Below are 57671 nucleotides of genomic sequence, written 5' to 3' on the forward strand. Positions count from 1 at the left end.
CCACCAAACAGTCAAAATCCGAACCCAACGGGTTCGGATTTTGTATTTTTAATTCCACCAAAAGAAAACCAGACGAACACAATGCCAGCCATTTATATGCTTGGCGGGGTGTTCGTTTTGGTTTATCCACCTAAAATTTAAAAAGCCAAAAGTCTATTATACAGATTTTCACTGTATAATAGACTTTTTACATAAAGTGTTCGTTTTGGTTTATCCACCTAAAATTTAAAAAGCCAAAAGTCTATTATACAGATTTTCACTGTATAATAGACTTTTTACATAAAATACTTTAGTGAAAATTTTTATTTTATACTAAAATCCCGAAAGATTCTAAAATAATTGTTAGAATCAAATAAAAAGACGCTTGGCTATGATCAGGATTTTACTGTCCACGCGGCTTGGCGAGCAGAGGTGGACGCAGGCAGATCTTGCAAGGGCTACCGGAATCAGACCCAACACGATTGGAGAACTCTATCATGAGTTTGCCGAACGGGTCAGCCTTGAACATCTCGACTTGATCTGCGAAGCGCTTGGTTGCGAGCTATCAGATCTCATTGTTCGCGAGCCGAATAATGAGGTCAAGGTCAAGAGACGAACCGGCACACCCCTACATACTAAAAAATGAGCCAGTCTCCACCGACCCGGACATTCAGGCGTCTGGGGCTTTTTTATAGTTCCTCTCCATCAGGCAAAGTGAAGCGAATCTCAACAGAACACCCGAGAGCCTTAGCCAGTTCTCCGATATCCTTTTCGGTAAAATTATCCCGTGTCATTTTATTTGATAGGTTTTGACGTGTCTGGCCGGAAACCTCGGCCAAGTCGCCCATTGTCATTTTCCTGCGTTTCATAATTAAACGGATTTTTTCGGCAACCGAAATACCCATGCGCTCACCTCCTCATTTGTAATATACACCAAATCATGGAAATTGTCAAAAACTTTTTGCATTTTGCACAAAAAATCGCAACATAAGTTGACAAATAACACTAATTAGTGTATTATAATACTTGTAAGGCAGCGGTGAAAACCTCTTGCGAAAGGAAGTGAGGACCTAGACGGGATGACCACGGCAGAAATTAACAGTATCTCGAGAACATCGCGAAGCTGATTGAGGTCACCGCCCAAGACTGCGAAGCTGACGCTAAGATTGTGCGGGACAGTAAGGTCCGGCATAAAAAAGAGTAGCGACCCCCGCTAAAGTGCCGCTACTCAAATACCCCGAAAGGCAAGCCGGGAGCCTTACCCCGACCGCCTTGATTATAACCAAGTAAGGTGGAAAAATCAAGGCGGAACATGAAATGAAATTTTCTGGTATGAATATGGTTCTTAATATCCAACCAAGAAAGCCCGCTGGAGGATGCACCCCGGCGGGCTTCGCTTCTGTTCTAATCAAACAATTTTTTATAGATTGCAACGCAATCTATAAAAAATTGGCTTTCCGCGCCTGCAAATGGATTTTCCATGGTTGGCACATCCAGAAACAGCGGCGGATGCTGCGTTAAAAAGTCTCGGAACCCAAAAGGATCTCTGCATTTTTTGCCTTGCATTCTCAAGCTGTTTGCGAACAATCCAGCAATTCTTCTATTTTCAAACAAGCCCCAGAAACACCGTTAAGTAATTACATATAAGTACAATTTTCAAGCAAAATCCAGATAATTCTTATACTATAATTAATTTGTCAAGAGTGTTGACACCCTTGCGATAAAACGTGACTGATTCATACAATTATTTCCATAAACCATTATAAAACGAGGTGGGAGGAAATAATTATGAAGTACAATGAATCCAGAGTGATTTTGGCATGTAACCTTTTGGAATACTGTGCGCAGAAGCAGATCAGCCAGGAAGAGATGGCGTTTCAAATCGATCTCAGCGTCAAAAGCTACGCAGAAATCGAACGCGCAAAGGTCCATACAAACCTGGAAATACTCGACCGTATCGGCCAAGTGACAGGTATGCTTCCCGCCCAGCTATTGACGCCCCTCTGCCAGAGAATCCCCATAACCGCCAATCAATAGGCTGTAGGCCAAAGGGCCGGCGGCTTGACAGACTCCCCCGCTGCGGAGCATAATAAAGACAAAGAGGCGCTATCCACAGACGGTTAGCACCTACAGAATGCGGTAGAGATATGAGAACACGTTCTCCAAAAACAGTAAATTTCTACATAGAGATTTCAGATTATTTCCATAAATTAGTAAAATCCGGATTTACTCTCAATAGAAAGCGAATCCGGATTTTGTCATATGCCATAAAAGATGTGCCCATGTACGATGCTGGGCGATAAGCTTTGCCAAATGGGCGTTCTTTTAATTGTGTACAGCGCGCGCCGGTAAAAACCGACGCGCGCTGTTTGGCGAGCGCGTGTGGGAGTCGAACCCACCCAAACGGTTCTGCGCCATTCACACCGGTTTTGAAGACCGGGAGACACACCGGCGTCCATCCGCGCCCATCTATCATTTATAGACCTTCTCTTGGGATGTGCGCATCGCCGTCCCGGATGGTCAGCCCCACCGCGTCGAAATGCTCCAGGAGCGCCTGCGCATATTTCCGGGAAGTACCGAGCGCGTCTCGCAGGCCGGCAAGCGTGATCCCGGCGGAGCCTGCCGCGCGCGCAATAGCGCGCGCGGCCATATACGCGCTTTGCGAAAAGCAAAGCGCGGGCGCGGCGCGCACCAGCGCGCCGCGCCTGCACAGCAGGTCAAGCAGGCGCCCCCAGACATCCGCGGGAATCTTCGCGGATTCCAAGGCGGCCGCATCCTCCGGCGGCGCACAGCCAGCCGCCTCATAAACATCGAGCAGGCGCGCGGAAAGTTCCATATAAAGCGGCGTTTCGTAAGGCGAAAATCCTGGCAGGGACGCTGCATTCCCCAAACGCATCAACCTGCCTGTTCGTATTGCTTCGCCGGTCAGTTCTTCCGAAAATGCGTCGCGCAATTTTGGCAGCGGCATCCCATCGTCAAGCGGATGCGCTGCATGCCATTCTTTGACCGTCTGTGTCAGAGCGTACATGCGCGCTTCATACAACGTCTGTGAAAGCATGTATGAACCTAACTTCAAAATACGTTTTGCAGCGAACAGCTCATTGCAGGCAGCCTGCCGCTGATCGTCCGATTGCTCCCAAAAGAGCGTGCACAGATCTTGTTTTGTCAACAGTGCACGCGACATTTCATCGGCTATACAGTCTGCCAGACTGCCTTTTTCACGGATTTGCAGACGCACCAATCCGGCAGCGTTCAATTTTCCAAAGCGCGGCGCGCTGTCAAGGATAACGCCGCCGCCCACAGTTTCAACCGGAGAATAAAACCGCACAACAAAACGGTCGCCAAAGCGCGCGGCCACAGGCGTTTCCAGACGCAGACGCGCATATGCGCTTTCTCCCGGCCGGATTGCGCCGCCGCCTGGCAGTGACACCCGACAGACAACGCACGCCGTTCCAACTGACAGATGCAACCGTGCATTGTGTGCGATCGCACGCGGCTGCGATGGCAGAGTATAGAGCCGTACATCCAGCAATGTTCCTGCGCGACAATACACAGATGCAGATAATACAGCGCCGCGCTCAAGCTGTTTTGTCTGTCCGCCTGACAGATTAACCGCCGCGCGCTGACCAGCCGACACGCAGTCCACCGTTTTTCCAAAGCTCTGCACACCGCGCACACGCGCCATCTCTCCGGACGGCTGAAGCGTCAACAGATCACCAGGAACAGCACGGCCGTCCAGCACTGTTCCTGTAACAACGGTTCCAAAGCCCTTAACTGTAAATACGCGGTCAATTGGCATAAAAAATGGGCGGTCTGTACAGCGGACTTCAATGGTCTGCGCTTCCCGTGTCAACAGTGCGCGCAGCTCATCAAGCCCTTCACCTGTGGCAGTGGAGACAAACAGCATCGGCGCGCGCTCCAAAAAGCTCCCCGCAAACGCCTCAACAGCGTCCGTCTGTGCAAGTATACGTGTCTCCGAATCAGCCAGATCACATTTTGTCAATGCAACCACACCGCGCCGCGCGCCAAGCAGAGACAAAATCGCAAGATGCTCGCGCGTCTGCGGCATGACGCCTTCGTCCGCAGCCACGACCATCAACACCAAATCAGCCGCGCCCGCGCCGGCGAGCATATTTTTTACATAATGCGCATGGCCGGGAACATCGATCAAATCAGCCCGTATATCATCAGCCAGATTGAACGGCGCAAAGCCGAGATCGATCGTCATACCGCGCCGCTGCTCTTCCTCCAGGCGATCCGTGTTGATACCTGTCAGTGATCGGATCAGGGCTGTTTTCCCGTGATCAACATGGCCGGCCGTTACAATCAGGATCGTTTTCATGGAGCACACCCGGCTTTCACAGCGGCAGCAACGGCCGGGCATTCGTCGTCACGGATGGTTGCCGTATCTAAGAGCAGTTGTCCCTGTGAAATCCGCGCGACGACTGGCAATGGCGCGGCTGCGCGCAAGCGCGCCTCCAACGTCTCCACACGCAGCGCCGCAGGCAAAACTGCGACAGCAAACCCATCAAGCAGGGCTGTAGGCGCACATCCGCCGCCGACCGGCCGTTTCACCAGAATGATCTCAGTTGTACAATCGGCGCCTTCCTGTTCAATCAATTTATTTAAATATACAGCACGCGCGCGCAGCGTCTCAAGATCTGTACAAAGCATCCGCAACGCCGGTATCTCACCGCCGGCGCGCACCGGGTCGCAATAGAGGCGCAAGGTCGCCTCAAGCGCCGCCAGCGACAGCTTGTCCATGCGCAGCGCGCGCGCCAGCGGATGCAGACGCATTCGTTCAATCAATTCAGCGCGTCCAAGCAAGATGCCGGCCTGCGGGCCGCCAAGCAGCTTGTCACCGCTGAAGCAGACAATATCCGCGCCGTCGCGCAGTGTCCTCTGTACGGACGGTTCTCCGGAAAACGGATAAACCGCCTCGTTCAAGAGCGCACCGCCACCCAGATCCGCCACTGTCACCAGGCCATAACGCATACCGATCCGCACCAATTCACGAACTGAAACGGACTGTGTAAAACCAACCATCCGGAAATTGCTCGTATGCGCTTTAAACAGGACCGCCAGATCATTTTCCCTAGCGGCCCGCTCGTAATCATCGGCATGCGTGCGATTGGTCGCGCCGACCTCCACCACCCGCGCGCCGCTTTCCTCCAGAATATCGCGCAGACGGAACCCATCGCCGATCTCTACAAGCTCGCCGCGCGACACTGCCGCACCTTTTCCGCGCGACAGCGCGGTCAATGCGAGCAGCACCGCAGCGGCATTGTTATTGACAACAAAGGCAGCCTCACAGCCGCACAAGGCGCACAGCAGCTCCTCCACCACTGCGGTGCGGCTGCCGCGCACACCTGTTTCCAATTTATATTCAAGATTTGTATAATTGGACGCCGCCTCCTGCACGGCCACGCAAGCCGCATCCGCCAGCGGCGCGCGACCCAGGTTTGTATGCAGCGCAACACCGGTCGCATTGACCACATGGCGCAGCCGCATCGTTTGACCTGTGCACAGCCGCTGCAAAGCGGCTGTGCACAGGTCGGGGCGCGGCGGAATTGCGCGCGCTTCGCCGCGCAATATGGACGCGCGAAGCGCGTCCAGCTCGGCGCGGACCGCGCCGAGCACCGCCGCGCCCCCGTGCGCGCGCGCCGCCGCCTCAAGCGCCGGCGCGCGCAGCAGCACATCCGCGGCCGGAATGGAGCGCAGCAGCGTTTGCTGTTCATCCATCGCCTATCCCTCCGACGCCAAAATATTTAAAACAGCATCCGCTGTATAATCAATCTGTTCCTCTGTATTGAAATGGCCAAAGGAAAAGCGCACCGTTCCCTGTGGGAATGTCCCAAGCACCTTATGCGCGTTCGGCGCGCAGTGCAGTCCGCAGCGTGTCATCACCCCATATTCTGAATCAAGACGAAATGCAATCTCAGCATTGTCAGCCCCAATAAAATCGAGGGATACGACAGCCACCCGCCGCGCCGCGCTTTCAGCAACGATATGGATATGTTCATCCCCATACAGACGTTCAATAAACCGCTGCGCCAACGCCTGCTCTTTCTTACGAATCGTATCAATTCCGGTCTGCTCCAGATATTGTAAAGCAGCATGCAGGCCAAAAATTCCAGGCAGGTTCGGTGTTCCGGGTTCGAAGCGGTCCGGCAGCAGCTCCGGAACGGTCTCTAGGTCGGAAAAACTGCCTGTCCCGCCTGAAAGAAGCGGCGCCATCTGTGCGGCAAGCGCGTCATGCACCAAAAAACCGCCGATTCCCTGCGGACCCAATAAGCCCTTGTGCCCGGTAAAGGCAAGCGCATCAATATGCATGGTTTTCATATCGATTGGCTCAACGCCGCCTGTCTGCGCGCAGTCCACAATGAAGAAAAGCCCATGCGCACGGCAAAACGCACCGACGCGTTCAATCGGTAGAATCGTCCCGCAAACATTAGAGGCATGCGTCATGATCACCGCGCGTGTTTGTGGGCGCAGCAGCGAGGAGAGGCAGCTTTCCAGCGACGAATCCGGCAATTCCCCGGCCCGGTTGGCAGGGATGCGGTCAAACGATACGCCCTGCTGTGCAAGCTGCACAAGTGGACGCATGACGGCATTGTGCTCCATCGCGCTGACGAGCACATGATCACCCGGGCGCAGCAGGCCCTTGAGCAGCATATTGAGCGAAACAGTGATATTGGCTGTAAAAATAACGCCGCGCGGGTCTGGAAAATGAAACAGCCGGCAGAGCTGTTCACGCGTATCCAGCACGACTTGAGCGGCGGAATAAGCCGCTGTATATCCACCGCGGTTGACATTGCAGCCGATGTTGTCGATATAATCCGCCACTGCACGCGCCACATCCTTTGGCTTTGGATAGGAGGTGGCCGCATTGTCAAGATAGATGCGCTGCATCATCATACCGCCTTTCATTCGGGGTCCGTGCGGGACCATGCTTTCTTTATCTATTGTACTATGCCTGCAATCGTGAATTCTATATATATAGAAAATTTCTATATATAACCAAGCCTATATTCAAAAAAACAATTTTTCATTTCAACCTTCCGGAAGTATAATGACACCAAAGGATTCGCGATTCCACGATCATTTTTGTCGAAAGTGGTGTTTGTTTTGAGAGGGAAACAAAAAATGATTGGAGCGGGGTTGGTGATTGGAATCATCGCCGCTTTACTTGTTGTGTTTGGAAATCCCAAAAATATGGGGTTTTGTATCGCTTGCTTTATCCGTGATACCGCTGGCGCCGTGGGGCTGCATCAGGCTGCCGTTGTGCAATATATCCGGCCGGAAATTATCGGTTTGGTTCTGGGCGCGTTTGTGATCGCGGCGGTCAAAAAGGAATTCCTTCCGCGCGGCGGTTCCTCCCCAATGACACGGTTTGTCCTCGGATTTTTCGTCATGGTCACGGCGCTTGTCTTTCTTGGATGCCCGTTCCGCATGATCCTGCGCATTGCCGGCGGCGATCTTAATGCTGTTGTCGGAATCGTTGGCTTTGCAGTTGGCATTTTCGGCGGCGTCCAATTCCTTAAACGCGGCTACAGCCTCAAGCGCACCTATTCCGTTCCAGTGATTGACGGCGCGTGGTTGCCAGCCATTCAGGTTGTCTTTTTCGCGCTGCTCTGTGCCGCGCCCGCTTATATTTTGTTTAGCGAAAGCGGCCCCGGCTCCATGCGCGCGCCTGTCTGGATTTCGCTGGCGGCCGGGCTGATCGTCGGCGCGCTTGCACAGCGCACGCGTCTGTGTATGGTCGGCGGCATCCGCGATGTCCTTCTCTTTAAAGACTGGACCCTGCTGGCCGGCTTTGCAGCAATCTTGGCGGCGGCGCTTGTCAGCAATGTTGTTCTGAACGCGGTGTTTAGCGGTTATTTCAAGGTCGGCTTTATGGGCCAGCCTGTCGCGCATATCGATGGACTTTGGAACTTCCTTTCCATGTCCGCTGTGGGGCTCGGCTCCGTCCTGCTCGGCGGTTGCCCAATGCGCCAGTTGATTCTGGCAGGCGAAGGAAACTCCGACTCCGCTGTGACTGTCGCCGGATTTTTCGTTGGTGCAGCATTCGCCCACAATTTCGGCCTTGCCTCCGCCGCCACAGCCGTAGCGGAGGACGGCGCGATTACCGGTGGTCCGACCCTGGCGGGCAAATCTGTCACCATCCTGGCGCTAGCCGTCATGCTTATGATCGCATGGCTCAATACGCGCGAAACTGTCGCCGCGGATGCCAAACAAAAACAGGCCGTTTCATAAAGGAGGTTTTATTGATGGCTGATTGCATTGATGCGCGCGGGCTTTCCTGTCCGCAGCCTGTCGTTTTGACAAAAAATCTGCTGGCTGGATCTCCGGCATCCTGCGAGGTGCTTGTGGATAATCCAACCGCAAAAGAGAATGTCACGCGTTTTGCCGAACACGCTGGTTATCATGTAACGGCCGTGTCCGAAGGCGGCGACTACCGTCTGACGCTGACGCGTTGAACACAGGCGGAGGGGGATTGGATTTGGCCGATTACATCGCAACGTTTTTCACTCATTACGACGCAATTAAAAGTGTACGAACTCTGGCTGTGCACGGTATCCGCGCGCAGCTTTCCCCTGTTCCGCGCAGTCTTAGCTCCTCCTGCGGGACATGCGCGCGCTTTTCATGCGCCGAAGACCCAGCCCCTTTCATCGGCAGCGAGGCCGAACAAATTGTCCAAGCGGAAAACGGCCTGTTTGTCCCAATCCTTGACAACCGTTAATATATATTGTCTATAAACCAATTAATATAATAGAAATTTATAATTTCTATTATACACTGCTTCATGTTATAATTAGGACACGAACCAAGCTGATAAATCATCAGCACCCCACAAACTTACCACATTGGCAAAGCCGCCCCTACGGGGCGGCTTTTGTCGTTCTGCTGTAAAAAGAGAAATCCCCGCCCGCAGAATTCTGCGGGTAGGGATATAAAGAAAGGGGCCTTGGATTATACACAGCATCAGCGGATAATTGTACCTGTCTTTCCCTCGATGCCGTCCTTTGCTTTTTCAAGCAGCGTGATCAGCGCATAGCGGTCAGCCTTTGATTCGGAGAACTGGACGGCCGCTTGGACTTTCGGCAGCATTGAACCAGGCGCGAAATGGCCCTCGGCGATCAATACGCGGGCGTGTTCAGGCGTCAGCTCGGACAGCCATTCCTGATTCGGCTTTCCGAAGTTGATCGCAACCTTTTCGACCGCTGTCAGGATGATCAGGCAGTCCGCATCGACAAGCTCCGCCAAACGCGCGCTGCAAAAGTCCTTATCGATGACAGCGGCAGCGCCCTTGAGATGATTGCCCTCCGTCTCCATAACCGGAATCCCGCCGCCACCGGCGGCCACAACGACCTGCCCGGCATCCAGCAGGGCGCGGATCGTTTCAATTTCAACGATGTGCTGCGGCTTCGGCGAAGCGACCACGCGCCGCCAGCCGCGACCGGCGTCCTCAACAACCGTATATCCTTTTTCCTTGACAAGACGCTTGGCGTCCTCCTCGGACAGGAAATTTCCAATCGGTTTGGTCGGGTGCTCAAACGCCGGGTCGCGCGGATCGACGATCACCTGTGTAATAATCGTGGAAACAGGCTTTTTGATACCGCGGTCGAACAGCTCCTCGCGCAGAGCGTTTTGCAGATCATAACCGATATAGCCCTGGCTCATCGCGCCGCACACGGACAGCGGAACCACGCCGTATTTTGAATCGGACGCTGTGAGCGCAGCCATCGCCTTTTGAATCATGCCGACCTGCGGTCCGTTCCCGTGGGAAATGATGACCTCATGCCCCTCCTGAATCAAATCCGCAATCGCCTTGGAGGTCTGTTTGACGGCAATCATCTGTTCCGGGAGATTGTTGCCGAGGGCGTTTCCGCCGAGGGCGATAACGATTCTTTTTCCCATGATAAGTACCACCTTTATTCATATTTTGCACGCCTCTGGCGACAGCGGCGTTTATCTGACTGGCGGAGGGGCGGCGCAGGGACCGGCAATCAGCCGATCCAGCGCGCCGTTTTGCGCTCCTCGAGCGCCTTGAGCACCTGCTGTGGATCCTTGACCTTCGCTAAGAACATCATCGCTGCGATGACATACGGCTTGTAGCTCGCCTCTTTGTAAAGCGGCGTGCGATAACGGTCAAACACGGACGCCTCAACCTCGCCGTCCTTGCAGGAGACATCGTTGATATCGGCCGGCAGGCAGTGCAGATAAAGCGCCTTCCCGTCCTTTGTTGTTTTCATAAGCTCCTCGGTACAGCACCAATCCTTATGTTCAGCATTCTGCGCGAGCAGCTCCTTTTCAAGCGCCTTGATGCCTTCGCTGTCGCCCTCGCCATAGAGGTTTGTGCGCTTTTCCATCGCGGCGAACGGCGCCCAGCTCTTTGGATAGACGATGTCGGCGTCCTTAAACGCGTCGGCCATCGAACTGGTACGGCGGAAACTGCCGCCGGAAGCCGCCGCGTTCTTTTTAGCGACCTCCTCAACCTCGGGCATGACCTCATACCCTTCGGGATGCGCCAGCACAACGTCCATGCCGAAACGGGTCATCAGACCGATGACGCCCTGCGGGACGGACAGCGGCTTACCATACGACGGCGAATAGGCCCAGGTCATCGCGACCTTTTTGCCCTTGAGGTTCTCAAGGCCGCCGAATTCATGGATCAGGTGCAGCGTATCGGCCATGCACTGGGTCGGATGGTCGATATCGCACTGAAGATTGACAAGCGTCGGGATCTGCTCGAGCACGCCGTCGCGGTAGCCCTCGCGCACCGACTGGGAAACCTCATGCATATAGGCGTTGCCCTTGCCGATATACATATCGTCGCGAATGCCGATGACATCGGCCATGAAGGAGATCATATTTGCCGTCTCGCGGACCGTCTCGCCGTGCGCAACCTGCGATTTGCCCTCGTCGAGATCCTGGACCTCCAGCCCGAGCATGTTGCAGGCGGAGGCGAAGCTGAAGCGTGTGCGCGTTGAATTGTCGCGGAACAGCGAGATGCCAAGGCCGCTTTCGAAAATTTTCGTCGAGATATTCTGCTCGCGCAGATAGCGCAGCGCGTCGGCCACGGTAAAGACAGCTTCAAGCTCGTCGTTTGTTTTCTCCCAGGTGAGGAAGAAATCATTTTCATACATGCCCTTGAAGTTGAGCTTGTTAAGTTTATCGATATAAGCCTGCAATTTCTGATCCATTATTGTTACCCCTTCATAATCAATCGTCGGTGTGTTGCAGGCCGATTTTTGAGCACTGTAACAATTATATATACAGCATACACGAATCAGCCTGCTATTTCAATACATTTAGGTGTAATTTATGAAATATGTCGGTTTTTACGCCTCAAAACAAAACGCATTAACCAAAAATATCAATTTTTACAATCAATAGATTTGTGTCTTATTTACAATACATTGTCGGCAGCGCAGCATAGACGGCGGCACAGCGCACCAGGTCTTCCTTCCAGGTCTTTTCATTGGGGGCGTGCGCCTGGGCCTCCTTGCCGGGGCCGAAACCGATGCACGGGATCCCATAGCGGCCCATGATCGAAACGCCGTTGGTGGAGAAGGTCCACTTGTCGACCTTCGGCTCGCCGTACATGCCGCGGTACGCCTCGACCATCGCGGTGGTCGCCGGATGGTCCTCCGGGATGACCCAGGTCGGGAAGTACGCGTCGGTCGGATAGCTCAGCCCTGTCCAGGATGGACGCTCATATTTGTACATCGAAACCTCGGCGCCGTATTTCTTGACAGACGGCAGGCTGCGCACCTCCTCCAGCGCGGACTGGTACGTCTCGCCGTCGGTGAGGCGGCGGTCCAGAGAGACGGCGCACGAATCGGCGACCGCGCAGCGCGAAGGCGATGTAAAGAAGATTTCAGAGGTCGTCACCGTGCCCTTGCCAAGGAACGGGTCGAAATGCAGGTGGTTGTTCAGCTCGCGGATATCCTGGAGGATGTCGGCCATCTTATAGATGGCGTTGTCGCCGCGCTCCGGCGCGGAGCCGTGGCACGAAACGCCCTTGACGTCGACGCGGATCTCCATCCTGCCGCGCTGGCCGCGGTAGATGTTGCCGTCGGTCGGCTCGGTGATGACGACGAATTCCGGCTTCACCTTATCCTCATTGATGATATACTGCCAGCAGAGACCGTCGCAGTCCTCCTCCTGCACCGTACCGGTGACAAGCACCGTGTACTTGTCGGAGAGCAGGCCCAAATCTTTCATGATCTTCGCACCGTATACAGCCGAGACAATGCCGCCAAGCTGATCGGACGTGCCGCGCCCGCCAATTTCCTCGTCCGTCTCGAAGCCCTCATAGGGGTCGAACGTCCAGTTGTCGCGGTTGCCGACGCCCACGGTGTCGATGTGCGCGTCGTAGCCGACCAGCGTCTTGCCGGTGCCCATGTAGCCCATGACGTTGCCCATCGGGTCGATGACGACCTTGTCAAAGCCGACCTTTTTCATCTCGGCTTCAATGCGGCGGATGTGGCCTTCCTCGCCGCAGCTCTCGCCCGGGATAGCGACAAGCTCGCGCAAAAATTTTGTCATGTCGGCGCGGTAGCCCTCGGCCGCCGCTTTGATCTTCGAAAAATCCATTGTCGTTTCCTCCTTGCAGACTGCCTGTTTATATTCGGTACATGATCCAATCGTTCAGCGTGCGGACGGATGCGCCCCATCCCAAACGACACGCCTGTAATTTTCCGGGTCGGTGTCGCCCTCGGTTGAGAACATCAGCACGCGGCTGTTCTTATCGAGTCCAATCGCCTCGCGCAGCTCCCTGTAGTCGTCGTTTTCCATCAGCGTGGCGACAAGCCCCATGCCGACAGCGCCGCTTTCGCCGGAGACGACCTGCCGGTCGCCCTTGCACGGCGCGGCGAGCATGCGCATCCCCTTGGCCGCCACCCAGTCGGGACAGGAGACAAAAAAGCTGCTGTGGTTCTTTAAGATATCCCATGAGATCGTGTTCGGCTCGCCGCAGGCAAGCCCGGCCATGATCGTTTGAAGGTCGCCGTCGACGATGCGCAGATCCCCGTCGCACGCAACCGCGCCCTTATAAAGGCAGTCCGCGGCCTGCGCCTCCATGATGACGGTCGTCGGCGTGCAGTCCAAAAACAGGTTTGCAAAGTAGCCCTGCACCGCCCCGGCCAGCGAACCGACGCCTGCCTGCACAAAGATGTGCGTCGGACGGTCCACGCCGGCCTCTTTGAGCTGCTCGGCTGCTTCCGAAGCCATCGTCCCGTAGCCCTGCATGATCCACGCCGGGATTTCCTCGTAGCCCTCCCAGGCGGTATCCTGCACAACGACGCCGCGCGGCGTCTCGGCCGCTTCCGCGGCGGCCATGCGCACGCAGTCGTCGTAATTGACCTTTTCAATCGTAACCTTCGCGCCTTCAGCAGCGATGTTGTCAAAGCGGGGCTTCGTGCTCCCCTTTGGCATATGTACGACGGCCTTCTGTCCCAGGCGGTTGGCTGCCCAGGCGACGCCGCGGCCGTGGTTGCCGTCGGTGGCGGTGAAGAAAGTCGCCTGGCCAAACTCGTCGCGCAGCTTTTGAGAGGTCAGGTATTCATAGGTCATTTCGGAGACGTCGCGCCCGAGCTGCTGCGCGATGTAGCGCGCCATCGCGAACGAGCCTCCGAGCACCTTGAAGGCGTTAAGCCCAAAACGGTACGACTCGTCCTTGACGAACAGCCCGCCCAATCCGAGCTGCGCGGCCATGTTGTCCAGCCGCGCGAGCGGGGTGACGGAATACTGCGGGAAACTGCGGTGAAATTTGCGGGCCTTGGCGACATTCTCGAGCGACATCACGCCAAGCTGGCGGTCGTCGCTTTTCGGCATGCGGTTGGCGGCCCATTTGATCTGTTCCATACAAGCCATCCTCCTGTGAAAATCGATCCTGGTATGACTTTTTCCTTTAACCTCATCATAACACAGAAAGAAAGGAAGTCAATGCCTTTTCTTAAAAAAATTTTATTTATCTAAATATTTTTTTGATTTTGGCGATTTACCACTTGATTTCCCAACATATAGATGGTAGACTTATACCATAGTTATAAAAGTCGTACTATTTCAACGCGGCTTTTCCGCTTACTGGCCTGTCAGGATGGAGGACTTGTGCAATGTTTGAAATGATGGTAAACGGCGCGGCGGTTCGCGCCCAACGGGACGAAAAACTGATCGTTTTCCTGCGCGAAACGCTTGGGCTTACCTCGGTGAAAAACGGCTGCTCGGAAGGCGCCTGCGGCACGTGTATGGTCCTTGTCGACGGTAAGGCGGCCAAGGCATGCGCGCTCAAGACCTCGAAGTGCGCCGGCAAATCGATCGTCACCTGCGAGGGGCTCTCCCCGCGCGAGCGCGACGTTTACGCCTGGGCCTTTACAAGCTGCGGCGCTGTTCAGTGCGGCTTTTGTACGCCAGGCATGGTCATCAGCGCCAAGGGACTCATTGACTCTGTGCCCGACCCCACGCCCGGCCAGGTGCGCCAGGCGCTCAAAAACAATATCTGCCGCTGCACCGGGTACAAAAAAATTCTGGAGGCCGTTTTGCTCGCTGCTAAGTACCTGCGCGAGGGTCTGCCTGTTCCGCAAACAGCGCCCGGGCCGCGTGTCGGCGAAAACATGCCGCGTGTCGACGCGCCGGCCAAGGTATTGGGCGACGCCGAATATGCCGACGATATGCGCATCCCCGGGATGCTTTACGGCAGCGCCGTGCGCAGCGCATACCCGCGTGCACGCGTTCTCTCCATTGATGCTTCAAAGGCGCGCGCCGTCCCCGGCGTCGCCGCCGTCATCACGGCCGCCGACCTGCCCGGGAATCAGAAAATCGGCCACCTCAAAAAAGATTATGATGTGCTGATCCCTGTGGGCGGGATCACGCATTTCCTTGGAGACGCTGTGGCGCTTGTCGCGGCTGAGACAAAAGAGGCGCTCGAGCAGGCAAAACAACTCGTCGCGGTCGAATACGAGGAGCTGACGCCCGTCCTTTCGGCCGCGGAGGCCATGGCGGACGGCGCGCCACAGGTGCATGAAAGCGGCAACCTGCTCGCGCATGAGCATCTTGTGCGTGGCAACGCGGAGGAGAAAATCCGCCGCTCCAAATATGTCGTCACACGCCGTTACAGCACGCCGCCGACCGAGCACGCGTTTTTAGAGCCGGAGACGGCGGTCGCCATGCCCGAGGAGGACGGCGTTGTGATCTACAGCGCCGACCAGGGGATCTATCAGACAAAGCGCGAATGCGCCGAGGCGACGGGTCTGCCGCCTGAAAAGGTGCGCGTCGTCGCCAAGATGGTCGGCGGCGGCTTCGGCGGCAAGGAGGATATGAGCGTCCAGCATCATGCGGCTGTGCTCGCTGTGCTCACGCAGCGGCCCGTCAAGGTTTCCCTCACGCGCGCTGAAAGCATTCTTGTCCATCCAAAGCGCCATGGCTTTGAAATGGAGTTTACGACGGCCTGCGATGAAAACGGCCGCCTCACCGCGATGAAGGCGACGCTCGTCGCGGACACCGGCGCATACGCGTCGCTCGGCGGGCCAGTGCTCCAGCGCGCATGCACGCACGCGGCCGGGCCATATAACTATCAGGATATTGAGATCGACGGCAAGGCTTACTACACAAACAACCCGCCGTGCGGGGCGTTTAGGGGTTTCGGCGTGACGCAGAGCTGCTTTGCGACCGAATGCAATCTGAACCTGCTGGCCGAAATGGTTGGAATTACCCCTTGGGAAATCCGTTACCGCAACGCAATTCGTCCCGGCCAGGTGCTGCCCAACGGGCAGCTCGCCGATGAAACGACGGCGCTTGTCGAAACGCTCGAGGCGGTCAAGCCGTATTACGACGCGCATCCCAAGGCGGGTATCGCCTGCGCGATGAAAAACAGCGGCCTTGGCGTCGGCATCCCGGACGCCGGGCGCTGCCGCCTGACCGTTGAGGGCGGGCGGGTGCATATCCGCACAAGCGCCGCCTGCATCGGGCAGGGGCTTGGCACGATCGTCACACAGATCGCCTGCGAGACGGCGGGCCTTTCAGCGCACGAAGTCGTCTACGAGACGCCCGACACGGCCGGCGCGCCGGATTCCGGCAACACGACAGCGTCGCGCCAGACGCTCTTTACAGGCGAAGCGACACGGCGCGCGGCCCTGCGCCTCGCCGAGGCGCGCGGCGGCGGTCCGCTCTCAGCCTTAAACGGCCGTGAATTCCTCGGCGAATACCTCGGCGCGACCGACAAAATGGGCTCCGACAAGCCCAATCCCGTCAGCCATATTGCCTATGGTTACGCCACCCATCTCGTTGATCTCGACGACGACGGCCGCATTTGCAAGGTGATCGCGGCGCACGACGTGGGGCAGGCTGTCAATCCAATCAGCGTAGAGGGACAGATTGAGGGTGGCGTCGTGATGAGCCTCGGCTATGCGCTGACTGAGGACTTCCCGCTTGCAGACGGCCGTCCGACCGCAAAATTCGGTACGCTCGGACTCTTTAAGGCCGACCGCACACCCGACGTTGAATCGATGATTGTCGAAGGTCCGGCGCACTCCGAACTGGCCTGCGGCGCAAAGGGGATCGGCGAAATCGCTTCAATTCCAACGCCTCCCGCCGTCCAGCTCGCCTACTATAACCGCGACGGCATATTCCGCACGCGTCTGCCGCTCGAACAGACGCCGTACAGCCGCAAAAAATAAAAGCTCCAGCGCGCCGTTTTGCCTTGCGCAAAGCGGCGCGCATCCTATATAATAAAGGAAACATCCGGCCTGCGCGCAGCGTGGGCCGCAGCAATGGAGGTCGCGGCGATATGGGAGGTTCTCTCAAACTGGGATGTATTTTTCTTGCATCCGGACAATCGAAACGGTTTCAGGGCAACAAGCTGCTCTCTGAATTTAACGGGCGGCCGATGATTGAAACGGTGCTTGGCAATTTTCCATGCGAACTGTTTAACCAGACGATTGTTGTAACGCGTTATGCCGAGGTCGCCGTCACGGCGGCACAGCGCGGATTTACGGTTGTTGAAAACGATGGTGCGGACGACAGCATCGCCCGCACCATCGGCCTCGGCCTTGACGCGCTCGCGCCCGATCTCGACGGCTGCCTCTTTTCCGTCTGCGACCAGCCCCTGCTGACCGCGCGCAGCATCCAGGCGATTGTCGATGAATTTCGCGCGCATCCTGGCGCCATTGTGGCGCTTGGCTACCATGGCAAGCGCGGCAACCCGGTCCTGTTTCCGCGCGCGCTCTTTGGGGAGCTTGGCGCGCTCGCGCCCGGACAGTCGGGCGGCGCGGTCGTCGCGGCACATATGCCGCTTTTGCGCATTGTGGAGACGAAAAACCGTCTCGAGCTGGTCGACATCGATTACCGCGCCGATGCCGACGCCCTCCGCCCGCTTTTTTGAAAAAAGCTCCGGCCTTTTTGAAAAAAGGCCTCGGCGAAAAACTTCCCGGCCTTTTTGAAAAAAGGCCTCRGCGAAAAACTTCCCGGCCTTTTTGAAAAAAGGCCTCGGCGAAAAACTTCCCGGCCTTTTTGAAAAAAGGCCTCGGCGAAAAACTTCCCGGCCTTTTTGAAAAAAGGCCTCGGCGAAAAACTTCCCGGCCTTTTTGAAAAAAGGCCTCAGCGAAAAACTTAGTTCGGCTGCGCCGCGAACAGTGGGGCGGGCGCAGTGAAATGATCTCCCTCAAGACGTACTGGCGTGCGCCCAATACGATCGCGCCAAGCAGAGGTGGGGATAACATAAGGGGAGGGGTCGCTCGACCCTCCCCTTGTGAGGCGCGCTGAGGGGCGCTGCCGCGGCTTGTCCGCGCCCGGCGGCTATAGCCGCCGGAAAGCCCCGAATAGCCGGCCGGGCAAGCGCAGCGACCGGCGGTGAGTGACCCGCGCACGGGTCACGCGCGCCCCCCGGCGGTGAGCGACCCGCGCACGGATTGCGCGCGCCAGGCTGCCCCCAGCAAAATCCGTGACAGACGCTGCGCGGCTGGCGCGGATTTTGCAATCTCCCGCTTCCCGAAAGAAAAGGCCCGTGACAACAAAGCTGTCACGGGCTTGTTCTTTTGACGATGAATCGCCGCGATGTCACCGGTACAATTCGGATTTTCCACGCGCGACGAACGCCCCGCGATGCGCGCGGATCACTTCCCCATCGGACACGACCTGTTCGCCGCGCAGGAAAACGGCTTTCGCGCGGCCGCGCACGGCCGTCCCCTCAAACGGCGTGTAATCACAGTTCTGATGCTGCGTCCGCACGCTGATCACACCGCTGTATGACGGGTCCCATACAACGATATCGGCGTCCGCGCCCGGTGCAACGACGCCCTTGCGCGGATACATCCCGAACAGGCGCGCCGTGTTTTCGGAAAGCATGGCGGCCATCTGCCCCTGTGTCATGCGGCCTGCTTCGACGCCGTATGTATAGAGCGCAGCCGGCCGGTGCTCCACACCCGGCATTCCATTGGGGATTTTCATGAAATCGCCGCGGCCAAGCTCTTTTTGTCCCTTGAAATTGTACCCGCAATGATCCGTGGAAATTGTGTCGATCTCATTGTTTAAGATGGCGTCCCACAGCGCCTCACGGTCGGCGGCTGTACGCAGCGGCGGCGAACAGACATACTTTGCCGCCTCAAAATCCGGCCGCTCATAGAGCGATTCATCAAGCATGAGATACTGCGGGCAGGTTTCAATATATACCTGCTGCCCCCGTGCCCGCGCGCGCCGCACCTCCTCCAGCCCCATCCGCGTGCTCAGATGGACGATATTAACCGGCGTATCCGCCGCCCGCGCGATATAACAGTATCGTGCGACCGCTTCCGCTTCGACATAATCAGGACGCGCGAACGGATGGCAGCGCGGTGACAGTTTGCCCGCACGGCGCAGTTCCCCGGCCAGTTCATTGATCAAATCGCCGTTTTCACAGTGCGTCCCGACGATTCCGCCGATCTGGTTGACGCGCTTTAAAACCTCATAAACCTGCCCATCCGGCAGGCGCAGATTGTCATACGCCAGATAGAGCTTAAACGATGTCACGCCGGCCTGCGCCATATCGTCAATCTCCCGTGAAACCGCGTCGTTCCAATCGGTGATCGCCATATGGAATCCATAATCGCACGACGCTTTTCCATCAGCTTTCGCATGCCAGTCCGCGAGCGCCTTCGCCAGTGTCCCGCCGCGGTTCTGTGTTGCGAAATCAAGGATGGTTGTCGTCCCGCCGCAGACAGCAGCAGCCGTCCCTGTTTCGAAATCGTCCGACGATACTGTCACGCCGTTATCCATATCGAGATGTGTGTGCGCGTCGATAAATCCCGGAAACAAAAGGCATCCGGACGCGTCAAAGAGTTCGCAGCCGTTTTCCGGCAGTCCCTCCCCAACCTGCGCGATACAGCCGCCCTCGATCAGCACATCGGCCGCGCGTGTCCCGCGCGGCGTTACGACACGCCCATTTTTAATCAAAACTTTCATATCAAACTCCATTCTGCCGCTGAACGTCAGTCTCGGGGCTGTTGACAAACCAAGCCATGCCGAAAACGAGAGCGGTTTTTCGGCGGATAAAGAAAAAACACAGGCAAGCCTTTGAAAATTCACGAGTATTTTTGTGAAAGATGCCGGAATAAAGCGCCGCTGTTTGGGATACAGCGACTTTGTCAACAGGCCCAGTCTTAGAACCTGTATTCACAATCGCCAAGCGCCGTCCAGGCGGGCTGTCGCCCGGCAAGAAAATCTATCTTGACCGGGCACAAATCCCCTCGCCTGTCCGGCGTCCTCCGGCTGTGAATACAGGTTCTTAAACAGAAGCGAAAAGCTCCGCCAGCGGCTGTGGAGCTTTCCGCACGTCAATTTTGGCCGCCGCATGAAGGAAGATCAAAACGGGCTTTAGGGCGGGGCAAAGCCCCGCCCTGATTTGTTAAAACAGGTATGTGTAGTCGCGGCGCGCAGCCCGGATCAGCGCGGCCAGCTCAGCGGACATGCCGCCGTCCGATTCGCTGAGCGTGTAGTCGGCCACCTGTCCGTCCAGGCGGACACGGTACGTCTGCCGCGCGTCGTCGAGCAACAAGAAACCTTCATTTTTGCTGTCGTTAAAATCAGCCTCGCTCCAGAACAGCGTAAATTTCTCCTTGTAGGGCGCGCTGTCATACGGGCAGAACGTAGCGCAGTTGCCGCATTCGTTGCACATGCCGTCGATGTGGATGATTTGACGCATACGCTTGCCCGGTACATGTACGGCGATATTGGCGCGGTTTGGGCAGACGTCGGCGCAGCATTCGCAGACGGTCGCGCATTCCAGGCAGCGGCCCGGTTCTGTGCAGCCCTCGCCCTCCGGGTAAAGGGCGCCTTTCTTTTGAAGCGCGTGGTTATAGTCGGCGGATACGTTTTGGCAGGTGCAGCGGTCCGCCGCGATGTCTGCGATCGCCCCAGCGGCCTTCATCGCGTCCGCAATCGCCTCGACGACCGTGGCAGGCCCGCGGAAAGCGTCGCCCGCTACATAAACGTTTTTCACATTCGTCTCCAGCGTCGCTGCGTCGCATTGCGCACGGCCGTGCGCGTCGACTGCGATGCCGTTCTTTTCATAGAATGCCGTATCGACCTGTTCGCCGACGGCCGCGATGACCGTATCGGCCGGCAGTTCAATTGTCTCGCCTGTCGCGACCGGACTGCGGCGTCCGGTCGCGTCGGGCGCGCCAAGCTCCATGCGGCCGCAAGTCAGCACACCGCCGCGGACCCCGACCGGCGCAAGCAGCTCGCAGAACTCCACGCCGTCCTCGATCGCCAACGCAAGCTCCTCCTCGTCCGCCGGCATATAGCGTTTTGTACGGCGGTAAACAAGGCGCACCTTCCTAACGCCCGGCACGCGCACGGCCGCGCGCGCGGCGTCCATCGCAGTGTTGCCGCCGCCGATGACGACCACGTTTTCACCGAGTGAAAGCGACGCGGCGTCGCGGTTGTAGGCCGTTAAAAATTCCAATACGCCCATCGGCTCGCCATATTCAAGCTTGAGCACGCCCGGTTTCCAGGCGCCGACCGCGAGGATCACATGTGTAAAGCCCTTCGCCTTGAGTTCGTCGACAGAACCGACCTCGGCTCCGGTCACAAACTGCGCGCCCGCGGCCTTTGCGAGCGCGACGTCGTTGTCAATCGCCTCCCCAGGGATGCGGAACGACGGGATCACATGGCGCACAATGCCGCCGAGCGTCTCCCGCTTTTCGAATACGGTGACAGATACGCCGGCGCGCGCCAAAAAATACGCCGCCGCGATGCCCGCCGGCCCGCCGCCGACGACCGCAGCCTTTACGTCCGCGATGGGAGCGGCCTTCTCCATACCTGCCGTCAGTTCCCGGAACGCATGCTGCGCGCACTCCAGCTTCACGGCGCGGATGTGTACGGAATCCTCATAGAAATTGCGCGTACATTTGTCGGCACAGTGATGCGGGCAGATGGTCCCTGTAATAAACGGCAGCGGATTGCGCGCGGTGATGACGCGCAGCGCCTCCAGGTATTTGCCCTGCCCCGCCAGGCGCAGATATGCCGGGATGTCCTGCTCAATCGGGCAGCCGGACCGGCACGGCGCTTCGAAACAGTCGACAAGAGGGACTTTTCGCTCCATCTTGCGGCTGGGCAGCGGCTTGATCGGCTTGCGGTAATACGGGTCGATCATCGCGTCCTCGACAAACTCGCACACCTTGGCCACATGCACGCCTGAAAACGGCTGATCTCCACAGTTATAAAGCTTTTCCGCAAGCTGGTAAAGGCGCTGATAACCGCCGGGTTTTAAAAGCGTTGTGGCCAGCGTGATCGGCCAGATCCCGGCCGCAAACAGCTTCTCAATATTATAGGCGTCCGCACCGCCGGAATAGGAGATGCGCAGCTTGCCGTCAAACTCCTTGGAAAGAAGCCTGGCGACGGAGATCGTCAGCGGATAAAGCGACCGGCCGGACATGTACATTTCATTTCCGGGCAGCTCGCCGGCGGCGATATCGACCGGGAAGGTATTCGTCAGCTTGACGCCAAAGGTCAATCCCTTGCCGTCGGCCAGCGCCTGGAGCCGCCGGATCATTGGCACGGCGTCGGCAAACTGGAGATCCTCCTTGAAATGGTGGTCGTCAAACGCGATGTAATCAAAGCCGAGCGCATCCATTGTCTGGCGCGCGTATTCATATCCAAGCAGCGTCGGGTTACACTTGATGTAGGTGTTCAGACCCTTTTCTGTCAGCAGGTACGTCGCGATACGCTCAATCTCCTGCGGCGGGCAGCCGTGCAGCGTCGACAAAGTGATCGACGTGCAGATATGCGGCGTAATTGCTTTGACAAACGCAGCGTCAATGCGCGGCAGGCGCGCAAGGTTGTCAAGCGCCCAGGCTTTACATTCCGCCCACACCGGCGACGCAGACGCGTCCTTTAGCCCTTCGATAAACGCGTCGATCTTCGGGGATTTTATCCCCTCCAGATCGTACCCGACGCTCATATTAAAGATAAATCCGCAGTCGTCGCCCAGGCCGAACGCGCGGGAAATCAGCTTGAGCGCGAACCACGCCTTGACATATTCGGCATACGCCTCCGGCACGCGCAGCTCAGTCGACCATTCGACATTGTAGCATTCATCCTCCGCGCTGATGCATGGCTTGGCAACCGGCAGGTCCTCGCCGTCGAGCTGCTGTACGGTTTTTAATTCAAAAAAGCGGCTGCCCGCGGCATAGGCCGCGACGATATTCTGCGCCAACTGCGTATGCGGGCCGGCTGCCGGCCCGAACGGGGCCTCCATCCGCTCGCCGAACAGCGGCAGCATTTTGTCGCCGGACTGGTGGCGGAACAGCTTCGCCACGCCGAAGATGCTCCCCTGCGTCTGGTATTCCGTAATGATCCAATCCATCAGCTTGCCGAACGCAATCGGCCTCATACGATCGCCCATAAAAAATTCCTCCCATTTTTGCGGGGCCTTCTGCCGGCCCGCCCCATTGCATCTGTGACCGGCCGTAGTCCGGTCCTATCCGTAATATAGCCGATCAAATTTACCTTGAGTTGATACGATTCCACATCGCCTGCGCGTGTGCGCGCGCGTCTGCGAGGATTTTTTTCTCGTCAATCCCGATCAATTCGCGATCCTGCATACGCACCTTGCCATCAATCACAGTTGTAATGGTCTGGCGCCCGCTCATGCCGAACAGCGTATGGCCGTTGATATTGCCGGCCGTCAGCGGGGTCAGCGGGTCGTAATCGGTGACGATGATGTCGGCGGCGGCGCCTTCTTCAAGCGCGCCGAGCTTCTTGTCAAAGTAACGCGCGCCTATGGCCGGGTTGCCCTCGAACAGCATATAGGGCACCTCGCCCCAGGCGGCGGTCGGGTCGCAGAGGTTGTGCTTATGCAGGCAGTTGGCAACCTTCATCGATTCATACATATCGTTCGTGTATCCATCCGTCCCAAGCCCGACCAGCAGGCCGCGGCGAATCATCTCCATCGTCGGCGGGCATCCGACGGCATTGCCCATGTTCGATTCCGGATTATGTACGACCATTGTGTTCGTTTCCTTTAAAATATCCATCTCGATGCCGTTGATGTGGATACAGTGGCCGGTGATCGTCTTTTCACCGAGGATATCGTTGTCATACAGCCGGTTGATGACGCGCTTTCCATATTTTTTCAGCGAATCGTAGACATCGGCCATCCCCTCCGCCACATGGATATGGAAACCGATATCGGACGGCGTATGTTCGCGGCAGAGGGCGAGCGTCGCATCGGAAAGCGTGAACGACGCGTGCATCCCCATCATGCCCCTGACCATGCCGGTCGTGTCCTTCTTGCAGTGGGCGATGAAATCGACATTCTCGCGGACAGCCTGGCGCATCTTTTCCTCCCCGTCGCGGTCGGACACCTCATAGCACAGGCAGGTGCGCACGCCGATCTCTCTGGCGGCGTCCGCGATCGCAAACAGGCTTCCCGGGACTTCGCCGAAGCTGGCGTGGTGGTCGAACACCGTTGTCACGCCGCACTTGACACAGTCGATATACGTTGCCAGCGCGCTGTAGCGCGTGTCCTCCAAAAGCAGGTTGCGGTCGATCGTCCACCACATGCCGTCGAGGATATCGAGGAAATTATGCGGGTTGTAACCGTTGATCGCGATCCCGCGCGAAAAGGCGCTGTAAATATGGTTGTGGGCATTGATCAACCCCGGCAGGATCATCCCGCCGTGCGCGTCGATAAACCGGGCATCGGGCCAGCGCCGGCGCAGTTCGTCGGTTGTACCGACGGCGGCGATGACGCTGCCGTCGGCCGCGACACAGCCGTTTTCGATCAGGCGGTTGTGTTCTCCGCGCGTGATCAGCCTTCCGTTTCCAATAAGCAACATGGTTTTTACCTCCCCTGATTGTGTCCGCCCGTATCAAAACGGGCGCCCATTCTCTGAATGGACGCCCGTTGCCGCTCTTTGCCATGCCGGCGGACCCGGGCGCGCAGCCCGATTGTGCGTCCATCCGGCCCGTGCGCGAAGCACTCCGTTGCAGCCAACATACGATATACTTTTTATAAAGAACAGAATGACTATTCCACAAATTATACAGAATAATCGATTCTCATTCAACAAATTTAGTTTACCATGAACGGCTGTAAAATGCAAGCCTTCTATAGTTTTTTCTCAAAAAATTTTTTTGATTGGTCAACTTTTTATTGAAATTTTACCGGGCGCTTGATATGATAAAAGTATCTTAAAATCATATTTCAAGCGCCAACGCTTTGAAGGAGTGCCTATGCTGGAACAAACAACGCTTACTTTCCTGCGTCAGCTCGCGCGCGGCATCTCACAGCAGTTTGGAAATTGCTGCGAGGTCGTTGTTCACGATCTGACCGACAACAATGTCGACAGTTCGATTGTAGCGATCGAAAACGGCCATGTCACCAACCGCAAACTCGGCGACGGGCCTTCGCATGTTGTGCTTGAGGCGCTGCACGGCGACCGCAGCAGCCTGAAGGATCACCTCAATTACCTCACCAAAACACGCGATGGGCGCATCCTGAAATCGAGCACCATCTATATCCGCGATGAACACGGAGACGCCATCGGCATTTTTTCCATCAACTACGATATCACAAACCTGCTGCTGATCGAAAACGCCGTCAAGCCGCTGATCTCCACCGGGCAGACCGGCGAAAAAGAGCCGGAGCGCATCCCCCAGAACGTCAGCGAGCTTCTTGACAGCCTGATCGAGCAGAGCGTGCGCCTTGTGGGAAAGCCGGTTGCGCTCATGGGCAAGGAGGATAAAATCAAGGCCCTGCGCTTTCTCAACGATACCGGCGCATTTTTGATTACCAAAAGCGGAGACAAGGTGTCCAAATACTTCGGTATCTCCAAGTATACGCTCTACAGCTATATCGATGCCACAAAAGAATCATGACCCTTCCGCCGGCTTTCCGGCGGGCCTGAGACGGAACCGCCCTTTCAAGGCGGTTCCGTTTTATTTTCGGATCGTGTTCAAATAGCGGTAAAGCGTCGGCACGGAGACGTTCAGGCTCTCGGCGGCGTAACTGATCGAGCCCTTGACCAGAAAGGTCCCCAACTCGTCCAATCCTTCGACGATCTCCAGCTTTTCCTTCTGGCTGAGCGTGTCGATCCGCAGCTCGATCTGCGGGCAGACGCGCCGCAGGTTTGAGCGCACCAGTTCCTCCATGCTCATGTGAAAGCTCTCCGTTATGGACGCGTCCTCTTGCAGGCCGATCCCCGCGATGAACGCGGCGAGCGCGTCGCGGGCCTGTAGCAGGCTGTGATAATCGCTGTTGACACAAAGCATTCCAACCGGCTCGCCGCCCTTGTCCCGGATGAAAAGGGTCGAGGAGCGAAGCGGGTTTCCGTTTTTTGCGACGCCGTGGTAATTGGCCAGATGTGGCTGCTCGTCAAACGGCGTCGTCTTTAAAATTTTCAGCGCCAGGTCCGTGATGGGCGAACCGATTTCACGCCCGCTGATATGCCCATTGCGGATGGCCACAACCGAACGGCGCCAATCGGACAGGTCATGCAGCACGACCTCCGTATTTTCGCCCATACAATCAGCCAGAAAATCCACCAGCGGCAGATATGCCGCGACCAATTCATGCAAAAGCAACCATCCCTTCCGGGAGCCTGCGCGAGCGCCCCCGGAAACTGCCGGTCAAAAACCGCAGACGGATAGGATTCTCAATACAGGCTCCAAATTTATTGATTCTGTCCGGATTCCTTTGGCAGGATGAGGTTGAGGAAAATCGCCATCAGAGTCGCGACGACAACGGAGGAGCTGCCGAACACAGTCGCAACCCAGCTTGGGAATCCGGACAGACATCCTTCAACCGTGGTCACGCCGACGCCCAGCGCCACCGACAGGCCGACAATCGCAACATTGCGCTGCGTCAGCTTCGCGGAGGTGATCATGCGGATGCCTGTCATCGTGATGGTGGCGAACACTGAAATGGTCGCGCCGCCGATGACACATTGCGGAATTGTCGTCAACAGGGACGCAAACTTCGGTACAAAGCCCGCTACCAACAGCACACCCGCCGCAAACGCGAATACAATCCGGTTGACGACGCGGTTTACCGTCACAATACCCACATTCTGGCTGAACGTCGCAGCAGGCAGGCCGCCGAAAAACGCACCGGCAACGCTCATAACTCCCTGTGCAACGATGCCGCCGGACAGCTCGCGATCCGTCGGCTCGCGGTCAAGCCCGCCAAGCGTCGTCGATGTCAGATCGCCGATCGTCTGGACGGAATTGACAATGTACATAACCGCCAGCGAAACACAGGCGCTTGCATTGAAGGTAATGCCGAAATGAAGCGGGGATGCGACGGCAAACCAACCGGACTGCACGACGGCGGAGAAAGAAACCATCCCCATCGCCAGCGCCACCACATAGCCGACCACCATGCCGATCAGGATGGACGCCAGCTTGAAAACGCCCTTTGTAAAGTGATTGCAGAAGATGACGACCGCCAGCGTGATCAACGCGACCACCCAGTTCTGCCATGAACCGAAACCCTCGCTGCCTGCGCCGCCGGCCATATACTTGACGGCCGTCGGGTAAAGCGAAAGACCGATCGTAAAGATCACCGTTCCGGTTACAAGCGGCGGAAAAAAGACGCGCAGATGTTTGACAAAGATACCGAACACGATCGCGACACAGCCGCCCACGATCTCCGCGCCGAGGATGGTTGGCAGATCGAACTGACCGCCGATGGCAAGCAGGGTCGGCACATAGGCGAAGCTGATGCCCATGATGACCGGCAGCCCCGCTCCGATACGCCCGTTCCCGAATACCTGTATCAGCGTAGCGATCGCCGTGATCAGCAGGGAAACCTGGATCAGGATGGTTTTGTTGGCGCTGTCAAGCCCGACGGTATTGGATACAAGGATCGCCGGCGTCACAACGCCTACGATCGCCGCGACGACATGCTGAAGCCCAAGCGGAAGCACCTGTCCGACCGGCGGCACGCCTGTCAATTCAAATACGGAACCTCTCGCACCTTTGTTGATTTCACTCATAGCCGCAACTTCCTTACAAATTTTTTTTTTTCCTTATATTTTTTATTGGCCTTTAACCTTATAATACCGCAAGCGTAAGAAAGTTACAACCGGATTTGAAACGTTCGATAAAAAAATATCAGTCCAGAATTTGGTTATTTTTCACAATTAAACCTTGCAAGAACACGCTCCTCCATTCACATGGGCGCTCTGCTTATATGTTGACGCGTCTTTATCTTTATTTTACCGCGCCGGCGCGCTTTAGACAAGGCATGCGATTGACATTTTTTCGGATCATGATAGAATGGTCTTGCGAACTATTTTCAAAAACACTACGCTTTGAAAGAGGGACGGCGGATGAAAAAGATCAGGACGCAGGACGCGGTCGGGCAGGTGCTCTGCCACGATATGACGCAGATTATCAAGGGCGTCACAAAGGATGCGCGGTTTCGCAAGGGCCATATTGTCACTGAGGAAGATATCCCGGTGCTGCTCTCCATGGGCAAGGATTATATCTATATATGGGAAAAACAGGAAGGCATGCTTCATGAGAACGACGGCGCACGCATCCTGTGCGACCTGTGCAAAAACGATCATATGGACGAATCGTCCATCAAGGAGGGCAAAATCGAGCTGTCCGCCGGCTGCGACGGCCTGTTTGAAATCGACGCCCGGCGCCTTGACGAAATCAACGCCCTCGATGAAATCATAATCGCCGCGCGGGGCAACCACACGCCTGTGCACGCGGGCGACAAGCTCGCGGGGATGCGCGTGATCCCGCTTGTCATTTCCGAGGAAAAAATGAACGAGGCGCGGCGTATCGCGGGGAATCAGCCGCTTATGCGGATTCTGCCGTACCATAAAAAACGCTGCGGCATCGTCACCACAGGCAACGAGGTCTTTTACGGCCGCATCAAGGATTCCTTTTCACCGGTCGTCGCACAGAAGCTCGAAGCCCTTGGCGGCGAGATCATGGGCGTCACGCTGTGCGGTGATGAACCGGAGAGCATCACCGCCGCCATCCGCGCGTTTTTTGCGGACGGAGCCGACCTTGTTGTCTGCACAGGCGGCATGAGCGTCGACCCCGACGACCGCACGCCCGCCGCCATCCGTGCGACAGGCGCCGAAATTGTCAGTTACGGCGCGCCTGTCCTGCCTGGCGCGATGTTTCTGCTCGCTTATCTCGACGGAAAGCCTGTCATGGGGCTGCCCGGCTGCGTCATGTATGCTAAGCGCACGATTTTCGACCTGGTGCTCCCGCGCATCATGGCCGACAGCCCAGTGACAAAACGCGATCTCGCGCGGCTTGGAAACGGCGGGCTTTGCCTTGGCTGCGAGCCGTGCCATTTTCCGAACTGCGGCTTTGGAAGGGGCGGCGTCTGATGGCGGGGCTTACACACATCGACGCGCAGGGCAACGCCGTGATGGTCGATGTGGGCGGCAAGGAAATTACCGACCGCACCGCTGTGGCAAAGGGCCTGATCCGGATGCAGCGCGCGACCTTTGACGCCATCGCTGGCGGCACGGCAAAAAAGGGCGACGTGCTTGGCGTTGCACGCGTGGCGGGCATCATGGCCGCCAAGCGCACCAGCGAGCTGATCCCGCTGTGCCATCCGCTGATGCTGACGAAATGCACCGTCGATTTCAAGCTCCACCCCGACCTGCCGGCCGTCGAAGCAATCTGCACGGCGCAGGTCAGCGGCAAAACCGGCGTCGAGATGGAGGCGCTTACCGGCGTTTCAACGGCGCTGCTCACCATTTATGATATGTGCAAGGCCATCGACCGCGCCATGGAGATCGGCGAAATTCACCTTGCCAAAAAGAGCGGCGGCAAGTCGGGCGTCTTTATCAATCCCCGTGAAGCGACGTGAGCTGAAAAAACGGCAGGCCCCGTGCCGGCGCTGTCAGCGCCGGCACGGGGCCTGCCTCTGTCTGTCCGGCGGATCAGTCCTGCCCGACAACCTTGTATGTCTCGTTGACGATGCGTTCCATCGCGTTTAAGATGTTCTGATACCCCGTGCAGCGGCAGAGGTGCCCGGAAATCTGCTTGCGCAGCTCCTCACGCGTGTACCGTTTCCCGCTGCCGACAATCTCCACAGCCGTCATGATCAGCCCCGGCGTGCAGAAGCCGCACTGTACGGCCGCTTCCTCGACAAACGCCTGCTGGATCGGCGACAGCTCTCCGTTTGGGCCGCGCAGCCCCTCGACGGTCAGGATTGTTTTTCCCTCGGCCCAGACTGCCAGATAGATGCAGCTGTCGATCGCCTCGCCGTCGACCAGCACCGTGCACGCGCCGCATTCGCCGACCTCGCAGCCGCGCTTGACGCTCGTAAGCCCCAGACGGTTGCGCAGTACATCGAGCAGGCTTTCGCGCGGATCGACAGCCGTTTCGACTTCCTTGCCGTTGACGGTCATTTTGATGAGCTTCAGCATGACACAGCACCTCCCGCATGTATAATCGCCTGTTTGAGCGCGCGCCGGCTCAATTCCCGTACAAGCTGCATCCGGAACGCGCGCGACGCGCGCCAGCTCGTGCGGGGGTTGACCTCGCCCGCGGCGGCTTCGCTCACCGCGTCGAACAGCTCCGTCGAAACAGCCTTGCCGCACGCCGCCTGCTCGGCCGCATGGCAGCGCACCGGCGTCGGCGCGGCGACGCCGAATGCGAGGCGCAGCTCCTCAACGGCGCGCTTCTCTGCGTCGAGTTTCACATGGACCGCACAGCCGAGCGTCGCGATATCCATCGCGTTGCGCTGCGCGTATTTGATGTAATGGCCCCCGAAGCCCTCGTAGTCGGCCTTTGCAATGCGAATAGCCGTCAAAAGCTCGCCATGCGCCAGATCGACCTTCCCCGGGCCGCGGTAAAAATCACAGAGCGGAACTGTGCGCCTGCCGTCCGGGCCGGTCAGCTCCAAAAGCGCGTTGAGCGTCAGCAGCGTGGAGGCGCTGTCGGCGCTCGTCACACCGTTGCAGACGTTGCCGCCGATGGTGCCGATGTTGCGCAGCTGCGGCCCGCCGGCCTGGTCGACCGCTGCGCCGAGCGCGGGAAGATGTCGCTCGATGACCGGGTCGTGCGTCACATGCGCAAACGTCGTGGCCGGTCCGATGACGATGGTCCCGTCGTCCTCCATGCGCACGCCCGCAAGCTCCGATAGTCCGTGGATGCTCACAAGCGAACATCCGGCCAGCTTACCCTCGCGGATTTTGACAAGCACGTCGCTGCCGCCGCAGATCACAACCGCGTCCGGATCGGCCGCAAGCGCCGCGATCGCGTCAGAAACGTCCTTCGCCTGATAAATTTTTTCAATATCATACATCTCTCAGCCCTCCCAGGATGCAATCATTCCCGCGGCCGCAAACGCCTCAACCAGCTTCTGCGGGGTGAGCGGCAGGCTGTTGACCGCGACGCCCGTCGCGTGCAGCAGCGCGTTGCGGATCGCCGGAGCCACCGGAATCGCCGGCGGCTCGCCGAGCGATTTGTTGCCGTACGGCGCGCTCGGATCGTCTGTTTCGACGAACGCGGCGTGCAGCTCCGGCGTGTCCATCGAGGTGGGCAGCTTATAATCGAGCAGGTTGTTGTTGAGCGGCCGCCCCTTCGCGTCGTAGCGGAGCTGTTCGCCGAGCGCGTAGCCCAGGCCCATGCTCATGCCGCCATGGACCTGCGCCTCGGCCAGGGCCGGGTTGATCAGCATACCGCTGTCATGCACGTTGATGATGTTGAGCACCTCGATTTTGCCAAGCGGGATATCGACCTCGATCTCCGCAAAGCATGCGCCGAATGAAAACGTATTGCTCTTGCAGTGGTTTGTCTCCTCGGCGGTGATATGTACCGAATTGGTCAGGCTGTAAAACGATTCAATTGCGAGATCCGCCATGGAAAGCAGGCGTTCACCGCTTTCGGCGTCGACGATCCAGCTTTCGCGGATATCCATAGCGCCGGCGGCGCGCTTAAGCATGAATTCGGCATAGTCGAGAATGCGCGCGCGAAATACCTTCGCTGCTTTTTTCAGCGCCATACCGCTGACATACGTCTGACGCGACGCATATGCGCCAGTGTCGAACGGCGTGACATCGGTGTCCTGCGTCGATACGATATGGATATCCTCGTCGCGAAAGCCGATCGTCTCGGCCGCCATCTGTGTGAACACCGTGTCCGCGCCCTGCCCAATCTCGGTGGCTCCCATCTGAAGCTGCGCCGTACCGTCCTGGTTGAGCACCAGGCGCGCGCTCGCCGTCTCCAGTGAAATCGGGTAGACGCCTGTTTTATAGCTGAACATCGCCATGCCGACGCCGCGGCGCACATCGCCCGTCTGGTTGGCGTACGCCTTGCGCTTCTCATCCCACCCGATGTGCTTCTTGCCCTGGTCCAGACAGCCGAGCAGGCCGCTCGTATAGCAGGTGATCCCCGTGCCCGGATCGACATAGCCCTGACGCATACAGTTTTTCACACGCAGATCGATCGGATCCATGCCGATCGCGCGCGCCACGTCGTCCATGTGCGCCTCCATTGCAAAATTGGCCTGCGGGATGCCGTAGCCGCGCATCGCGCCGCCAGACGCGATATTCGTATAAACAGTGTATGTATCAGCGTCGAGCACCTGCTCGTCTTGATAGAGATGCCGGTACGCATTTGAAGCGTTCGCCGCGATCGAATGGCCATGCGAGGCGTAACCGCCCTGGTTGGAATACGCCTCATACCGGCGCGCGACAAGCCGCCCGTCGGGCCTCACGGCCGTCTTGAGCGAAAAATCGATCGCATGGCGCACACGTGTAAATGCGAACGTCTCCTCGCGCGACAGCTCGATTTCCACTGGCCGGCCGCCGGCCTGCGTCGTTAAAAACGCCGCCAGAGGCTCATATAAAACCTCCTGCTTGTTGCCGAAGCCGCCGCCGATATACGGCTTGATGACACGGATTTTGCCGAACGGAAGGCCCGTCGCCTGGCTGCACACGCGCCGCACAATATGCGGGATCTGCGTCGACGAGACGACGACAACGCGCCCCTTCTCCATATATGCGTAGCACACTGGCTCCTCGATGTGGCAATGCTGGACAGTCTGCGTCTCATACGTCCCCTCAACGATGCGCAGCCCGGGCGCGGCCGCCGCTTCCTCATAGCCGCCCTCGCCGATTTTAAAGCTCGTGTGCGCCAGCACATTGTCCGGGCGCGCGTCGTGCAGGACCGGCGCGCCGGGCGCCATCGCCTCCTGCGGCGTGAGCACGACGGGGTATTCCTCATACTCCACACGCACCAGCCGCGCGGCGCGCGCCGCGGCCACCTCGTTCTCGGCGATGACGGCGGCGATATCGTCGCCCCAGATACGCACGCGCTCGTTGAGCAGCCGCCGGTCGGCGACGTCCTGATGCGCCGCCTCGGTCGACCACGGATGCCCCGCCGTCGGGAATTCAAACGGCGGCGCGTCGAAGCAGGTGACGATCTTTACAACGCCCGGCACCGCCAGCGCGGCCGCCAGATCAAACGCCTTGACGCGCCCGTTGGCCACGGTGCTGCGCACCACCTTTGCAACCAGGCAGTTCGCTGGCCGCAGATCGTCCGTATATTTGGCCCCGCCGGTCACTTTCTCGCACGCGTCCACGCGGATGGCCCTGCTGCCGACTCCCATTTGACAAGCCCCCTTATTTATTTGATTCGTTTCGTATGGCCTATTAGTCATAAGTCATACTTTTAAATTTTTACAAGTATACCACGCCCTCACCGGATGCGCAAGCACTTTTTCAAAAAAAGCACAACGCCCGCGCCCGTATTTACACGGGCGCGGGCGAACAGGATCAGCCAGTCGTCATAAACGCAAAGCGCAGCACAAACAGCAGGCACAGCACAACCGTAAACGGCTTGATTTCACGCGCCTTGCCGGAGAGCAGCTTGATCAGCACATAGGTGATCAGGCCGAAAGCAATGCCGTTGGCGATCGAATATGTAAACGGCATAAATGCGACCGTCACAAACGAAGGGATCGCTTCGGACATATCGGAAAAATTCAGTTCCTTGATTGAACCCATCATCAAAACGCCCACAAAAATCAGCGCCGGCGCGGTCGCTGCGCCCGGCACGATGCCGACGACTGGCGCAATGATGATCGACGCGAAAAACAGCAACGACGTGACCAGCGAGGTCAGCCCTGTGCGGCCGCCCTCGGCGATACCGGTGCTTGATTCGACAAACGTCGTCGCTGTGGACGAACCGAGGCATGCGCCAGCGGTCGTCGCCAGCGCGTCGGCCATCATCGCCTGCCGCATACGCGGCATATCGCCGTTTTCATCGAGCATATTCGCCTGTTTGGCCGTGCCGAGCAGCGTGCCGATCGTATCAAACATATCGACAAGCGAAAACGAAACGACGATCATCACCAGTGTAAACGCCATCTGAAATACATTGGCGGAATTGGCGAACAGTCCCGCGAAGTCCATTTTAAACAGCGACACATCCACAAAATCGGAGAACTGCTGCCCGATGTTCATGGAAAATCCGCCGAACGAGGTCACACCGAGCGGGACGCCGACAACCGTCGCCGTCAGAATGCCGATGATGATCGAGCCTTTGATCCTGCGTGCGTGCAGCGCGCCGATTACAACCAGCCCGACAAGCGCCACCAGCGCTGACGCCACCAGCCCGTGCAGCTCCGGGTCGCCCCATTTGGAAAAATCAATCAGCGCCACCAGCGTTGAGCTGTTTGAAACGACCAGCCCCGCGTTTTTCAGTCCGATCAACGCGAGGAACAGGCCGATTCCGGCGCTGATCGCGCCGCGCACACACGGCGGAATCGCGCGCACGCACGCTTCACGGAAACCGATCGCTGTAATCACAATAAACAGAATGCCGGAGATAAAAACGACCGCAAGCGCCTGCCCATAGGTGTACCCCATGCCGAGCACAACCGTATATGCGAAAAATGCGTTCAGCCCCATGCCGGGCGCCTGCGCAAACGGGATTTTCGCGTAGACCGACATCAAAAACGTGCCGAAAAACGCGATCAGGCATGTGGCGAAAAAGACGCCGTTGGCCACCTGCGCCGCATATTCCGGCTGCTCCATGATGTAAAACGGGTCCGCAAGCATCTGCGGGTTGACCACCAGGATATATGCCATCGCCACAAACGTCGTAATGCCCGCTACCACCTCTGTGCGGACGGTTGTGTTGTGTTCCTTCAGTTTGAAGAAACGCTCCAGGGTCCCCTGACCGTTTGTCTGTGCCATGCCGGATGCCTCCTCCTTTCGTTGTCCGCCCGCCAGCATTGGCCGCCGGCATTGCGCAGCGGCCATGAAGCACGCGGAAGCCGTCTTTCCGTGCCTGTTCCTACAGGTCCGCCGACAGGGCCGTACTTTGAAAAGCGGCCATACTTTGTTTATCGGCAGTCCCGCTATGTGAAGCGCGCCGCACGACGCGCTTTACATATGCCGGATTTATTTACCATGCGCGCGCCCCCGCCACATACTTGCCGCTGATATGGCGGTCGTCGGAGAGGTAAACAACGCGCTCAAGCCGCTGTGCGGGCGTCAAGGGCTGCGGATGCGGCAGCCCGGCGTCGTCGATGATAAGCGCGTCGAATTCATATCCCGCCTCAAACGAGCCGACCTTGCCAAAGAACGCGCCGCCGCCCTTTGTACCCAGATAAAACGCCTCCGATACGGTCAGTGGGGCGAGCGAATCGTCCGTCAGGCGCCAGCGCAGCTTTGAAGCCTGGATTGCGTCGCTCATCGCGCGGAACATGGAATCGGAGAAGCCGCCGGCCACATCGGTGCCGAGCCCCACATTCATCCCGCGCGCAAGATATGTGCGCACCGGCGCGACGCCCGAACAGATGTTCATGTTCGACGCCGCACAGTGCGCGATGAATACGCCGCGCCGCTTCATCAGGTCGATTTCCGCGTCCGAGCTGTGCACGCAGTGCGCCATAACCGTCGGACAGCCGCCGCCGAACAGCCCAAAGCGGTCGTATGCGTCGCCGTAAAAATCCGCCTCCGGGCAGAGCTGGCGCACCCACTCGATTTCCGAATAATTTTCCGACAGATGCGACTGCACCGGCAGCCCCGTCGACTGCTGGAGCGCGCCCAGGCCGCGCATCAGCTCGTCGGTGCACGAGGGGATAAAGCGCGGCGTCAGAATGGGCGACACGTTTTTGAATTTGCCGGCGCAGTCCTCCAGCCAATGCCGCGTCTCGTCGAGCGAAACGGCCGCGCTTTGCTCGCGCAGGCTGTCGGGACAGTTGCGGTCCATATTGACCTTGCCGACCATCGCGCGGATTCCCGTCCGCTCCAAAAGTTCCATCAGGCAAAGCGTAGCCGGCGCATGGACCGTTGCGAACACACAGGCGCGCGTTGTCGCGCCGCGCGACAGAGCGTCGGCGAACAGCGTGTAAGCGCGTTTTGCGTAATCGATGTCGCAAAACTTCGCCTCCTCCGGGAAGGTGTGCGTCTCCAGCCAATCGAGCAGCTCGAGATCCATGCCAAGCCCGCGGTAGGAATACTGCGGCGCGTGCAGGTGCAGGTCAACCAGCCCCGGTATAATCAGCTTTTGTCCGCAGTCCTCCACATGGACGCCGTCAAATCGCTCCGGCAGCCTGTCAAACACGCCGGCCGAACGGCCGTTTTCACAGACGGCATAGCCCTGTTCCACAACAGTAAACCCACTGGGCGCGGCCGTGTAAACAATATCGCCTTTGAGGGCAAAGGTTTTTTCCTGGTTCATTCGGTTCCTCCTGCCGCTATTTTGGGCGGCGCTTGTCTTTTTATAAAATTTTGAGTATAATAAGACATACCATTGCACAATACAACCGCACGCGCGCGCTATTCATTGGAAACTATATGAAAAATTAATAAGTCATACTTATTACCGCCTTCATTTTAACAGATATGCCCTGACAAAACAAGGACCATTTTCCATAAAAGATATTCAGAAGAATTGTTAATTTCTTACAGCCGCGGGCGGTTATTTCCTGATGAAAGAAGCTGAAAATACGATGATGCCGGAATATGAATTGCCGCATCTGGGTGGAAAGCTGATGTCCACCCAGGTCAGCGCCCTGCTGATCAAGGAATTGACCGGCGGCGTATTCGCCCAATCGGAACGTCTGCCGTCGGAGGTGGAGCTTGCCGAGCGCCTGGGCGTCAGCCGCACCGTTATCCGCGATGCGCTCTCCGATCTTGAGCGCGAAGGTCTGATTGACCGCGTGCGCGGCATCGGCACGGTGATCAACCGCGAAATTGTCAATCTGAAAAGCCGCCTTGATCTAAAGCTGGAATATAACGAGCTGATTCTCGCAGCCGGGCACAGCCCGCGCAGCGACAGCCTGTCGCTGCGCGTGGAGCAGGCCGACGAGCAGTTGGCCGAAACGCTGCGCATTGACGCGGGCGCGGGCGTCATCGTCTGTGAAAAACGCGTGCTGGCTGGCGATACGCCTGTTATTTACTCCATCGACTACCTTGCCCTGTCGCTCTTTGATGGGATGGATTATGCCGCCATCGACTGGACAAAGCCGATCTTTGATATCCTCGACCGCTGCTGCGGGCTGACTGTCATCACTGACATCGCGCATGTTTGCGCCACAAACGCCACGCCCGCTATCCGGCGGCTGTTACAGGTCCCGCACGGCGGCGCGCTGCTCATGCTCGACGAGGTGGGCTTCTGCCGTTTGAGCCGCCCGGTACTGCGCTCGCTCGAATTTTATACCAGTTTCTTCGACTTCACCATGCTGCGCAAAAAGTTCTGACGAAACCATAAAGGGGGCGTCCCGGCGGGACGCCCCCTTTTATCAGCCCTGCGCTTTGCCGGGCGGCTCCTCCTCATCCGCCCCGAAGCGTCCCAGCAGGGCCACAACGCCCATAATAATCAGCATGACGGCGAAGATCCCGCCCATGCCAAGCCCCATAATTTTCAGCGACGCAATCAAATCCGCCGCCACCACAGCGTCAAACATATCTGTATTTCCTCCCTTGTCAAATGAACCGCGGCACCAGGTGCAGGATGATGCCGCCCGCTATGACCGATCCAATCTGTCCGGAAACATTGGCGCCGATCGCGTGCATCAAAAGATGGTTCTGGCGGTCCTCCTTTGTCGCCATGCTCTGGACCACGCGCGCCGACATCGGAAACGCCGAGATGCCGGCCGCGCCGATCATCGGGTTGATTTTGTTTTTGGAAAACACGTTTAACAGCTTGGCGACAAGCACGCCGCCGATTGTGTCCATCACAAACGCAATCAAACCGATGCACAGGATAAACAGCGTCTCGCCGCGCACAAAATCCTCGGCGCGCATGGAGAAGGAAATCGTAAGCCCAAGCAGAAGCGTGATGATATTTGCAAACTCATTGCGCGCCGTCTGCGCGAGCGAGTCAAGCACGCCGCATTCGCGCAGCAGGTTTCCGAACATCAAAAAGCCGACAAGCGCCACGGAGGTTGGCGCGACAAATCCGGCGATCATGGTGACGATGATCGGAAACAGAATCCGCGTGCGCCGGCTGACCGTTTTCGGATTATACGGCATCCGGATCATGCGCTCCTTTTTGGTTGTGACCAAACGGATTGCAGCCGGCTGCACAATCGGCACCAACGCCATATAGGAATACGCCGCTACCGCAATCGCTCCCATATAAGGAGAATTGAAAATTTGTGAAACCAGAATCGCCGTCGGGCCGTCGGCCGCGCCGATCACACCGATGGACGCGGCGTCCATGAGCGTCATATCAAGCCCGAACAGCGGCGCGAGCAGCACTGTCGCGCTCAGCGCGAAAAAGACGCCGAACTGGGCGGCCGCGCCGAAGATCATCATACGCGGATTTGAAAGCAGCGGCCCAAAATCGATCATCGCGCCGATGCCGATAAACAACAGGATCGGCATCGCCTCGGACGCCTGGATCGCCGTTTCAAACAACCACTGGATGACGCCGCGCGATTCAATCCCGCCTTGCAGCATCTGATCGAGCGCCCCGGAAAAAGGCAGATTGACCAGAATCGAACCAAACCCCATCGGCAGCAGCAGGGCCGGTTCAAATCCCTTTTTCACCGCGAGCCAGATCAGCACGCCGCCGATTACATACATCACCGCCTGCCGCCATGTGACCGCCAAAATGCCGGACAACAGAAATTCCATAAACTGCACCTTCCTTTTGTCACTCAGTATGCCCCCAAATGTACAAATAAAAAGACCTGTGTTTCTCCACTTTGGAAAAACACAGGTCTTGTCATTTCAAGCTGAACCATGGCTAACCAGCCCGTGATGTTGATTCAACTGCGCCTGTTGCGCCGACTACTCCCCTGGGAGCTATTTTACTATACGCCTATCATAGCACAGCAGGAAACATCTGTCAAGACAGCTGGCCTGTCCCATTGAAAAGGGATGCTTCCCATGCTACAATTGTTTTTAAAAAACAGAGGTACCGCATATGTTGATTGATATCGATCGTCACCTGATAAACTGCCATATTGTCGGCGAGGGAAAGCCTGTGTTTCTCCTGCATGGACTTGGCTGTGACCACCGGCTGATGATGGGTTGTATGGAGCCTGTTTTCGCGCGTTATTCCGCCTATCGGCGTATCTATATCGACCTGCCGGGAATGGGCGCGTCGGACGCGTCTTTGGACCTTTGCAGCTCCGACCGGATTCTCGCGCTGCTCAACCGGCTTGCCGAACGGCTCGCCGGCAGCGAGCCGTTCCTTTTAGCCGGCGAATCATACGGCGGTTATCTGGCGCAGGGGATGCTGGCGACCTGCCCACCCGGCCAGGTCGACGGCCTGCTGCTGATCTGTCCTGTCGTAATCGCAGCTCACGCCGAGCGGGACGTTCCCCCACACAAAATCCTGGCGGAGGACGGCGCGTTTCTCTCAAAGCTCCCGCCTGAGGAGCGCACGCGTTTCGAGGAATATGCCGTCATCGCTGATCAAGATACCTATGCGCGTTATAAAAACGAGCTGCTTCCGGGAATTCTCGCTGCGGATCGCCCCTTTTTGGAGGGCCTCGCAAAACAATATACGTTTTCCTTTGATCTGCGCCAAAAAATTGACACGCTTTGTTACGATCGCCCCGTCCTTCTCATCGCCGGGCGGCAGGACGGGTGCGTTGGCTACCGCGATCTGTGGCGGACCGTCGAAAACTATCCCCGCGCCACCTATGCCGTGCTGGATTTCGCCGGTCACAATCTTCAGATCGAACAGCCCGCGCTTTTTAACAGCCTCGTTGAAAACTGGCTTGAACGGTTGGATCGTTGCTGAACGCGTCGGTCGGAAAAAGCCCCGAAGGGCCGCTGTTCGACAGCGGCCCTTCGGGGCTTTTTTATATTCGTTATCTCTTCTAATTACAACAGCGCGTCGTTATAATGCGCACGAACGCCGCCGATATATTTGGGCCTCGTGCGCGCACAGACGACATGCGCCTGCCCAATCGCGCGCACAGACAGCCGCAGCGGAACGGCCACCTCACGCAGATGCATCCCAATCAAGGTGTCCCCGATATCGATACCGGCATGCGCACGCAGATGCTCCACAACAGCCGGCGCAGCAAACGCCTGATACGCCGCCGCGGCAAACGAGCCGCCAGCCTTTGGCTGCGGCACAGCGTTTACTTCGTCAAGGCCATAAGCCCGCACAAGCGCCCGCTCCACAACCAGCGCGCGGTTCAGATGCTCGCAGCACTGCGCCGCCAAATAAATCCCATTTTTACAAAGCGCGGGATAGATCCCTGAGAACACGGCCGCAGCCGCTTGTGTGCTCGACGCGGCGCCGATACGCCCGCCCATTACCTCGCTCGACGAACAGCCGACAACAAGAATATCGCCGCGTGAAAGGTGCGCCGTCTCCAGCAATTCCAACACTGCGGTACGGGATTGTTCTCTGATTTCTTCCAGCATTCCGCCAGCCTCCTGTCTCTCATTTATTTGTATCATATCCATACATTTATAACTTTACTCAATCGATGCCCTTTGCTGCTCCAACCACTTGGTCAGCTGATCCAATCCATCCTCATCAAGAGAAAATGCTTCGGAGCGCACATCCTGCGCCTTTTCAAAGCAGTAGGTTCGGTAAGCGTATGCTTTCAACACGCCATCCTCGGGCGAAATCCGGAACCGGAATTCCCCAAGGCTGCCTGTGAACACATTTCCGCTTTTAAAAAAGTCGAGTCCCCGGATTTCAATCCTACTTTCTTTCATGGCGATCCCCCAAAATCCACCGGCTTTTCATCTGCTTGCTACGGCTATGATAATATCACAAAACCGCAGCCTTTTCAATGAAAAAAAGCCAGAGTGCCGCTGAACATTCTAATAAAAGAGAGAGGCGCCCAGCGGGCGCCTCTCTCTCTCTTTAACAGTATATCATTTCTTCTGCATCTGCCGGTACTCCTCCAGTAACATCTGATACTTTGCTTTGATCGACCCGTTCCATCCAGCGGCCACATATTTTTCCCCGGCCCGCAGACGCTCCTCAATTGGCAGCTTTTCCTCCAGGATTTCCATGACGAGCAGCCGTCTGTGATCTTCCTGCGCATGTGTTTCCAAAATTTCAATGCGTGTATCCATCCGGTCAATACTGCCCTTGAGCGATTCAACCGCGCCGCACAGCTTTTCTGAATTTTCCTTTCCCTGCGCACGGTCTTTTCGGCCGCTTGAATGAATCGCCAGCACAATTGGGGTCACTGCCGTCAGCACTGCGACAAATAACGGAACAAACCGTTCAAGCAGCTCCATGCCCCAACTCCTCCAGCATCCGTTTCACTGATCTAAGCGCCGCCGCAAGATCGTCCCGCAGGCCTTCCAGCTCTGTTTTGGGTATAGAAATCGTTTCTTCCTCAGACGTGCCGGGCGCACCAGGCTTGTCCTCACGCGTCCAGCCGTTGAGCAGATTCGCCCGGATGATCTCCGGATAGTCCCGGTAGCAGGCGTTGATGTCGACCGGCACAGAAATGCCGTCTACGCGCCCTACAAAGCCCGGCACATCCCCATGATGCTGCCACATCCCGTAACTGCCGGTGTAGGTGCATTTTGGGGCGTACTGCGCAACCCACTTGTCATACGCTTCAAGCTGCCTGTCGTCCACCCAGTGTTGCAGCCAGTTGGTCGAGGCGTACAGCCCCGCATAGTACCCGGCGTCCTCCAGAACCTTCAGGAACGCCTTGGCCATATCGGTGCGAAGCTGCTTGTTTTTCCCGACGCCCCACTGCCCGCACGGGCTGTCATATTCCTGGTCCATATACACCGGATAGGTTGGACGCAGGCCGTCAAGCGCCTTGACGAACGCCGCCGCCTCCTTTTGCGCCTCGGCGACCGTTACGGCGTCGCTCCACCAGTACGCGCCCCAGTCAAGCCCTGCGGCCAGCACGGCTGGCAGGTATTTCTGACGAAACGTCCCCATCTCCCGCAGGCCCTGCCCGGCCTTGATGACCACAAAGCGGACGCCGTCCGCCTTCACGCGCTCAAAATCAATGTCCCCCTGATGCGATGAAATATCGATGCCTTTGATGACTTCTCCCATTTATCGTCCCCCCATATTAGGGGCTGTTTGAACAATCCAGCAATTCTTCTATTTTCAAACAAGCCCCAGAAACACCGTTAAGTAATTACATATAAGTACAATTTTCAAGCAAAATCCAGATAATTCTTATACTATAATTAATTTGTCAAGAGTGTTGACACCCTTGCGATAAAACGTGACTGATTCATACAATTATTTCCATAAACCATTATAAAACGAGGTGGGAGGAAATAATTATGAAGTACAATGAATCCAGAGTGATTTTGGCATGTAACCTTTTGGAATACCGTGCGCAGAAGCAGATCAGCCAGGAGGAGATGGCGTTTCAAATCGATCTCAGCGTCAAAAGCTATGCAGAAATCGAACGCGCAAAGGTCCATACAAACCTGGAAATACTCGACCGTATCGGCCAAGTGACAGGTATGCTTCCCGCCCAGCTATTGACGCCTCTTTGCCAGAGAATCCCCATAACTGCCAATCAATAGGCCGCAGGGCAAAGGGCCGGCGGCTTGACAGACTCCCCCGCTGCGGAGCATAATAAAGACAAAGAGGCGCTATCCACAGACGGTTAGCACCTACAGAATAGCTAAAAGATTAGCCGCTTCATGTGAAGGTGAGGGCGGCTAATCTTTTTTTATTGCAATTATGTAACCCGTGGCCAAAATCAGCACAAGGGTGACCCAACCATAGTCCATATGCAACGCCCCCTTTCAGGGGCAAGACTTAACCGCCTGCCGTTTGCGACAGCGCCAACCTTATTTTACCATATCCGCGAAGCGGCATGGTAAAATTGGCCATCGGGGCGGCAGCGGGCCATGCCCGCGCATCGCCTTGGCCATAAACCGGTAAAATAACCGCAGAGCGGTTATTTTACCATGTACCGTTCCTGTTTACAAGACGAATTCTGTATAAAACGACTTTATTCGTCACGATTCGGCGTCTTATACCCAAGTGCCCGCCGGCTGTCCCCAATGCCGGCCGTCGTTGGGTCGGTCACGGCGTTAAACACGCTGGCCGCCGCCGCGAGCAGCACAACAGGATTCTGTACCGCGCGCTGCAATACGTCCCACAGCGCCCCCCAGGAGGTCATATCCTCCCAGGCCAGGCCAAAGTATGCGAGTACCGGCAGCACCAGCGCCGCCGCCACCTGCGCCCACCACAGCGGGTTTTTAATGCGTACTTTCCAATTGATTTTCATAAAATTCCTCCCTCGCATCACACAGCCCCCACACGTACAAAACCGCGCGTATAAAGCCTTGCGATTTCATAGTCAGGCAGCTCACATTTCGTCCTGTGTCTTGATACTTGATACATGTCCATGTGGTTGCAGTTTCTTGTTCCATACGCCAAATACATGCTGCCAATTAACGCCGTTGGCCCGCACACGGATCGCCCACGTCTCGCCGTCGTCACACGCGTCAAGCTCCTGATTCAGCACCTCAAAGGCTCCCGGTAAACTTGCGCGCAGCCGATCCAGGCCGCGCATCCATTGCTCCGTACCGCTCTGATCCAAACCATTCAGAAAAAACCCCCTTCCCGCCGGTCAGCATTCCATGATTTTTACTGCTTCATACCCACTGTATCCGGCTTCACAGCATCATTTCAGACAACGCCTTTCCGTGCAGGCGGCAGATCTGCATATAGCTGTAATTCATTTCGCCGGCGATGCGTTCAAGCGTCCAGCCGTTGATGTGGCGAAAGCGGAGCAGCGTACGCAGCCGTTCCTCTGGAACTGTCCGGATCGCCGCTTCCATCTCGTCGCGCAGCGCCACATGCTCATGCAGACGCTCGCGGATACGCATATCGAGCTCGTCCAGAGAGCGCATCCCTGCATAGGGCGCGCCGCCGAACAACCGGTCCAGCCGCTGTTCCTGAGCGCGTACGTCTGCCAATTCGTCCTGCAAACGCCGGATTTCCCATTCATTCGCGCGATATTGCCCCAAGTACGCCTTTTTTTCCAAGTTTGTTTTTCCGCCTCGTCCCTGTATGTCGGAGGCTGTCCTGCGCTTTTTCTGGTACATTTCATCCCTCCATGTTGCAAAACGCAACATAAATCTAAAAAAATTATTAACAGCAAAACAGCTTATTAATTATTATTGCGTTTTGCAATATAATAGTACCATACTTTGCCTTAAAAATCAATGCTTTTCGCAACAATCATAAAAAAACGTTGCATTTTGCAAGCCCTCATGCTATACTCTAAATAAAGAGAGGTGTCCTTAATGGAAAAACAAACCGTCGACAAAGCCCTGTTTGGCCAGCGGTTTTCCGAGCTTCTGCGCATATCCGGCGAAACCACCTATTCCATCGCCGCCGCGCTGTCCATGTCGCCCGGCACAATCAGCCGCTACGCCAATGGTCTGATGGCGCCCAAAATCCCCACGGTCCAATCACTCGCCGCTCGCTTCGGCGTCGACCCGCAGTGGCTGATGGGACGCAACGTCCCCAAATATCCAAAGCCTGACACATCTGCCGCCATGGACGACGGCCTTGCACAGTATCTTGAGGAGCTGAAAAACCGCTCCGAGCTGCGCATGCTGTTCTCCGTAAGCAAAAATGCCACCCGCGAGGATGTCATGCGGGCGGTTGCCATCATCGAAGCCTTAAAGAAAGAGGAAGAAGGACGTTCATGACCGACGGAACCATTTTCGTCCGCCGCCTGTATAACCTGCCGCTCACGGTGCGCGGCGTCACGACGCCGAATCCTGACGGCACGTTTTCAGTTTATATCAACGCCGCCCTGCCGCCCGAGGTCCAGGAGGCGGCGCTTCAACATGAAGTTTATCACATTGAGCACGACCACATGTACAACCTCGATCCGGTCGCTGTCAATGAACGCGAGGCCAATGAACGGCCCTCCCGCATCATCGAACAGCCCGCATCCGCGGCAGATTTGCACTGTACCAAACATGCGTCCGGCCGCTGCGCTCCGGCCGAAGCTGCGGCAGCGGGGGCGGATGCTCCGCCCCCGCCCCGCCGTGCGGCGCCCGCTGCGCGGGCGCCGCACACCGCATTCGACGACCAGAGCCGCCAGGCGCTGCACGCCTGGCTCGAAAAGCGCCTCTACGACGTTGGCTGACACCGTTGGCATTTTACCGATTTATTGTTTCAATAAAATTACCAAAGGAGCCTCCATGTGGATTTCCCACAAGGAGGCTCCTTTGGTGAATCATAAACGCCGCCGGCGCAGCCTCTATTCCCACACAATCCCGGAGAAAGCGACCGCAAAGGAAAAATCCCACGTTTCGCCTGCCCGCAGAACCGGGCAGGCGCCAAACGACCGCGCAGTCGGGATGCTGTCAAAGTAACCGTTGGCCGGTTCAAGCGCACAGTTGATATCCCCCCGGTATCCGCCGGCCGTGGCCCAAAAGCCAAGATACGGCAGTTGCCCCGGATCGTAGCAAAGCAGCGCGCGCACCCCCGACCGGGGATATTCATAGCCGCATCGGCCGGCGTGAACACGTCCGTGGGCATAAAACTTGAGCTGCCCGTCGGGCGGCATCCGCGACAGGTTGACCTGGCCGCTCGGCCCTTCAGCCAGCGGCCAGGGCAGCAGCGCGTTCCGCTGCCCCAGCCAGTCACTGGTGAAAGCGTTCTGTACCTGCGTCACGCCGGGCGGCAGCAAAATACGCATATCCGGCTCGCACCGCGCCAACAGATGGCAGACCCACAACGCCGGAAGGTCGCGGGCCGTTGGGTTTTCAATCCGGTAACGGCAGGACAGCCGCTCCCCCTCCAGGGAAAAATGTTTCTCATAGCGGTAACCCAGAACCGGGCTGTGATAGGAAAGAAGGATACCGCCGCCGTCCATCTTCGGTTCGAACGCAGCCGACCACAGTTCCCCATGATCGGGATAGGAAAGCGTCTCACCGGCCGTTTCGAACACGCAGGCGTCCACGGTCGGAAACGCCTCGTCAAACCCGCACGCCTCGAACAGGGAGAAATCATCCCCGCGCCCGGCACGGCTGAAAACGCCCTTTGGATTTTGAAAAAGCAGCTCAAACCCCCGCGGCTTGTAAATCAGCGAAGCGACTTTGCCGCCATGCGCCGGCAAAACAACGGCTGAAAGCGCCTCGTTCTCAAGCATCCAGCCGTCGGCGCCCATAAAATCAATCCGCCGCATACAGTGCTCCTCCGTGATTAAAAATCCGGCTTCATGCCGCGATGGATCCGCACGCCCATATGGTTTGCATCCAGCCGCTCCGCTTCAGCGAAGCAGGCGCCGGCGCGCGCCGCGTCCCCTTTGCCGAGCAACCCCAGGCCGCGCATGAACAGGCAGTGCACGCGGTTGCGTACATCGAGATCCTCCTCGAAAATTTGCAGATCAGGCAGCGACACCGCAAAGTAATCGATCTTGACATGATCCTGCAAATGCTGTTCCGCATAGTCCACCAGCTTATTGAAGCGTCCAAGCGCGCCATGCTCGTCGCCAAGCGCCCGATGCGCCAGACCCTGATAGAAAATCATCTCCGGCGGCTGGTCGTTATAGTACATCATCCCGGCCGGCTCGCTAAGTCCCACGCACGCTTTTTTCAGGCAGCGTTCGGATTCCTGCGCGTTGTCAAGCCTGCGTTCGGCCAGCCCCAGATAATAGTAGATGTCGTTTTCCTGCGCGCCGGCAAGTTTCCCCTCGCCCAGGCTGTGCGGATAAACGGTGGCCCGGCGCAGCAGTCCTGCCGCCTTTTGTGGGTCGCCGGCCGCCAGCGCCCGCTTTGCAAGCTCCGTCAGCGCCAGCCGGTACTGGGCAGGCACCTTGCCTTCGCCGCCCTCCCACGGATGGAACTGGCGGCCCAGAAGCATTTCAAGCGCCTGTTCATGCCGCCCAAGCGCATTATACAGGGTGATGTATTCCAAATACAGGTCATCCCGCTGCAAAACGCATTCCCGGTTTTCCTCCAGCGCCTTAAGACGCTCGGGAGCGCCCATCCCGCGCTTTTTGCGCAGTTGATCCAATTCCATCAGTACGCGCGCGTCCGTCCGGTCGAGGGCGAACGCCTGTTCCATCTCGTCAAGCGCGTCGGCCGGACGGCCGCATTTGTTAAAGTACGCAAGCGCAAGGTTGCGGCGCACGGTCGGAAACCGGCCATCCAGCGCGCGGGAACGTTCCCAGCAGTCAATTGCCTGCGCATATTGCCGTTTGTCGTACCAAAGATTTCCGAGGTAATACCAGCCCTTGGCGTCGTCCGGATTTTTATCAAGCGCCCGGGTAAGCGCAAGCAGATCCTCCAGACGGTGCGGGAAGCAGTAATCGGAGGGCGCGGATGCGGCGGCTTCGCGCTGGCGCGCGGCCTCGTCCTGTTTTCCCTGCCGCTCGCAGAAACCGGCCAAATAATAATGCACCAGCGGATAACGCTGCCCGGCCTCGGACGCCGCTGTCAAAACCTCCGCCGCCTCGTCATAAAGCCCCGCGTCTGCGTAGGTGAGCGCCAGCTCGATACACCAGTTTGGATTTCCGCTGATTGATGTAAGCAGCTGAGCGCGCGTCTCGCCACCCAATTCATAGCGCGCCGCGCAGTCGATCGGGTCGATCGTCAGGCTCTCTTGCGCCAGGGCCAGCGCAGCCTGTTCCCGCCCGAGGCGGCGCAGCAGCGCCGCCTTGAGTGCGCGCGCTTTTAAGTTGTGCGCGCCCTGCACCAAGCTGCGCTCCACATGGGAAAGCGCCAAATCAAAATCCCCCTGCGCCGCTTTGACGCAGGCCATGGCGTAAAACGCCGGGGCCTGCCACGCGCCGCTCCAGGTCGCTTTATAGAGTGCGTCATACGCCTCGTCAAGACGTCCCATCCATTTCAGGCAGACACCGAGGTTATAATACGGCTCGCTGTCGTAGGGATTTGGGTTGGAGCGGGTATACTTGGCGATGGCGGCGCGAAAATGGCGCTGTGCCTGTTCAAAGCAGCCGCGCCGCATCATCAGCAGGCCATAGGCGTTGTTGATGCGCGCATCGGTCGGGTCGCGCCGCAGCCCTTCGAGATAATAGTCCTCCGGCAAATAAGTCGCGTGACGGTACTGCTCGATATGCTGCCCATAAAGGAACAGATCCTCATTGGTGCGCGCGTCCGCCGGGTCGGGAGCAGCCTTGGCCGGGTCGGGCGTCTTTTCGATGCGCTCCGGCTCGGGCGTATAGCTCACCAGCAGGCGTCCCTGCGCGTCGAATACCCGCAGCGTCAAAGCGGTCGGATCGCCGCCCGCATCCGGGACAAGTTCTGTCAGCATACTGACCGGTGAGAGGTCGAGCGTCCGCTCCCAGAGTGTTTGGCCGCCCTTTTCAAGCGCGACCCGCGCGCCGGGAAATTCGCCGCTGGCGTATACGGCCAGATCAGCCGTCTGCCCGTCCAGCTCAAGACGCACAGCCGCGTCGACCGACGCGCATTTGATCATTCCAACTTCCTTGTAGGGCATGAAATACTGTGTAAAGGTCTTTTCCTCATACGGCGCAAGCCACGTGAAATCCGGCTGATTATCAGTAAAGCATCCCGTCATCAATTCGACATATGGACCGTCCTCATCCGTCAGGTTGCGGTCCCACGCCTGCCCGAAGTCGCCACAGCCCCAGGTCCACTGTTTCTTACCGGGCGCGATATGGTGATCGGCCACATGCAGGATACCGGCGCGCCGGCTGTGGTCGTAGCCTCCCACAAAGTCGTAGTCCGAATGATACGCCATATAGGAGGTCGGCACCGGGATATTTTTATAGCGGGAGATATCGACGCCCGCGGAGTAATCCTGCTTATAGTAAACACCCGTCGCAATCGGGAAGCGCGAGACGTCGCGCTTGCCGTGATCCATCACCGCATGTACGTCGGGCGGAAAGACCGACTGTGTGTCGTCATTGACCGGTACGGCCGGGTTGGCCCACCAGAGGAAGGTCTGCGGCAGGCTGGTGCTGTTGTAGATCTGCGCGTCAATTTTGATGTACGCCTTGTCGGGAAAAATAGTGAAGGACGCCGTACCGCGCGTGCGGAACATGTTTTCCGTCTCGCCGACCACGACAGTGCAGCTGCCGTCCGGGTTCTCCCGGATCGTGCAGTCGACCGGGTCAAAGGTGCTCGGGCGGTGGTGTTGCGGCCAGTTGAATTCGATTCCGCCGCTGATCCACGGCCCGGTCAGCCCGACGAGCGCGGGCTTGATCACGTGGTTATAGTAAACAAAATCGTAGCCGTTCGTTTTGTCATACGCGCGCTGAATCCGGCCGCCCAATTCGGGCAGGACCATTACAAACAGATATTTATTTTCCAGGCAGAGCGCCTGGTAGGTGCGATCCACCTTTTCATCATAGATTTTATCAATAACGCTGTGCGGGTACACCCGGCCGCTGCTGCCCTGATACACCCGTTTTTCCAGAAACATCGGGTTTTTATCGGGCTTGCCGACCGGATACGTCGGAATCACCACGTTTTCCCGCCAGACGGCTACGCCTTCGGCAATCTGTCTCATCATCGCATCCATATCCTCCTGGAAAATTTTTTGCGGCCGCACCGCGTCCGGGACCGCCCTCAATTTTTTGCGGGTTCTCGCCCGCTAAACGCCTGCTCGACCAGGCGCACGCACTGATTCACCGTATATTCCACAATCTGCGCGCCCAAATCCGGGGTTGCGTCGCGCGGGTCATACCGGACGCTAAAATCCGCGTTCGGGCCTTTTTCGAATGTCTCGCTGTCCGCAATCCCCCACCGCGTGTTGTAAAGCTTCTGTGGCTTTGACGGCAGGCGGTCCAGTTCGACCGCCTCCGGACAGAGGTGGGCGAAGATCGCAGTCTCCGCCAGCCCCGCGTGTCCCAACCCGGCGCCGCAGCCGTCAAACAGGGCCATAATGGTCATCACACATCGCCCGTTCTGTGCCGACAGCTCCCGGCTGACGCGTTCCAAAATTTCGACCTGTGCGTCCGCTCCGTGGCCGTTGAGCAGCACCACCTGGGAAAATCCCATTTCAATCAGCATCTGCGCCTGCTGGCGGATGATCGCCTCAAATAAATCGGGGGGCCAGTAAAAGCTGGCTACGCTGTTTTGAGGAAAATCCATCCCAACGATCCGTTCATCTCCCAAAAAGCCGAGCTTTCTGAGCGTTTCCGGGCTACGCGGCGTTTCGGTTCCGATATACAGCGGCGGCATGACGACCCCGCCAGTGCGGCGGGCCGCCTCCAGCGCGACCGCATGGGCGTTAATTGTGTCCATCCCCATGCCCATATGCGGCCCATGCCATTCCATGCTGCCCACCGGCAGGTAGACCAGGCTTCGGCCTTTTACCGCCTCGAGCAGTTCCGCCGGGACCATGGTTTCAAATCGAATTTTTCGCATGTTATCACTCTCTTTTTTATCCGACGGGACAATTTAATCCAAAAAGAGGGCCGCGCAGCAGGATTTGATGCTCCGCGGCCTTATGAAAGCCTATTTAAAAATCCCCTGCCAACAGGTCTTGGAACCTCTTTCGCCGGGCGGGATTATCCGTTTACATATTCCGGCATGATGCTTGCCAGATCGTCGCCATACTCAACGATGGTCGCGCCGACGGCATATGTCTCGGGGATTTCGGTCCCGTTCTCAAGGTAGTCGATCATCTCCTGCGCGGCCGTTCCGCCAATGTCGCGCGCCGAGAAGTAGGCCGCTGCGCGGAAGCAGGAGTCAGGGTTTTCAAATTCGTCCGGGCACAGGTATGCGCCAAGGCCCATGACCATCGAATCGGCGCCGAGTCCGGCTGATTCAATCGCGCGCGCGGCGCCCTGGCTGCTCTCGTCGGAAACACCGAGCACCAGCCATTTTTTGATCTCAGGATGGCCGGTGATCACCGCGTTGGCAGCCTGGTTGCCGTCCTCGGCGGAGGTGTCGCAGTCGGCGCGGAAGATACGGGATTCAGGGAAATCAGGCAGACCCTCAGAGAGAGCCGCCAGCTCGCCCTCGGTGCGCGGCACGCAGGAGGAAACGGTGTCGGCCGTCATCAGCAGGATGCCGAAGCTCTCGTCGCCGGCGAGGTTGTTCTCCTTGATATAGTTGACGCCCCACTCGCCGGCAGCCTTGCCGATGCTGAAGCCGTCGATTCCAACCCATGGCGCCAGCTTGGAGCCGTCCTCAGTTTCAAGGGCGTCGTCGACCGCGATGACAGGGATGCCCGCTTGGGTGAGCATATCGACGGTCGTCTGGCTCAGGTTCTGGTCCGGCAGGCAGACAAGCACGCCGTCGACCTTATCCGCGATCACCGTGTTGAGCAGGTCCATATACGTCGCAGCATTCTGGTTGCAGTCCATAAACTTCCAGGTGTAGCCGGCTTCCTCAGCCACCTTCTGGGAGGCTGCGCCCTCCTGGATAAACCAGGTCGCCGTACCCATCTTGTAGATGCCGACGATCGTCTTACCGCCTGTGGATGAGGGATCGGCGGGCGCGCTCTGCGCCGGCGCAGAGGCGTCGTTTGCCGGCGCGGACGGCGCTGCCGCGGAGGACGAGGCCGTCGTGGAACCGCCGCAGGCGGTCATCGCCGCCAGCATCGCCGCAAAAAGACCTGTCGCAAGTGCTTTCAGAAATGATTTTTTCATAGTTCTTCTCCTTTGCTAATCAGTTTCTGTATGAGAGCGGGCGTCCGCCGCCCGCGGGGATCCTTTTGAATCAGATCGCATCAGGCGCGCGCCTTCTTGTTCGGGAGCTGCGCGCCGCGCGCGGCCATGCTTTCCTCAAGCGCGCGCTTGTCGCGGGTATGTTTGCGGTAAAAGTCGAATGCCAGAGCCACCACCAACAGCCCGCCCTGCGCAACCTGCTGCCAGAATGTCTGCACGCCGACCATATTCAGCCCGGTCTTAAAGCCCTGGAGCACAAGCATTCCCAGGAAAGTGCCGAAGATTGTACCCACGCCGCCGGTAAAGGCCGTTCCGCCCAGGACGGCGGCCGTGATGGCGTCAAACTCCAGGCCGTTGCAGGCCGAAGGCTGCCCGGAATTCATGCGTGCGGCCAGCAGCACACCGGCGAAAGCGGCAAGCCCCGATTCAATGATGTGCAGCTTAAAGATGATACGCGTCGGGTTGAGTCCGGCCAGGCGCGCCGCATAGGTATTGCCGCCGAGCACGTAGATGCTGCGCCCGAAATACGTTTTGCTCAATATGATGCCGAACACGATGAAGGCGATCAGGAGGAGCAGGACCGGCACCGGCAGAATGCCGAAGATACGGTAATTTCCGAATTTAATAAACGTCTTGTCGCTGATGGCCACCGCCTTGCCGTTACAGAGGATATAAGCGATGCCGCGTACCACTGACATGGTGGCCAGCGTCGCGATAAAGGGCTGTAACTTGAGGACGGTGACAAGCCCTGCATTCACCGCGCCGACCAGAAAACCCGCACAGACCGCGATGGCCAGCGCCAGGATCGCCGGAACGCCCTCGCGCGCGAGGATCGCCGCAAGTACGCCGGCGCAGGCCGCTACGGAACCGGCCGACAGATCGTTCTGATTTGCAATGATCAGGTTTGTTTCGCCGATTGCCACAAATCCGGTCAGGGAACAGGCGATCAGGATATTGATCATGTTCGCGCTGGTTACATAGTTGTGGTTGAGCGCGCCGAACAAAACCACCAGAAGCACCATTGCCACAATCAGCGTGATCTTGTCGGCAAAGTCGCTTTTTTTCAGTTTATACATCAGGTTATTCATTCTCGCTGTTCCTCCTGCTTATTGCTCCGCATTCTGCGGGACGCTGGCCATCGCGTATTTCAAAATGAGTTCCTCGCTGAAACCGCCGCGGCTGATTTCGCCGCTGATCCGGCCCTCCCGCATGACGATGATCCGGTCGGAAAGCCCGATAACCTCAGGCAGCTCGGAGGAAATGACGATGACGGCCATCCCCTGCTGCGCGCACGCGGCGATGATCCTGTAAAATTCCGCCTTGGCGCCCACGTCGATGCCCTTGGTCGGCTCATCCAGAATCAGCACCTTTGGATGCGTTTCCAGCCAACGGGCGAGGATAACCTTCTGTTGGTTGCCGCCCGAAAGCTGTGCGATCAGCTTATCCGAATTCGGCGTTTTAATGTTGAGTTCAGCGATCTCCCGCCGGGCGATTTCCTCCTCCTTGTCGGTCATCACAAATCCGATCCGGCTCACAAGCTTTTTAAGCATCGAAACGGTGATGTTGCCGCGCACGGAGATGTTGGGCAGGATGCCCTGCATTTTGCGGTCTTCCGGCACCATCGCGAAACCGAGTGCAAGCGCCTGCGCAGGGGATTTCGGCTGTATGGCGCGCCCCTCAAGTTCAATCGATCCGCTGTATACCGGATCAAGCCCGAACAGCGCGCGCATGACCTCGGTGCGGCCCGCGCCGACCAGCCCGGCAAAGCCGAGGATTTCGCCGCGGTGCGCGGTAAACGATACGCCGCTCACAAACGGCGTGCACAGCTCCTTCACCTCGAGGATCGCCTCGCCGGGATGTTCGCTGCGCGGCAGGGCGTCGTAAATATCGCCAAGCGAACGCCCCACCATCAGACGGATCATCTGATCCTCGGGGGTAGTTGCCTGATCCACAATCTCAACAAGACGGCCGTCCTTGAAAATAATGACCTTCTGCGCGACCTGAGCGATCTCATTCATGCGGTGGGAAACATAGAAAATGATCTTCCCTTCAGCACGCAACTGGCGGATGATATCGAACAGGAGATCGATCTCGTTGTCGCTCAGGCTGGCGGTCGGCTCGTCAAACGCAATGATATTGGAATCGCGGCTGACGGCTTTCATGATCTCCACCATCTGCTGATGAGCAATGCTCAGGCTCCCCACCTTTGTTTCCGGGTTGATATTCAGCCCAAAGCGTTTGGCGATTTCAGCGGTACGCCGGTTCATCAGCGCGAAATCGACCAGGCCGTTTTTCTTTTTTGGCCAGTCGCCCAGGAAGATGTTCTCCGCCACCGTCATATCCATCAAAATCTGACGCTCCTGATAGATCACGCTCACACCGTGCGCGATCGCTTCCCTGGGGGTGGCAAAGTGGATTGGCTGTCCGTTGATCAGATATTCCCCAAAGTCCGGTTGATAATCGCCGTTTAAGATTTTCAGCAGTGTGGATTTGCCCGCGCCGTTCTCGCCGAGAAACGCGTAAACCTGTCCGCTCTGCGCACAGAAGTTGATATCGTCCAACGCCTTGACGCCGGGAAAAAACTTGCTGATATGCCTGAATTCCACAGAATTGCCCATCCTGGTACAGCCTCCTTCCCGCATTCTGCGGTCTTTTTTGCATTTGTGTTTACGTTAACACAACGGCCTTATTATAGGCTTCAAAGCACACCTCTGTCAATATTTTGAGAAATATTCATCGTTTTATATTAAAAATTAGTATTTTTTTATTCATTTACTCCAAATCATTTCTTTCTATAACATTTTTGAATCCACACGCAAACAGGAGCAGTTTCTATTGACTCTGCTTTCTGTGAAAAGCATCTCAAAAATTAAATTCAAATTTGCACTTTATCACTAAATTATAAGTTTATTTTGTGAATTTTTTAGCAAATACTTGCCTATACAAAAAAACATGCTATAATTGCAGTTAACGTACACACAAATTGAAATCTCCTTGTTTTGACCTCAGACGCGCGCTTATCCCCCACAGCGTGCAGCACCGCGCGCCTCCGGAGGGGGATGCGGGCCAAAGCATGGATTTTAAGAAAAAAGGAGAGGATCGGTATGCAAAGAAAAAAGGCGCTGATTACCGGCGCGAGCCACGGCATCGGAAAGGCGATTGCAATCGCGCTGGCGCAAAACGGCTACGATGTCGGCGTGAACTACTGCAACAACCAGGCAGGCGCGGAGGATACCTGCCGGCTTGCACGCGAAGCGGGCGCGCAGGCGCTCGCCCTTCGCGCCGACGTAAGCGATTACCAGGCGCTGCGCGGCTTGTTCGACGCGTATTTCGACGCATTCGGATCGATCGACCTGATGGTGAACAACGCGGGCGTGAGCGAGTTTCACCCACTGCTTGAAGTCACTGAAGAGCAATGGGAGCGCATCACCCGCACCGACTGGAAGGCCACATATTTCGGCACGCAGTTTGCCGCCCGCAGAATGGTTGAACAGGGCGCAGCCGGCGTTATCATCAACATCGCCTCCAACCATGTGGACGGATGCTTTCCCGAGGCAAACATCTACGCGCCGAGCAAAGCCGCCGTGGACGCCTTCTGCCGCAACGCGGCGATGGAACTGGCCCCGCACAAAATCCGCGTGCTGGCGCTCGCGCCCGGTTATACCAACGTCTGGGAGCCTGACAACCCAATCAACCAGGTAAAGGAACGCATTCCGCTCCAGCGCTTCGCCACGCCGGAAGAAGTCGCACAGATCCTCGTTTTTCTCGCTTCGGATACATGCAGCTATATGACCGGCACGCGCATCACCGTCGACGGCGGCGCGCTGCTGCCGGTTGTACCGGAGAACACATTCAACGGCGGCGCGCTGCTGCCGCTCAAAATCCATGAAACGGGGGCCTCTAAATGAAGCTGACAAAGGTTGAAACCTTCCGCATCCGGCCGCGCTGGCTGCTGCTGCGGCTGGAAACGGACGACGGACTGATCGGATGGGGCGAGCCTGTGGTGGAAGGGCGCGCCGCCACCACACAGGCATGTATCCACGAGCTGGAGCCGTACCTGCTGGGCGCTGATCCGCGCAACGTCGAGGACATCTGGCAGACGATCTACCGCGGCGGATTTTACCGCGGCGGGCCGGTGCTGACAAGCGCGCTCTCCGGGATCGATCAGGCGCTGTGGGACATCAAGGGCAAGGCGCTCGGCGTGCCGGTCCACGAGCTGCTCGGCGGACGCGTCCGCGAAAAGATGGAGGTCTACTCCTGGATCGATTCGGACACCCCGGAAATATGTGCAAAATCCGCGCTTGAAAAAAAAGCGCAGGGCTTTCGCAATATCAAGATGCTTGGCACCGACCGCATCGGCTGGATCAACGACAGCCGCGCTATCACCGGACTGCTGGAGAAGGTGCAGGCGGTGCGGGACGCGGCCGGCCCTGATTTCGGTATCGCGATCGACTTCCACGGCCGCGCCCATCAGGGAACCGCCAAGACGCTGCTCAAAGAGCTTGAGCCGCTCAAGCCGCTCTTTGTCGAGGAGCCGGTTCTTGTCGAAAACATCGATGTGTTCGAACGCCTCCACCGCTTCACCAGCATCCCGCTTGCAACCGGCGAACGCAATTACACGCGCTGGGGCTTTAAGGATCTGCTGGAGCGCGGCTGCGTCGATATCATTCAGCCGGACCTCTCCCACGCGGGCGGCATCAGCGAGGTACGCCGGATCGCCGCGATGGCCGAGGCGTATGACGTGGCGCTCGCGCCCCACTGTCCGCTTGGCCCCGTGGCGCTGGCCTCATGTTTACAGGTCGATTTCGCCTGCGTCAACGCCTGCATTCAGGAGCAGAGCATCGGCATGGCCTACAATAAAGGGCAGGAGATCGGCGATTACCTCAAAGACAAATCCGTTTTTCAGTACCAGGATGGTTTTGTCAGCCTGCTGAACGGGCCTGGACTTGGCCTTGAAGTCGATGAGGATGCTGTGCGCGCAATGGAGGAGCCTGACCTGGCCTGGAAAAATCCCGTTTTCCGGCTGGACGACGGCTGCGTTACAGAATGGTAAGGCTTGATCTCGCGCCCTGCGCGCTCGGCGAAGGGCCGCTGTGGCGCCGTGAAACAGGCGAATTTGTCTTTACGGATATCCTGGCCGGAACACTCTATGCCTGCACTCCAGGCGGCGCGGTGCGCCGCCTGCTCAAATGCTGCTATCAGCTCGGCGCGTTCCTGTTTGACCGGGCAGGCGACCTGCTCCTGATGACCGAGTCCGGGGTATTCCGCTGCCCATACGGCGGGGATGAAAGCGATTTTCAGCTTGTCTGGCAGGTGCCGATGGCGCCCGGCGAACGTTTCAACGATGCGATCTGCGACCCGGCCGGCCGGGTGCTGGCGGGCACAAAAACCGAAGAAAACCGGAATGGCAGCCTTTGGCTTTTTGAGCACGGCCGGCCGCCGCGGCGGCTGCTCGAGGGACTCAAAATTTCAAACGGTATGGGCTTTTCACGTGACGGCGAACGCTTCTATCACACCGATTCAGGCGACCGCGCCATCTATTGCTATACGTACAATGTGTCAGAGGGCACGCTTTCCAACCGGCAGATTGCCGTTTTGCTGGAGGAACCTGGAGCGGCGGTCCCGGACGGGATGACGCTGGACGCGCAGGGGATGCTCTGGACCGCCTGTTGGGACGCAGGCTGTGTGCGGCGGTATACCCCCGGCGGCCGCCTTCTTGAAGAACTGCCCTTCCCTGCCCGGCAGGTCAGCAGCGTCGCCTTTGGCGGCAGCCGGCTGGACACCCTCCTCGTCACCTCGGCGGCGGTTGGAAGCGACGGCCCAGACGAGGGAAGCGTCTGGCTGGTCAAGGCGGCTTTTTGCGGCCTTGATGAGCACCGCGCGGCGCTTCCCGCTCCTTTACAACCGGATGGAATGCATGTATAATATTGAGTAAGATTCTGCAAAAATCATTTTAAAATCCTTCCTTTTCAGGGGAAATCAGGGGTCGGCCTATGTCCTCACAACCAACAATCAAAGATGTCGCCCGCCTGTCCGGCGTGTCGATCGGTACAGTTGACCGGGTGGTACACAACCGCGGCAAGGTTTCCGCGCGCAATATGCAGGCGGTTCAAAGCGCGATCGATGCGCTCGGGTATCGGCCGAGCCGAATTGCCCGCGCGCTGGTGAACCGCAAAAGCAGCTTCAAAATCGGGGTCTGTATCTCCCGTGTGGAGAGCGA

At 57.5% G+C, this 57671-nt stretch carries 53 protein-coding genes and 1 tRNA gene (1 of these 54 running past the window's edge); 20 read left to right on the forward strand and 34 right to left on the reverse strand.

Annotated features, from left to right (window positions below):
• The first annotated feature begins 370 nt into the window (after positions 1–370).
• Positions 371–625 carry a helix-turn-helix domain-containing protein gene (locus tag FMM72_RS12425; protein WP_162221611.1) on the forward strand — a complete coding sequence of 85 codons (255 nt, stop codon included), beginning with the start codon at positions 371–373 and terminating at the stop codon, positions 623–625.
• A 43-nt stretch (positions 626–668) separates the two neighbouring features.
• Here the strand turns inward: FMM72_RS12425 and FMM72_RS12430 are convergent, their stop codons facing one another.
• Positions 669–884, reverse strand: coding sequence for a helix-turn-helix domain-containing protein (locus FMM72_RS12430; RefSeq protein ID WP_160211083.1), 216 nt, complete (start codon positions 882–884; stop codon positions 669–671).
• Between the two features lie 412 nt (positions 885–1296).
• On the opposite strand from FMM72_RS12430, the gene FMM72_RS12435 reads away from it, so the two are divergent.
• Both FMM72_RS12435 and FMM72_RS12440 read left to right on the forward strand, forming a co-directional pair.
• Entirely contained in the window at positions 1297–1500 is a 204-nt protein-coding gene (locus FMM72_RS12435) for a hypothetical protein (protein WP_162221612.1), read from the forward strand.
• A 267-nt stretch (positions 1501–1767) separates the two neighbouring features.
• Complete coding sequence (locus tag FMM72_RS12440) at positions 1768–2016, forward strand: helix-turn-helix domain-containing protein (protein ID WP_162221613.1); 249 nt, start codon at positions 1768–1770, stop codon at positions 2014–2016.
• 333 nt (positions 2017–2349) lie between these two features.
• Here FMM72_RS12440 and FMM72_RS12445 read toward each other — a convergent pair.
• The 4 genes from FMM72_RS12445 to FMM72_RS12460 all read right to left on the reverse strand — a co-directional run bounded on the left by FMM72_RS12445 (position 2350) and on the right by FMM72_RS12460 (position 6891).
• Positions 2350–2446 (reverse strand) — tRNA-Sec (locus FMM72_RS12445).
• 9 nt (positions 2447–2455) lie between these two features.
• On the reverse strand, positions 2456–4321 hold the full coding sequence (gene selB, locus FMM72_RS12450) for a selenocysteine-specific translation elongation factor (protein ID WP_162221614.1): 1866 nt from the start codon (positions 4319–4321) through the stop codon (positions 2456–2458).
• A complete protein-coding gene (gene selA, locus FMM72_RS12455; protein WP_162221615.1) occupies positions 4318–5721 on the reverse strand; it encodes an L-seryl-tRNA(Sec) selenium transferase in 1404 nt (467 codons plus the stop codon). Before selA ends, selB begins: the two co-directional genes overlap by 4 nt.
• Before the next feature lie 3 nt (positions 5722–5724).
• Positions 5725–6891: an aminotransferase class V-fold PLP-dependent enzyme gene (locus FMM72_RS12460; RefSeq protein ID WP_180322923.1), complete on the reverse strand. Its 1167-nt coding sequence runs from the start codon at positions 6889–6891 to the stop codon at positions 5725–5727.
• Positions 6892–7125: 234 nt separating this feature from the next.
• Between FMM72_RS12460 and yedE the strand changes: the two genes are divergently transcribed.
• From yedE to FMM72_RS12475, 3 genes are read left to right on the forward strand one after another with little or no spacing between them, the layout of a single operon-like run.
• Complete coding sequence (yedE, locus tag FMM72_RS12465) at positions 7126–8235, forward strand: YedE family putative selenium transporter (RefSeq protein WP_162221617.1); 1110 nt, start codon at positions 7126–7128, stop codon at positions 8233–8235.
• Between the two features lie 14 nt (positions 8236–8249).
• On the forward strand, positions 8250–8459 hold the full coding sequence (locus tag FMM72_RS12470) for a sulfurtransferase TusA family protein (RefSeq protein WP_160210732.1): 210 nt from the start codon (positions 8250–8252) through the stop codon (positions 8457–8459).
• Positions 8460–8482: 23 nt separating this feature from the next.
• Positions 8483–8722, forward strand: a complete 240-nt coding sequence (locus FMM72_RS12475; RefSeq protein ID WP_160210731.1) for a DUF3343 domain-containing protein — start codon at positions 8483–8485, stop codon at positions 8720–8722.
• Between the two features lie 242 nt (positions 8723–8964).
• Here FMM72_RS12475 and arcC read toward each other — a convergent pair whose 3' ends face one another.
• The 4 genes from arcC to dpaL all read right to left on the reverse strand — a co-directional run bounded on the left by arcC (position 8965) and on the right by dpaL (position 13851).
• Positions 8965–9900, reverse strand: a complete 936-nt coding sequence (gene arcC / locus FMM72_RS12480; protein ID WP_160210730.1) for a carbamate kinase — start codon at positions 9898–9900, stop codon at positions 8965–8967.
• Positions 9901–9989: 89 nt separating this feature from the next.
• Positions 9990–11186: a knotted carbamoyltransferase YgeW gene (gene ygeW / locus FMM72_RS12485; protein WP_160210729.1), complete on the reverse strand. Its 1197-nt coding sequence runs from the start codon at positions 11184–11186 to the stop codon at positions 9990–9992.
• A 202-nt stretch (positions 11187–11388) separates the two neighbouring features.
• Positions 11389–12582, reverse strand: a complete 1194-nt coding sequence (locus tag FMM72_RS12490) for a YgeY family selenium metabolism-linked hydrolase (protein WP_162221618.1) — start codon at positions 12580–12582, stop codon at positions 11389–11391.
• 54 nt (positions 12583–12636) lie between these two features.
• Entirely contained in the window at positions 12637–13851 is a 1215-nt protein-coding gene (dpaL, locus tag FMM72_RS12495; RefSeq protein WP_160210727.1) for a diaminopropionate ammonia-lyase, read from the reverse strand.
• Between the two features lie 251 nt (positions 13852–14102).
• On the opposite strand from dpaL, the gene xdh reads away from it, so the two are divergent.
• Entirely contained in the window at positions 14103–16661 is a 2559-nt protein-coding gene (gene xdh, locus FMM72_RS12500) for a selenium-dependent xanthine dehydrogenase (RefSeq protein WP_162221619.1), read from the forward strand.
• A gap of 110 nt (positions 16662–16771) precedes the next feature.
• Complete coding sequence (locus FMM72_RS12505) at positions 16772–17365, forward strand: nucleotidyltransferase family protein (protein ID WP_162221620.1); 594 nt, start codon at positions 16772–16774, stop codon at positions 17363–17365.
• Positions 17366–18039: 674 nt separating this feature from the next.
• Here the strand turns inward: FMM72_RS12505 and hydA are convergent.
• The 3 genes from hydA to ssnA all read right to left on the reverse strand — a co-directional run bounded on the left by hydA (position 18040) and on the right by ssnA (position 24296).
• Positions 18040–19419, reverse strand: coding sequence for a dihydropyrimidinase (gene hydA, locus FMM72_RS12510; RefSeq protein WP_180322924.1), 1380 nt, complete (start codon positions 19417–19419; stop codon positions 18040–18042).
• 442 nt (positions 19420–19861) lie between these two features.
• A complete protein-coding gene (gene ygfK, locus FMM72_RS12515; RefSeq protein WP_162221622.1) occupies positions 19862–22861 on the reverse strand; it encodes a putative selenate reductase subunit YgfK in 3000 nt (999 codons plus the stop codon).
• Between the two features lie 100 nt (positions 22862–22961).
• Positions 22962–24296, reverse strand: a complete 1335-nt coding sequence (gene ssnA / locus FMM72_RS12520) for a putative aminohydrolase SsnA (protein WP_162221623.1) — start codon at positions 24294–24296, stop codon at positions 22962–22964.
• Between the two features lie 397 nt (positions 24297–24693).
• Here ssnA and FMM72_RS12525 point away from each other — a divergent pair, with 397 nt between their 5' ends.
• On the forward strand, positions 24694–25338 hold the full coding sequence (locus FMM72_RS12525; RefSeq protein WP_160210722.1) for a helix-turn-helix transcriptional regulator: 645 nt from the start codon (positions 24694–24696) through the stop codon (positions 25336–25338).
• A gap of 60 nt (positions 25339–25398) precedes the next feature.
• Here FMM72_RS12525 and FMM72_RS12530 read toward each other — a convergent pair whose 3' ends face one another.
• Positions 25399–26037: a helix-turn-helix transcriptional regulator gene (locus tag FMM72_RS12530; protein ID WP_160210721.1), complete on the reverse strand. Its 639-nt coding sequence runs from the start codon at positions 26035–26037 to the stop codon at positions 25399–25401.
• A gap of 95 nt (positions 26038–26132) precedes the next feature.
• Positions 26133–27455, reverse strand: coding sequence for a uracil-xanthine permease family protein (locus FMM72_RS12535; RefSeq protein WP_160210720.1), 1323 nt, complete (start codon positions 27453–27455; stop codon positions 26133–26135).
• A 336-nt stretch (positions 27456–27791) separates the two neighbouring features.
• Here FMM72_RS12535 and FMM72_RS12540 point away from each other — a divergent pair, with 336 nt between their 5' ends.
• Both FMM72_RS12540 and moaC read left to right on the forward strand, forming a co-directional pair.
• Positions 27792–28817: a molybdopterin-binding protein gene (locus FMM72_RS12540; protein ID WP_160210719.1), complete on the forward strand. Its 1026-nt coding sequence runs from the start codon at positions 27792–27794 to the stop codon at positions 28815–28817.
• On the forward strand, positions 28817–29305 hold the full coding sequence (moaC, locus tag FMM72_RS12545; protein WP_160210718.1) for a cyclic pyranopterin monophosphate synthase MoaC: 489 nt from the start codon (positions 28817–28819) through the stop codon (positions 29303–29305). The genes FMM72_RS12540 and moaC overlap by 1 nt, the downstream gene beginning before the upstream one ends.
• 73 nt (positions 29306–29378) lie before the next feature.
• On the opposite strand, the gene xdhC is transcribed toward moaC, so the two are convergent.
• The 5 genes from xdhC to FMM72_RS12570 all read right to left on the reverse strand — a co-directional run bounded on the left by xdhC (position 29379) and on the right by FMM72_RS12570 (position 36138).
• Positions 29379–29867 carry a xanthine dehydrogenase subunit XdhC gene (gene xdhC / locus FMM72_RS12550; RefSeq protein ID WP_160210717.1) on the reverse strand — a complete coding sequence of 163 codons (489 nt, stop codon included), beginning with the start codon at positions 29865–29867 and terminating at the stop codon, positions 29379–29381.
• Positions 29861–30748 carry a xanthine dehydrogenase subunit XdhB gene (gene xdhB / locus FMM72_RS12555; RefSeq protein ID WP_162221624.1) on the reverse strand — a complete coding sequence of 296 codons (888 nt, stop codon included), beginning with the start codon at positions 30746–30748 and terminating at the stop codon, positions 29861–29863. Before xdhB ends, xdhC begins: the two co-directional genes overlap by 7 nt.
• 3 nt (positions 30749–30751) lie before the next feature.
• Entirely contained in the window at positions 30752–33055 is a 2304-nt protein-coding gene (gene xdhA / locus FMM72_RS12560) for a xanthine dehydrogenase subunit XdhA (RefSeq protein WP_160210715.1), read from the reverse strand.
• A gap of 166 nt (positions 33056–33221) precedes the next feature.
• A complete protein-coding gene (locus tag FMM72_RS12565) occupies positions 33222–34646 on the reverse strand; it encodes an NCS2 family permease (RefSeq protein ID WP_160210714.1) in 1425 nt (474 codons plus the stop codon).
• Positions 34647–34857: 211 nt separating this feature from the next.
• A complete protein-coding gene (locus tag FMM72_RS12570) occupies positions 34858–36138 on the reverse strand; it encodes an amidohydrolase family protein (protein WP_162221625.1) in 1281 nt (426 codons plus the stop codon).
• Positions 36139–36388: 250 nt separating this feature from the next.
• Between FMM72_RS12570 and FMM72_RS12575 the strand changes: the two genes are divergently transcribed.
• On the forward strand, positions 36389–37159 hold the full coding sequence (locus FMM72_RS12575; RefSeq protein WP_160210712.1) for a GntR family transcriptional regulator: 771 nt from the start codon (positions 36389–36391) through the stop codon (positions 37157–37159).
• Between the two features lie 42 nt (positions 37160–37201).
• Here FMM72_RS12575 and FMM72_RS16985 read toward each other — a convergent pair whose 3' ends face one another.
• Together FMM72_RS16985 and FMM72_RS12580 are read right to left on the reverse strand one after the other, a co-directional pair.
• Positions 37202–37366, reverse strand: a complete 165-nt coding sequence (locus FMM72_RS16985; RefSeq protein WP_180322925.1) for an OadG-related small transporter subunit — start codon at positions 37364–37366, stop codon at positions 37202–37204.
• Positions 37367–37385: 19 nt separating this feature from the next.
• Positions 37386–38540, reverse strand: coding sequence for a sodium ion-translocating decarboxylase subunit beta (locus tag FMM72_RS12580; RefSeq protein ID WP_162221626.1), 1155 nt, complete (start codon positions 38538–38540; stop codon positions 37386–37388).
• A gap of 292 nt (positions 38541–38832) precedes the next feature.
• Between FMM72_RS12580 and FMM72_RS12585 the strand changes: the two genes are divergently transcribed.
• Complete coding sequence (locus tag FMM72_RS12585) at positions 38833–39657, forward strand: alpha/beta fold hydrolase (RefSeq protein ID WP_160210710.1); 825 nt, start codon at positions 38833–38835, stop codon at positions 39655–39657.
• An 83-nt stretch (positions 39658–39740) separates the two neighbouring features.
• On the opposite strand, the gene FMM72_RS12590 is transcribed toward FMM72_RS12585, so the two are convergent.
• The 4 genes from FMM72_RS12590 to FMM72_RS12605 form a co-directional block, all read right to left on the reverse strand.
• Entirely contained in the window at positions 39741–40292 is a 552-nt protein-coding gene (locus FMM72_RS12590; protein ID WP_160210709.1) for a TIGR01440 family protein, read from the reverse strand.
• Positions 40293–40346: 54 nt separating this feature from the next.
• A complete protein-coding gene (locus tag FMM72_RS12595; RefSeq protein WP_162221627.1) occupies positions 40347–40592 on the reverse strand; it encodes a hypothetical protein in 246 nt (81 codons plus the stop codon).
• Between the two features lie 162 nt (positions 40593–40754).
• Positions 40755–41126 (reverse strand): hypothetical protein, encoded by a 372-nt coding sequence (locus tag FMM72_RS12600; protein WP_160210707.1) that lies wholly within the window; start codon positions 41124–41126, stop codon positions 40755–40757.
• Positions 41113–41910 carry a glycoside hydrolase family 25 protein gene (locus FMM72_RS12605; protein WP_160210706.1) on the reverse strand — a complete coding sequence of 266 codons (798 nt, stop codon included), beginning with the start codon at positions 41908–41910 and terminating at the stop codon, positions 41113–41115. The genes FMM72_RS12600 and FMM72_RS12605 overlap by 14 nt, the downstream gene beginning before the upstream one ends.
• Before the next feature lie 236 nt (positions 41911–42146).
• Here FMM72_RS12605 and FMM72_RS12610 point away from each other — a divergent pair, with 236 nt between their 5' ends.
• Positions 42147–42395, forward strand: coding sequence for a helix-turn-helix domain-containing protein (locus tag FMM72_RS12610; protein ID WP_162221628.1), 249 nt, complete (start codon positions 42147–42149; stop codon positions 42393–42395).
• Between the two features lie 434 nt (positions 42396–42829).
• Here FMM72_RS12610 and FMM72_RS12615 read toward each other — a convergent pair whose 3' ends face one another.
• From FMM72_RS12615 to FMM72_RS12625, 3 genes are all read right to left on the reverse strand, one after another.
• On the reverse strand, positions 42830–43108 hold the full coding sequence (locus FMM72_RS12615) for a phage holin (RefSeq protein WP_160210967.1): 279 nt from the start codon (positions 43106–43108) through the stop codon (positions 42830–42832).
• A gap of 81 nt (positions 43109–43189) precedes the next feature.
• Positions 43190–43423, reverse strand: a complete 234-nt coding sequence (locus FMM72_RS12620) for a hypothetical protein (RefSeq protein ID WP_162221629.1) — start codon at positions 43421–43423, stop codon at positions 43190–43192.
• Between the two features lie 76 nt (positions 43424–43499).
• Positions 43500–43931 (reverse strand): hypothetical protein, encoded by a 432-nt coding sequence (locus tag FMM72_RS12625; protein WP_160210969.1) that lies wholly within the window; start codon positions 43929–43931, stop codon positions 43500–43502.
• 201 nt (positions 43932–44132) lie between these two features.
• Here FMM72_RS12625 and FMM72_RS12630 point away from each other — a divergent pair, with 201 nt between their 5' ends.
• Together FMM72_RS12630 and FMM72_RS12635 are read left to right on the forward strand one after the other, a co-directional pair.
• Positions 44133–44543: a helix-turn-helix domain-containing protein gene (locus tag FMM72_RS12630; protein ID WP_162221630.1), complete on the forward strand. Its 411-nt coding sequence runs from the start codon at positions 44133–44135 to the stop codon at positions 44541–44543.
• The gene (locus FMM72_RS12635) at positions 44540–44989 is read left to right on the forward strand and encodes a hypothetical protein (protein ID WP_162221631.1); all 450 of its coding nucleotides are present in this window, start codon (positions 44540–44542) and stop codon (positions 44987–44989) included. The genes FMM72_RS12630 and FMM72_RS12635 overlap by 4 nt, the downstream gene beginning before the upstream one ends.
• 114 nt (positions 44990–45103) lie before the next feature.
• On the opposite strand, the gene FMM72_RS12640 is transcribed toward FMM72_RS12635, so the two are convergent.
• From FMM72_RS12640 to FMM72_RS12665, 6 genes are all read right to left on the reverse strand, one after another.
• On the reverse strand, positions 45104–46033 hold the full coding sequence (locus tag FMM72_RS12640; protein ID WP_162221632.1) for a DUF5107 domain-containing protein: 930 nt from the start codon (positions 46031–46033) through the stop codon (positions 45104–45106).
• 17 nt (positions 46034–46050) lie between these two features.
• Positions 46051–49347: a DUF5107 domain-containing protein gene (locus tag FMM72_RS12645; protein ID WP_162221633.1), complete on the reverse strand. Its 3297-nt coding sequence runs from the start codon at positions 49345–49347 to the stop codon at positions 46051–46053.
• Between the two features lie 56 nt (positions 49348–49403).
• Positions 49404–50204 carry a creatininase family protein gene (locus tag FMM72_RS12650; protein ID WP_160210974.1) on the reverse strand — a complete coding sequence of 267 codons (801 nt, stop codon included), beginning with the start codon at positions 50202–50204 and terminating at the stop codon, positions 49404–49406.
• A 143-nt stretch (positions 50205–50347) separates the two neighbouring features.
• Positions 50348–51433 (reverse strand): substrate-binding domain-containing protein, encoded by a 1086-nt coding sequence (locus FMM72_RS12655; RefSeq protein WP_160210975.1) that lies wholly within the window; start codon positions 51431–51433, stop codon positions 50348–50350.
• Positions 51434–51513: 80 nt separating this feature from the next.
• Entirely contained in the window at positions 51514–52539 is a 1026-nt protein-coding gene (locus FMM72_RS12660; RefSeq protein WP_162221634.1) for an ABC transporter permease, read from the reverse strand.
• Between the two features lie 18 nt (positions 52540–52557).
• Positions 52558–54069, reverse strand: coding sequence for a sugar ABC transporter ATP-binding protein (locus FMM72_RS12665; protein ID WP_162221635.1), 1512 nt, complete (start codon positions 54067–54069; stop codon positions 52558–52560).
• A 486-nt stretch (positions 54070–54555) separates the two neighbouring features.
• Here FMM72_RS12665 and FMM72_RS12670 point away from each other — a divergent pair, with 486 nt between their 5' ends.
• The 4 genes from FMM72_RS12670 to FMM72_RS12685 all read left to right on the forward strand — a co-directional run.
• Positions 54556–55359 (forward strand): SDR family NAD(P)-dependent oxidoreductase, encoded by an 804-nt coding sequence (locus tag FMM72_RS12670; protein WP_162221636.1) that lies wholly within the window; start codon positions 54556–54558, stop codon positions 55357–55359.
• Positions 55356–56504 carry a galactonate dehydratase gene (dgoD, locus tag FMM72_RS12675; protein WP_162221637.1) on the forward strand — a complete coding sequence of 383 codons (1149 nt, stop codon included), beginning with the start codon at positions 55356–55358 and terminating at the stop codon, positions 56502–56504. Before FMM72_RS12670 ends, dgoD begins: the two co-directional genes overlap by 4 nt.
• Positions 56498–57376: an SMP-30/gluconolactonase/LRE family protein gene (locus tag FMM72_RS12680; protein ID WP_162221638.1), complete on the forward strand. Its 879-nt coding sequence runs from the start codon at positions 56498–56500 to the stop codon at positions 57374–57376. Before dgoD ends, FMM72_RS12680 begins: the two co-directional genes overlap by 7 nt.
• A 68-nt stretch (positions 57377–57444) precedes the next feature.
• A protein-coding gene (locus FMM72_RS12685; RefSeq protein WP_160210981.1) for a LacI family DNA-binding transcriptional regulator crosses the window boundary here: on the forward strand, positions 57445–57671 show its start. 847 nt of this gene lie beyond the right edge of the window; only the first 227 of its 1074 coding nucleotides appear in the window; its start codon is at positions 57445–57447; the stop codon falls past the right edge of the window.

The sequence above is a fragment of the Anaerotruncus colihominis genome, assembly GCF_010206195.1.
GTDB classification, from domain to species: Bacteria; Bacillota; Clostridia; order Oscillospirales; family Ruminococcaceae; genus Anaerotruncus; species Anaerotruncus colihominis_A.

Coding starts and splice junctions, on each gene's coding strand:
- FMM72_RS12585 (WP_160210710.1), top strand. CDS start 38,833: ATGTTGATTGATATCGATCGTCACCTGATAAACTGCCATATTGTCGGC.
- FMM72_RS12470 (WP_160210732.1), top strand. CDS start 8,250: ATGGCTGATTGCATTGATGCGCGCGGGCTTTCCTGTCCGCAGCCTGTC.
- FMM72_RS12650 (WP_160210974.1), bottom strand. CDS start 50,204: ATGCGAAAAATTCGATTTGAAACCATGGTCCCGGCGGAACTGCTCGAG.
- xdh (WP_162221619.1), top strand. CDS start 14,103: ATGTTTGAAATGATGGTAAACGGCGCGGCGGTTCGCGCCCAACGGGAC.
- FMM72_RS12610 (WP_162221628.1), top strand. CDS start 42,147: ATGAAGTACAATGAATCCAGAGTGATTTTGGCATGTAACCTTTTGGAA.
- arcC (WP_160210730.1), bottom strand. CDS start 9,900: ATGGGAAAAAGAATCGTTATCGCCCTCGGCGGAAACGCCCTCGGCAAC.
- FMM72_RS12590 (WP_160210709.1), bottom strand. CDS start 40,292: ATGCTGGAAGAAATCAGAGAACAATCCCGTACCGCAGTGTTGGAATTG.
- FMM72_RS12640 (WP_162221632.1), bottom strand. CDS start 46,033: ATGCGGCGGATTGATTTTATGGGCGCCGACGGCTGGATGCTTGAGAAC.
- FMM72_RS12655 (WP_160210975.1), bottom strand. CDS start 51,433: ATGAAAAAATCATTTCTGAAAGCACTTGCGACAGGTCTTTTTGCGGCG.
- selA (WP_162221615.1), bottom strand. CDS start 5,721: ATGGATGAACAGCAAACGCTGCTGCGCTCCATTCCGGCCGCGGATGTG.
- FMM72_RS12490 (WP_162221618.1), bottom strand. CDS start 12,582: ATGGATTTTTCGAAGATCAAAGCGGCGGCCGAGGGCTACCGCGCCGAC.
- FMM72_RS12680 (WP_162221638.1), top strand. CDS start 56,498: ATGGTAAGGCTTGATCTCGCGCCCTGCGCGCTCGGCGAAGGGCCGCTG.
- FMM72_RS12535 (WP_160210720.1), bottom strand. CDS start 27,455: ATGAGTGAAATCAACAAAGGTGCGAGAGGTTCCGTATTTGAATTGACA.
- ygeW (WP_160210729.1), bottom strand. CDS start 11,186: ATGGATCAGAAATTGCAGGCTTATATCGATAAACTTAACAAGCTCAAC.
- FMM72_RS12435 (WP_162221612.1), top strand. CDS start 1,297: ATGAAATTTTCTGGTATGAATATGGTTCTTAATATCCAACCAAGAAAG.
- dpaL (WP_160210727.1), bottom strand. CDS start 13,851: ATGGAACAGATCAAATGGGCCGCCAACCGCATGCCGAAAAGCGACGAC.
- FMM72_RS12525 (WP_160210722.1), top strand. CDS start 24,694: ATGCTGGAACAAACAACGCTTACTTTCCTGCGTCAGCTCGCGCGCGGC.
- xdhA (WP_160210715.1), bottom strand. CDS start 33,055: ATGGGAGTCGGCAGCAGGGCCATCCGCGTGGACGCGTGCGAGAAAGTG.
- FMM72_RS12540 (WP_160210719.1), top strand. CDS start 27,792: ATGAAAAAGATCAGGACGCAGGACGCGGTCGGGCAGGTGCTCTGCCAC.
- FMM72_RS12615 (WP_160210967.1), bottom strand. CDS start 43,108: ATGAAAATCAATTGGAAAGTACGCATTAAAAACCCGCTGTGGTGGGCG.
- FMM72_RS12580 (WP_162221626.1), bottom strand. CDS start 38,540: ATGGAATTTCTGTTGTCCGGCATTTTGGCGGTCACATGGCGGCAGGCG.
- FMM72_RS12635 (WP_162221631.1), top strand. CDS start 44,540: ATGACCGACGGAACCATTTTCGTCCGCCGCCTGTATAACCTGCCGCTC.
- FMM72_RS12605 (WP_160210706.1), bottom strand. CDS start 41,910: ATGGGAGAAGTCATCAAAGGCATCGATATTTCATCGCATCAGGGGGAC.
- selB (WP_162221614.1), bottom strand. CDS start 4,321: ATGAAAACGATCCTGATTGTAACGGCCGGCCATGTTGATCACGGGAAA.
- FMM72_RS12430 (WP_160211083.1), bottom strand. CDS start 884: ATGGGTATTTCGGTTGCCGAAAAAATCCGTTTAATTATGAAACGCAGG.
- FMM72_RS12660 (WP_162221634.1), bottom strand. CDS start 52,539: ATGAATAACCTGATGTATAAACTGAAAAAAAGCGACTTTGCCGACAAG.
- FMM72_RS12570 (WP_162221625.1), bottom strand. CDS start 36,138: ATGAACCAGGAAAAAACCTTTGCCCTCAAAGGCGATATTGTTTACACG.
- FMM72_RS16985 (WP_180322925.1), bottom strand. CDS start 37,366: ATGTTTGACGCTGTGGTGGCGGCGGATTTGATTGCGTCGCTGAAAATT.
- FMM72_RS12460 (WP_180322923.1), bottom strand. CDS start 6,891: ATGCAGCGCATCTATCTTGACAATGCGGCCACCTCCTATCCAAAGCCA.
- FMM72_RS12600 (WP_160210707.1), bottom strand. CDS start 41,126: ATGGAGCTGCTTGAACGGTTTGTTCCGTTATTTGTCGCAGTGCTGACG.
- FMM72_RS12670 (WP_162221636.1), top strand. CDS start 54,556: ATGCAAAGAAAAAAGGCGCTGATTACCGGCGCGAGCCACGGCATCGGA.
- hydA (WP_180322924.1), bottom strand. CDS start 19,419: ATGAAAGTTTTGATTAAAAATGGGCGTGTCGTAACGCCGCGCGGGACA.
- FMM72_RS12595 (WP_162221627.1), bottom strand. CDS start 40,592: ATGAAAGAAAGTAGGATTGAAATCCGGGGACTCGACTTTTTTAAAAGC.
- FMM72_RS12440 (WP_162221613.1), top strand. CDS start 1,768: ATGAAGTACAATGAATCCAGAGTGATTTTGGCATGTAACCTTTTGGAA.
- FMM72_RS12505 (WP_162221620.1), top strand. CDS start 16,772: ATGGGAGGTTCTCTCAAACTGGGATGTATTTTTCTTGCATCCGGACAA.
- FMM72_RS12575 (WP_160210712.1), top strand. CDS start 36,389: ATGAAAGAAGCTGAAAATACGATGATGCCGGAATATGAATTGCCGCAT.
- ssnA (WP_162221623.1), bottom strand. CDS start 24,296: ATGTTGCTTATTGGAAACGGAAGGCTGATCACGCGCGGAGAACACAAC.
- ygfK (WP_162221622.1), bottom strand. CDS start 22,861: ATGGGCGATCGTATGAGGCCGATTGCGTTCGGCAAGCTGATGGATTGG.
- FMM72_RS12645 (WP_162221633.1), bottom strand. CDS start 49,347: ATGATGAGACAGATTGCCGAAGGCGTAGCCGTCTGGCGGGAAAACGTG.
- xdhB (WP_162221624.1), bottom strand. CDS start 30,748: ATGTATGATATTGAAAAAATTTATCAGGCGAAGGACGTTTCTGACGCG.
- FMM72_RS12665 (WP_162221635.1), bottom strand. CDS start 54,069: ATGGGCAATTCTGTGGAATTCAGGCATATCAGCAAGTTTTTTCCCGGC.
- moaC (WP_160210718.1), top strand. CDS start 28,817: ATGGCGGGGCTTACACACATCGACGCGCAGGGCAACGCCGTGATGGTC.
- FMM72_RS12425 (WP_162221611.1), top strand. CDS start 371: ATGATCAGGATTTTACTGTCCACGCGGCTTGGCGAGCAGAGGTGGACG.
- xdhC (WP_160210717.1), bottom strand. CDS start 29,867: ATGCTGAAGCTCATCAAAATGACCGTCAACGGCAAGGAAGTCGAAACG.
- dgoD (WP_162221637.1), top strand. CDS start 55,356: ATGAAGCTGACAAAGGTTGAAACCTTCCGCATCCGGCCGCGCTGGCTG.
- yedE (WP_162221617.1), top strand. CDS start 7,126: ATGATTGGAGCGGGGTTGGTGATTGGAATCATCGCCGCTTTACTTGTT.
- FMM72_RS12625 (WP_160210969.1), bottom strand. CDS start 43,931: ATGTACCAGAAAAAGCGCAGGACAGCCTCCGACATACAGGGACGAGGC.
- FMM72_RS12630 (WP_162221630.1), top strand. CDS start 44,133: ATGGAAAAACAAACCGTCGACAAAGCCCTGTTTGGCCAGCGGTTTTCC.
- FMM72_RS12565 (WP_160210714.1), bottom strand. CDS start 34,646: ATGGCACAGACAAACGGTCAGGGGACCCTGGAGCGTTTCTTCAAACTG.